A 57,671-nucleotide genomic window follows, 5' to 3' on the forward strand; every position below is an offset into this window, starting at 1 on the left:
CTATTTTAAAGAGCGTTGCCGTTACACTTAAGCCACTTCGTTTCTCTGTGAGAGTGAAGCCCTGTCCGTGTCAGCGAGGGCGTATATTAAGGATCTACAGATTTTGTGCAACCCTTTTTTAAGGTTTTTTATTATTTTGTCATATTTATTTGTTCCGCCCCCCAAAACTGATCAACAAACCATCAAAAGACACTAAAAAGGCCATTATTTATACAAATAATGGCCTTTTCCATTTCAAATTCATCGGTCGTATCCACTAAGAACTGACAGAAAGTTCTCGTCGTCGCTTCACTTCATAGACAATTGCAAGAATGATAGTGATAGAAATCATCACTAATCCCAGTGCATTTACGGCAGGCGTCAAACCCGTTCTCACTTTAGAAGCGATATAAACCGTTAAAGTTGTGTCGTAACCTTTAACAAATAAGGTTGTGTTGTAGTTTTCAAATGATTGTAGAAAGGCAATGGCTGCAGCGGAGATAATAGCAGGCTTTAAATAAGGCAAGAGAATGCGTCTAAACGCTTGCCATTGAGTGGCCCCCAAACTCAGCGCCGCATTTTCCAGCGTCCGATCAAAGCGCTGCAACCTAGCCAATACCATTAACATGACATAAGCTGCAATAAAGGTCGTTTGGGCAACGACGGTTAAGAAGACACCACCACTCACCGACAACCCCTTCCAAAAGATAAGTGTCGAGATCCCCACAATCACACCCGGTGTTAATAGGGGCGACATCATCAGCGAATAAAGAAAAGTTTTCCCTCTCCCCTGTACTGTCGATAAAAACAAAGCGCAGCAAATACCAATAGGCACCGCAACCACCAACACACCGGCCGCTACCAAGACACTGGTCCATAGTGCCGTCCACATGGCTCCATCTTGAGCCAGTGCTTCAAACCATTTAAGCGTTGCCCCCTTCCAGGGCGAAACCGTAGGGAATCGACTATCATTAAACGTAGCCAGCCCCATAATAATAAGCGGTGTGAATAAGTAGATAAAAAAAACGCCGATATAAAAACGTACAGCGAAGCGCATAATAGTTTCAGACTTCATTTTGCAATGTCCCCCAAACCCACTTTAAAGACACGCATGACCAAAGCGATAAAACCGATACAGATAATAAGCAGTAAGAACGCATAAGCAGCACCTTGGTTCCAATCGCCGCCTTCAAAAAACCAGTTGTAAATGATTTGAGTGAACCAACGACTACCCGGAGAGCCTAGTAATGCTGGAACAGCGTAACTTCCCGCTGCCAACATGAAGGTCATGATACACCCCGTCGCAATACCCGGTTTAGCATGAGGAATCACCACACGCCAGTGAGTACGAATCCAGCCAGCCCCCAAATTACGCGCCGCTTTAATCTGATTGGTATCCAAGCTCTCTATGGCGTTATAAATAGGAAAAATCATAAACAATATGTAGGCGTAAACCATACCGATCAACACCCCACCATCACCTGACAAAAAGCGAACTGGTCGATCGACAACTCCTAAGCCTAACAGCAGCGCGTTCAGCGGTCCTTTATAAGCAAGAATAATGTACCAAGAAAAGGTTCGTAAAATTTCATTAATCCAAAATGGAATAATCAGTAACAATAAACACAACGCCGCCTTTTGAGGCGTCGCAACCTTGGCAAGATAAAACGCAATTGGATAACTCACCATGAGCGTTAAAGACGTCACTAACACGCTAGACCAAATCGTTTTGAAAAAGATGGCTAAATGTATTTTATTACTAAATAAGGTTTCGTAATTTGTCAGGGAGTAAGCGTCTTTTGGCCCACCAATATCGGCAGGCAATAAATTCGGTCGGAACGAGTAATCCACCATTAAGAGCTGAGGCAAAATCACCAAACCAATTAACCAAACAGCGATCATACCAATAATGCCAACCGCCAATCCGCTGCCAAAACGCGACTTTAGCTGACTAAACATGACCCTCTCCCGCAATCACAATGGCATCTTGCTCATGATAAGAAAGACTAACAGGCGCACCTTTCTTTAAAGACTCAGAGAACTGATGCGTGCCTAACTGAATTGACAAAGCCTGATGAGTGGCGGTATTCGCATTCAACGTCAAATACGCGCCTTCGAAATTCACCTCATCAATGGTGGCCTGCAACGAGTGCATACCTGATTCAGCTTGTAACCTAAAATGCTCAGGGCGAATAAACAACGTCGCATCCGCCCCCACATTAACGCTACCCTGAGATCGCCCTGCCAATTTACCCAGCGGCCCACAATCCAACACAACAAGATCCGAATTGGACTCAATCACCCTACCTTTAACGCCATTATTTTCACCCACAAATGACGCAACAAAAGACGTTTGGGGGTCACGATACAAGGTGATAGGATCAGCAACCTGCTGAATACGACCCGCTGACATCACCGCAACACGATCCGACATCGTCAATGCCTCACCTTGATCGTGGGTAATATAGATGAAGGTGATGCCCGTTTTTCGCTGAATGGCTTTAAGTTCCGTGCGCATATGCTGACGTAGCTTTAAATCCAATGCCGACAAGGGTTCATCTAATAACAATACTTGAGGCTCAACCGCTAAGGCACGAGCAATGGCGATCCGCTGCTTTTGACCTCCTGATAACTCAGATACTTTTTTGGTGCCACTTCCTTCCAGCGCCACCAATTCAAGTAAGCGGTCAGAAGCTTTTTTGCGCTCACTTTTCGAAACACCGCGAACCTCTAAGCCGAACTCAATGTTCTCGGCCACCGTCATAAGAGGAAACAAGGCGAGGTTTTGAAAAATCATCGACGTTGGACGCTTATTTGCTGGCACACCACGCATGCTCTTACCGCCAATTTTTACATCGCCTTGGGTGGGATCAATAAAACCACTGATCATATTTAAAATAGTGGTTTTGCCACAGCCAGAAGGGCCTAAGAAACTAAAAAATTCGCCGGATTGAATCGTTAAATCGGTTTTTTGAATGGCGGTAAAGTCCCCAAATTGCATGACGGTATTATCTAAATGAACACTACTATCCATATTTCTCTCGCTGGTTGATTTTCTTGACACAATCGTCTCGATACAAAAAAGCCCTTTGCGACGTAAAGTCACAAAGGGCCTTCGAGGTGTTATGCAGACAAATAACGGTCTTGATATTCGTTACGTAATGCGACATACCATGGTTCTTGAATTGGCCACCACCACAAGTTGGCAAGATCCTGTTTGCTGTAAGAATCTTGGAAGAACTGCTTCGTTTCAGCAGGCAATAATGCATCCGCGCCTTTCGCTGTGGAGTTATAGCCTGTTGCTTTCACAAACATAGCGCCTGCTTCTGGCGTGTAATACCAATTAATAAACTCATAAACCGAATCCACATTGTTGGCATTTTTAGGAATAACAAAACCTTCCATCCAAGCCAACGCCCCTTCTTTTGGTGCGCCGTAAGCAATAGGCTCACCTTCTGATTGCAGCTTGAATGCAGTGCTGTCCCAGGTTTGGCCAATCGTTGCACCATTGGTACGAAATGCACCTTGCGCTTCGTTTTCTGTTGACCAGAACTGAGCAATCGACGCTTTATGCTCTGTCGCCACTTTTAGAATGACATCAAAGTTCGCGCGCATGGCTTTTTCGTTTTTATACGAATCCAACAAAGGGAAAGGCAGTTTGCCCGCATTTTCTAACCACAAACCGATACCAACTAACGCAGAATGGCCACGAACCGTTACGCCACCAGAATTCTCTGGTAACCAAAGATCGCCGTAGCTTAGTTCTTTGCTGATTTTTGCATCGTTCTTATTGTAAGCAATCGCCTCTGTTCCCCAATCCGAAGGCGCAAAGTAGCGCTTCCCTTTGACAATACCACCCACATCGGAGCCAGCCAGCGCGCTCTCTAGACAGCCACTCCAATTAATACGTTTCACATCCAGAGGCTGAACAAGATCGTAATCAACATAGCCAGGAACACGGTCAACCGTTGGCATGATAATATCGAAGCCAGTTCCATCGGTTGCGCGTAGCGAATTCATCAATTCATCGTTTGTTCCATACGGCGTAAACGTCGCATTAATTCCGGTTTTCGCCTTAAAGTCCGCTAGCATTTCATCGGTAATGTAGCCAGCCCATGCGTAAATACGCAGTTCTTTATTCGCGGCGATGGCGTTATTAATCGAAAATGGCGTAGCGGCAACAGCACCTGCAATGGAGGCGCCTTTCACGAATTGTCGACGGGAAAGGGTCATTCTAGAGCTCCTTTATTATTGGATTATTAGCTAGTTCATTAGGAAAGACACATCCGTGCCCAAACACTTTTTATTAAACAAACGTTCAATATACTTTCTAATCTAATACAAAATAATGACGAAAAAGTGACCAGGAAAGCTTTTTTTCCATTTGGACAGGATTAACACAAGTCATGGCGCAAAAAGCCAACAAAATGTCGCTGCTGGATAAAAAAGCACCACCCCAATCAAGCCGACCAACAGTTCGCTGTCACATTTTTGCAATATAACTGTATTAATGTAGGCGCACGGTCAGATTTTTATAAGTGAAATGGGGAAAGAATTGAAAATATCTCATGTAACACGTACCACTACGGTAAGTTACTTCATTATTGCCGCCATGCTTGTTGCCCTGCTGCTGTGGAGCTTAATGCAATTCCGCAACGCCTTTGAGCAAAGTGACAGCTACACCCAAGTCTGGGAATACTCTGCTATCGATTTGAAACAACAGATCGAAGGGTATTTGTCATCGGGTGAAGCGTCTGCATTGCAAAGTGCGCAGGACTTTATTGAGACCAAAATTCGTCCGGCCCTTAATTCACTGCCTGACACGATAAAAGACCCCATTAACGAACAGCTAATAGAAATAGAAAACAGCCTTCAATCGGATGTTCGTGCCGCAGGAAAACTGTCCGGCAATCCTTTTGCCTTGATCGAAAACAATGAACACCAAACACTGCTGTCTTTGGATACGCTGGCCGACAAAGTCCTCTCTTATCAAGCCAAAAACGGCCTACAAGAAGCTGCCCCTTATCTGGCGAGCCAAGCTCTGTTGTATGCCGACCTTGCACACGTCAGCAGCGCCAAAGACGATTACCTAGCCAATAAAACTCCAGATAATTATCAGCGGCTGGTCGACTCCATTACTTTGTTTCAATCGCATATTGAAGATTTCAGCAAACTGCCGATATTGAGTCTTGGCGAAAACCAAGAAGAATCGGCGGGGGACGACCTATCATCCCTTATGGGCTGGGCAAGTGAGTCAGAAGACGCTCAAGACGAAGTCGATCCATTGGAAGAAACCAAGAGCGAACTTCACACTTGGTCTGGGCGATATTTAAAAGATGTCGACTCAAGTCTGATTAATATCCAACAAGCCATTACCGCACAAAACAAAATACGCGCCTTGATTAGCCAACTGGAGACCATCTTAAAAGCTGGCACAGAAGACATTCAAGAAAGTGCTCAAGACACTCAGAAACAAACACTATTGGCTTTTTCTGTGTTTGTTATTTTGATGATTCTGACCACTATTTCTGTCCATATTTTCCAGAACAAGGTCGTCGTCAAAAGCGCCAGAGACCTCTACAACGCTGTAAAAGAGTTGGTTGAACATCAAAACATCAGCACACTTAAAGTTGGGAAAAACAAAAACGAGTTGTCCGACGTTGCGCATTATTTGAATCGTTATCTCGAACAAATTGCCGTACAGCGCCAACAAAGAGACACAGAGCTCAACAACATTTCATTATCACTAAATGACATGTTGGATTCCTTTGCTCAGGTACATCAAATCAGCATGGCATCAAAGCAAGAACTGGACGACACCCTTAGCATGTCAAACCAAGTCGAAACTCTTGCCAGTAAAGCCGAAGTTCGCGCGCAAGAAGTGGCAAATTACGCCACTGAAACCAATGTCGCCATGACCCACAGTGTCGACCAAGCCGCGTCGTTGGCGATCGCCAATCAGACCACCGTAGAGCGCCTAAACAGCAGCAAAAACGCTCTGGATAATTTAGAGAGCTCGGTGTCGAACGCGTCTTCTATAGTCGGTGGCATCAAAGACATCTCAGAGCAAACAAACTTGCTAGCACTGAACGCTGCGATTGAAGCGGCGCGAGCCGGCGAGCATGGTCGAGGCTTTGCTGTGGTTGCATCAGAAGTACGCACGCTGTCGAGCAGAACCCAGCAGTCACTGGAAGAAATTACCGGCATTTTCTCTCAGCTGACGTCAGCCACCAGCCAACTTAAAAGCAACTTAGACCTGATTGAGTCAGCCTCAGCAGAGCAAATAAGCCTGACTCAAGCGCTCGGTCAATCCGCCCAGGACATTCTCGAGAAGTCTGAACAATCAAGCCATTTGGCTAAAAAAGCAACGGGGTATGCCGCTGAACAAAAGCTTGGCATGAATCGCCTCAATACATCCGTTGTCAAAGTCAGAGAACAAGCCAACGAAACAGAAGAGTTTATGTCTGGTGTAACCGACAATATCAAACAAAAAATCCAAGACATCACAACAACGCTAGGGATCAGCTAGCGCGCAAGATTGACTTGAATGAACAAAACACAGACACAAAAAATCCAGCCGTAGCTGGATTTTTTAGCTCTAACATTGAGCACTAGCAACGAGGGAAAAGCTTAAAACAAAACGCGCGCTTTAACCGTTCCTTCCACTTCTCTCACTTTCTCAAGTGCCAATTCGCCCTCTTCTGCATCCACATCCATTACCATGTAGCCAAGCTTCTCCGTTGTACGAAGGTACTGACCGGTAATGTTGATGTTATTTTCAGAGAAGATCGCATTGATCTTAGAAAGCACACCCGGACGGTTTTCATGAATGTGAAGAATACGGTGGTTATCAGACTGAGCAGGCAACGCCACCTCAGGGAAGTTAACCGCTGCCGTAGTTGTCCCCACGTCAGAGTACTTAATAAGCTTATCTGCCACTTCGATACCAATGTTTTCTTGCGCTTCCATGGTGCTACCACCGATGTGAGGCGTCAAAATAACATTGTCTAAGCCACGCAGCGGCGAGACGAATTCTTCGTCATTGCCTTTTGGCTCCACGGGGAAAACGTCAACCGCGGCTCCGCCTAAGTTACCAGACTTAATCGCTTCCGCCACCGCGTCAAGATCGGCAACAGTGCCGCGTGATGCGTTAATGAAGATAGAACCTTTCTTCATTTGAGACACTTCTTTCGCACTAATCATCATCTTAGTCGAATTGGTTTCAGGCACGTGCAAGCTGATGATGTCGCTGGTTGACAACAGCTCTTTCAGACTCTTAATTTGTCGAGCATTACCCAGTGGCAATTTGGTGACGATGTCATAAAAACACACCTCCATCCCCAAAGATTCTGCCAAAACACTCAATTGAGTGCCGATGCTGCCGTAACCGATAATACCCAAACGCTTACCACGAGTTTCAAACGAACCTACTGCGGACTTAATCCAGCCACCACGATGACAAGCTGCGTTTTTCGCAGGAATGCCGCGCAGTAATAGAATTAATTGGCCCAACACTAACTCAGCAACACTGCGCGTATTCGAGTACGGCGCGTTAAAGACAACAATGCCTTTTTCGCTTGCTGCGTCTAAATCAACTTGGTTTGTTCCAATACAGAAACAGCCAATAGCAACCAGTTTGTTAGCATGCTCTAACACGTTTGCAGTTAACTGTGTACGAGAACGAATACCGATAAAGTGTGCTTCAGAGATTTTTTCAATCAACTCATCTTCCGCAAGTGCCGTTTTATGGTATTCAATGTTGGTGTAGCCTGCGTCATGCAATGCATCTAATGCAGATTGATGAACGCCTTCTAATAACAAGATTTTGATTTTGCCTTTGTCTAGTGAGGTGTTGCTCATGGCTCGTTCGACTTCTCTATTATGGTGGGGGAAAATTCACGTCAATATGTTAACACAGAACATTCTCTGTCGTATTCAAGATACAAGAATGTCTTTCATTATGATAAGAACAAAACTCATACACATTGGACACGTTCCATGCGGACACCGCTCAATAAAAAAAAGAGGCCTAATCGCCTCTTTTTTGATGGTTAACCTTTCTTACGCTCCAAATAAACACCGGTTTCCACATGATGTGTATAAGGAAACTGGTCGAACATGGCATAACGAACCACATCGTGCGTACTGGATAACGCCTCTAAATTTGATTTGAGCGTTTCAGGGTTGCAGGAGATATACAAAATAGAGTCTATTTTGCGAATTAATTCGACCGTGGCGTCATCCAACCCTGCACGAGGGGGATCAACCAACACCACAGAAGGAGACAGCTCACTGACACCGGCTTGCACAAGACTCTTAGGCAGCTCAGCATCGCCATTCAATGCCGCGGACACATCTTCACTGGCCATCTTCACTACTTGCACATTGCTCATACCATTCATCGCAATATTTAGCTGCGCCGAATTCACAGACACTTTGGAGATTTCAGTGGCAACGACTCGCTCAAAATGTCGTGCCAATGGAATAGAAAAATTCCCATTACCACAATACATTTCAAGCAAATCACCCGCAGCGTGCTTGGTGACATCCAACGCCCACTCCAGCATTTTTTCGTTAATACCCGCGTTCGGTTGAGTAAAGCTGTTTTCTACCTGTTGATAATGAAACTTCTGCCCGCCAACGTGCAAGGTTTCCATCACAAAATCGCGCGTCAAGATTTGCTTTTTCTTGCGGCTACGGCCAATAAAGTGACAAGCAGGAAACGCTGTATTTAATTGCTGCGCGGCCGCATTCCATTCATCGTCGATCGGCTTATGATAAAGCAAGCTAATGAGCGCTTCACCCGTGGTTGTCGTTAAAAAATCCACTTGAAAAAGTTTATATCGCAGCACCGGAACATGCCGTACCGCATCCAACAACTGTGGCATTAACTCATTAATAAGGGCGGACGCGGCCAAAAACTGATCCGTTCGAATGGGGGTTCTAGGATCAGCAGAATCAAACATCGCATAGAATAAATCATCGCCTTCATGCCAAATACGGAACTCTGCTCTCATTCGATAATGGGATGGTTCGCTTGCATAGACCTCCATTTCAGGCAATGACAGCGACGCCATTAACGTGGCTAATGCAGACTGCTTTTCTAACAGCTGTTCTTGGTACATTTCAGGTTGGATCTGATCCGGTCTCATGACTCATTCTCTTGGAAGCGGTAGGTACTAATTGTCTTAGAGCGCGGCATTATACGAGTTACCGGAAAGCAAATCTAATCACACGCAAGAAAATTCAATATTTGTGTGGCCGTTAATGTAAGTACTCAGGCCCGAGCAATATCGCGAGCGATAGCGTCAACGAAAAGACGCCATCGTAGTTGTCTTCTGCATTATAGGTCATTTGAGGTTTAACCTGGCCAATCAGCCAATCTTTATAAATGAGCCGTTCATATTGCACATTGTATAAAAAACTGTCCGACGCAATCGCATTTTCTCCAGATTGAAGAAAACTCAGTTGATAGCCCAAGCGATTTTTTTCGTTCAAACGATGCTGTACAGAGAAGTTCTCTCGCACATAAAAAAGCCCTTCTTTATCCAGCCATGTCACGCCAAAATCAGAGCCCATACCCAAGGTCGGACTTACTGCGTAGCCTAAACCTACACCATAACGCGCGCCCACTCCTTTTGAATAATACGCAAACGCTTCTTGTTTTTGCCACCAATTCCAAGCTCCGCTAGTATCGCCTTGCCTTAAACGAAGGCGCAAAAACGGATCCAAAGGGAAGTCCACGCGTACACCCGCATCAATATCCAGACCAATATCTTGTTTAATATAGCGAACCGCAGCGGTAATGCTCGACTTCAATGCCGAATTAACCACGCTGTCTTGCTGAGAAGATTCACCTTGTATGCTCTCAGGAGCCAAAGAATCGGCCTCAGATTCAACCACAAGGCGCAAACGGTCCTGTGTATTCGGCAACTGCAGCTGAACATGAAAGTCAAAAAATCCGGAACGTTCGCTATTGCCCAAGACACTACCAAAACGTATTTCCAAATTACTGTCTGTGGCCTGCTGACTCTGCTTACCTGATAAAAAAGAGTCTATATTGCTCGACCAGCTACCGATGGTTTTGGACACCGAGGCATGCGAACTCAGCCACCATGATGCGTCTGATTCTTCTGACGAAACCGAATCAACAGATGACTCTTCATCAACTGTCGAAACGTCTTCTGCATTACAAGCAGCAAAGGGCCAGCACGTCGCCAGACACATCACAACCATGTGACCCTTGCCAAAACCCATACGTTAGAATCCTTTCAACATCTGCTGGATCATCAGAGAAGAGTTCTCTGCTGCCACTTTCAGGTATTCCTCGAAGCTCTTAGGTGATTCTTTCCCTGCAATGTCAGATAAGGATCGAACAACCACAAAAGGCGTTCCAAACTTGAAGCAAACTTGCGCTACCGCTGCCGCTTCCATCTCGACGGCCACAAGATCAGGAAATATCGTGCGCACAGCGTCAACACGAACTGGATCATTCATAAAGCTATCGCCCGTCCCAATCAGACCTACTTTGGCTTGCACTTGTGTTACCGACAACAGCGCATGTTTGGCTTGCTCAACCAGCTGGGGATCCGCAGAAAATGTCGCAGGCATATTTGGCACCTGACCCATGGCATAACCAAACGCGGTGACATCCACATCGTGATGAACCACTTGATCGGATATCACCACATCGCCAACCTGTAAATCAGGGTCAAACCCACCAGCAGAACCAATATTAATCACATACTCGGGGGTAAACTCAGACAACAATAACGTGGTCGACACCGCGGCATTGACTTTGCCGATTCCCGATTTAAGCAACACCACATCTTTGCCTTCGAACTGCCCAACAAAAAAATCACAGCCCGCTATCGACTGCTCACGAACATCGGTCATCCACGCCTTGATCACCGCGACTTCTTCGTCCATCGCACCGATTAGTCCAATTACGCTCATTCATTGCTCCTAGAATTTGTATTTTGTTTCATAACGTCTTGGGTAAAAAAACGTATTTGCTCACTAGAGTTAGGTGAAACCATGTCGAAAAAAACCACATTATCCGGCATTTCTGGCCACCTTTGTACAGAATAAAAAGCCACATTTGGAAACGCAGACTGAGCCGCCTCTATTTCCGCTGCAGGTTGCGCTTCCAACAAGACAACCACCGCCTTCGGCTGATACGACAACACCACATGATGGCTGTGCAAATCCGCTAACCACTGAGTGGCGATATTGTACTGCTCTAATTCCGTATACCAAATGGCTTTTGTTACTCGACTACCGCCCACCATGACCCAACACATGTCTTGCTCATTAGCGTGCACAGTGCAGATTCCTTCCACAGAGCAGGCTTTTAGTAGCACTTGATATAAATTGTAGTCAAAAAAGCCCCCTTGTAATGTGTAGACATGTTCTGCAACGTCGACGGGAAGCGTGCTGTTAAGCCACACTATTGGGAGATGATCTCGCTTGTGTTTCAGTTTTAGACTCAAAGTGATATTGGCTTGGGCCTCAGTCTCTTTGTCACAACCAATTAATACCGCATCAAACTGGCTTAATGCACTGGACTGTGTAAAAAAGCTGTCTACAGACACATACGACTTAACAATCAAACCAAATCGCTCCAGCGCCTCAGAAACAGCATCGGCATTTGGGTAATCATTGGCCACCCAAGCCACCACACGATTTGGGGCCAAAGAAGGCTGAGGGGCATCGCTTTCTTGCTCTTGCATCGCCATGTTTAATTGTAGAGCGCCATTTTGAAGCGTTTTTTGTTGGCCATTGACGTCCGCTAACAATCTTTTGATCATCCAAAAAAACAGCGGCCGCAAAGCCATGTCATTCATGGCGACCATTTCAAGCTCAGTCTTATTGAAGCGGACACTCAAACGACGCTCCGCCATGTCGTTCGACATCACCATCATCAGTAACACACGAATCAATCCACGAAAATGCGCGTCCACCGCAACCACTTTTGCGCCAGTCTCCACAGAGCAATCGATTTTGGCTCGATTCGCCTCGACCCCCATGGCCAGCATCACTCGCTCACTTTCTTGACAAAATACGGTGCCAAGAGGCATAAGGTCCACATCACTTTCAACCAACGCTATGTCATCTAACACGGACAACAACAACGAAAGCCATCCCTTTAGCGAATCCGAACCAACCGAGTTAGGTAATTTGGCCAGATACGCCAACTCACTTAATACGGCATCCGAATCAACGGTTTTCTGATAAGAAGAAGACAATGGCTGCAACTGATCAAGCTGCCAAGTCAACCGAGTTTCTTGCGTAATATTTTTTCCGACCAGTAAAAGCCCACGATAGCCACTTTCATTTTTAAAAGAATGCGCTTGCCAATGGTATATCTGACCTAACTCATTGAAAGTCAGATCAAATGTCACCCCAACATTCCCTTTCAAAGCTTCCTGAATGGGCTGATGGCAAGCAATTGGCATGAAATCAAACACAGTTCGCGCCTTATCAGACCCAGGAAAAATACGCTGCGCTTCCGGGTTTAACAACTCAATTTCAGCAATCTCATTACAAAACACAATCGCGCTGTGAATGGATTCCGCCAGCAGCATAAAACGCTGCTCTTTGGCTTTAATCGACGCCACCAACTGGCGACTTTGGTGCTGAATAGGCTGTAACTCCACATAAGGCAACACAGCCTCTTCATGGTCATACACCATGGCCTCGATCGGCTGAAAAATGGCGGTTTTAATTTGACGAGACAAGACGAAATAAAACCCAAATAACACCAAGAATACCGCTGAAATCAAAGGTAAGGCGTTAGAAAAAAGCACAGAAGAAAAAGTATGCGTTTCTATAACATCCAATAACAAATCAGCTTGCACCGGCGAGGTCAACGGCAATCGCGCACGCAACATGGCATCTGACTGGTCAACACCAGTTCTATGTTCTTCCAACAACACTCTATTGTGCGATACATCATAGATACGAACCGCACTCACCCCAGCGCTTTCCAATAACTCGTTCACCAAGGTCAAATTATCGTTCAGGGAAATAAAGCCATATAAAAAACCCGTATTGTCCTGCTCATCTGACAACAGCGTCGTTTTCAACATCAACAGGGTGGCATTGTCTTTTGTCTCAACGGAAGTCCAGCGATTGATTAAGCCATCGTCTAATACCGAACGAAGATCTACCTTAGTAAACAACCGTGCACGAGGGTCCATTGAGTAACGCCCATCGGTCCACTCAATATAAAAAAAGTCTAGCCCACCGAAAAACAACACCTCATGATGACTAAACAACAAATCCAATTCGCGACCGACCACATAATTGCTCAAGGAAAGGTCTTGACCGATGAACTTCATCTCATCTTCTGCACGCGCCAAATAGCCATTAAACGCTTGCTCAACAATCCGATGCTTCAGTGCCAAATTTTTCTCTTGAGCAGACTGAGTCAATACCTCGATAAAATAGACACTCAATGCCGCGATCACAAAAAAGATCGCACACATCAACAACAAGGCTTTTTGTTTAAGTCGGTTCTGTAAACTGTCCGTTACTGTTGCCATAATTCCACCGAATACTGATACGCCTGCTGAACCATTAAACGTAAACTGTCAGAATCCAACTCCGCGGGCATAAGCGTCGAATGAGCTACATAAAGGTTCGGCATGTTCTTCCCTTCAAGGTCTAACTTAATGGCCTCAGCCACGGCGATCGATAAATTATCCTGCATAAACAAAACATTGACGCGCACTTTATGGTTCAACAAGTCCGCAATGCCATTGGAAGACAGCCCCCACGCATTCGTCTGAGTATCTTTGATAGACCGCTCTTCCAAAGCAGCCACAACCCCTTCGGAAATATTCTGGGAACAACTGAATATAAAGTCCGTCGGCGACTCATTCAAAAACACCCTAGCAGCCTCATAAGCGTGCTTCTTGTCATCCGCGACCACTCTGACTCGACTGATGCGTCGTTTGTATTTGAGCATTTCATCCAAAAACAAATCACAGCGCGTATAACTCAAATACCCCTGAGGTAGAACCAACGCTGAAATCGTCGTATCTGAAGGAAGCTGTCGATCGAGATAACTTGCCAACATTTTTGCCGCCTTCTTCTGATCAAACCCGATATACATTAATGGTGGATGGTTCATCCAATGTCTTAGTGGCGTCGCAAAGTCATAAAGAATCACCTTGGCTTTACTCGTACGTAAAAAATGCTCTAGAAATCGACGCTGAACAAAGCCCAGCTTTGTCATCACAATGTAATCAGGTGGCGTAGAGGCTATTTTTAAATATGCGGATAAATCACTGTTGTCGTTTGCATCATCAAGGTAAATATCTAAGCGATAGTCAATACCCAGTTCTCGCATTCGCTTTCTAAGCGCCATCTGAAGAGACTTGTTTTCTATGGTGTTTTCATCACCAAACAGCATTAAGGCAATACGAACCGCACGCTTTTGCGCTACTCGAATGGGATTCGGTGGAGAATTGATGATGGTCGTGAACTGTTCCGACAATGGGCCCTGTCGAGGAATCGCCTGATAATAATCATGACTGTCCATCAGATCCAAGGCCATATTTGCGGCGCGAGCGGTCAACGCCGTGCAACCGAGCAGCATCAATACGACAAAAATACACAGCCTTCCCATTACCAAGCTCAATTCACCATCAGCAGAAACATCATTCTAACCAACTTAACGAACTTTCGTGATAACAGGAACAAGAAAATATCAACAAGTGCAAAAAAGACAAAGAGACCACATGACAAACCGTCATTGGCATAAATTTCAGACATAAAAAAAGCCGACATAAAGTCAGCTTTTTTTAAATTTGGTGCGGAAGGAGAGACTCGAACTCTCACGCCGTGAAGCACTGGAACCTAAATCCAGCGTGTCTACCAATTCCACCACTCCCGCAAGGAATGGCGAGCATTATAGGCAATTGATTTTTTCGGTCAATAGTTTTTTTGCTTTTTTATGAAAAACTTAACAATATTTTCCTTTGCCTAACCGCTCAGCCATTCATTCAGCGTCGTTTACGTCAAAACAACGCTTAAAAAACACGACCGCCTGAATATTCGCCGCGCTCGTAACGTACCGCCATTTCTTCCAAATCCATAGTGTGGATACGAGAAGCTTGACCTGCAGAACCAAACGCTTCGTAACGATCAATACAAACCGCTTTCATTGCCTTGATGCTTTCGGTCAGATACTTACGAGGGTCAAAGTTGCCTTTGTGTTCCGCTAAGCTACGACGAATCGCACCCGTTGCCGCCAAACGCAAGTCAGTATCAATGTTTACCTTACGCACACCGTAACGGATCGCCTTAACAATTTCTTCCACCGGAACACCGTAGGTTTCAGGAATATCACCACCAAATTCGTTAATGATTTCCAACCAGTCTTGCGGCACAGAAGAAGAACCATGCAACACAATGTGAGTGTTTGGCAACAACTCAACAATCTTTGCGATACGTTCAATATCCAAAATATCGCCTGTCGGTGGACGAGTAAACTTGTACGCACCATGACTGGTACCAATCGCTACCGCCAACGCATCAATCCCCGTTGCGTTTACGAAGTCTACGGCTTCTTGAGGATCCGTCAACATCTGGTCGTGCGACAAAATACCTTCTGCGCCGACACCGTCTTCTTCACCGGCTTGACCTGTTTCTAATGAACCAAGTACACCCAGCTCACCTTCTACAGACACACCACAAGCGTGCGCAAATTCAACCGTACGACGAGTGACATCCACGTTGTACTCATAACTTGCTGGCGTTTTGCCATCTGCCATCAAAGAACCATCCATCATGACAGAAGAAAAACCAAGCTGAATAGAACGCTGGCAAATCGCTGGAGAGGTACCGTGATCCTGATGCATGACAACAGGAATATGCGGGTAATCTTCAATGGCTGCCGCAATCAAGTGACGAAGGAAGTGTGATCCCGCGTACTGACGTGCGCCCGCTGATGCCTGCATGATAACAGGAGAGTTCACTTCATGAGCCGCTTCCATAATGGCTTTCACTTGTTCCATGTTATTCACATTGAACGCTGGCAAGCCGTAGCTGTGTTCCGCTGCATGATCAAGCAGTTGACGCATACTAATTAAAGGCATAAAAGGTTTCCTCTGACAATTTGTCTGGTTTTGTATTTATAACGTTTGGAGTTACGGTGTTAGATAACTCTCTGTATTTGTAATCATGACAGCGTTATCACGCATCATGTGGCTTACGCCTTATCGTTATTGTCATACTCAGCTTACGCCAAGTAGGTCACTCTCTAGTTTTGTTTTTCGCCAACACCACTTCAACACAACTCACGTTCTGCATGTGATGGTGTTAGCGAAATAGGCTTTTCGCCTTTTTATTAGTTATAAATTATTTTAGAACGATCTTTGTCATTCTTTGATACTAATTTTGCGCGCGTGATTCCAACATCGCAACCGCTGGTAGCACTTTTCCTTCAACAAATTCTAAAAAAGCGCCGCCGCCAGTCGAAATATAAGACACTTGATCCGCAATATCGTACTTGTCGACCGCCGCTAAGGTATCGCCACCGCCCGCAATGGAAAAACCGTTGCTGTTGGCAATCGCCATCGCCAGCGCTTTGGTTCCACCGCCAAACTGATCAAATTCAAACACGCCCACAGGACCGTTCCAAATAATCGTTTGAGACTCTTCGAGCAGTGCAGCAAACGCCGCCGCCGCTTTTGGCCCGATGTCCAAAATCATATCATCAGCGCCCACATCCGCGGCGTCTTTCACTGTCGCAACCGCATCTGGCGCAAACGCCGTTGCAACCACAACGTCCTCAGGTAATGGAATGCTGGTCTTCGCCATCAAGGCTTTTGCCTGAGGAATCAAATCTTCTTCGTACAAAGACTTGCCCACAGGAAAGCCTGCCGCAGCCAAGAAAGTGTTGGCAATACCGCCACCCACAATCAACTGATCCACTTTGTCAGACAAAGATTCCAACACCGTCAACTTAGTCGATACTTTTGAACCACCAACAATCGCCGCCATTGGACGAGCCGGTTTTGCCAACGCTTTTTCTAACGCTTCAAGTTCTGCCGCCAACAATGGGCCAGCACAAGCAATCGGAGCAAACTTCGCCACGCCGTGAGTAGAAGCTTGTGCACGGTGAGCCGTGCCAAACGCATCCATCACATACACGTCACACAAAGCCGCCATTTTTTTAGACAATGCTTCGTCGTCTTTTTTCTCGCCAAGGTTAAAACGTACGTTTTCAACCAAAACAAGCTGACCTGACTCCACGTCAACGCCATCTAACCAATCTTTGACTAATGGCACGTCTTGGCCCAGCAAACCAGCAAGGTGTGTTGCGACAGGCTGAAGCGAGTATTCGTCTTCGTACTGACCTTCTGTTGGGCGACCAAGGTGAGACATCACCATGACTTTCGCGCCCGCCGCTAACGCTAACTTAATCGTTGGCAATGCCGCACGAATACGCGCATCGCTGGTTACTTTACCGTTTTTCACAGGCACGTTAAGGTCTTCACGAATCAATACTCGCTTGTTCGCCAGATCCACGTCTTTCATATTAATTACAGTCATGTACGATGTCCTCGTCGTTTAAACTTCAGATGTCTCAATTCAATTTTGATTGTTCAATCACACCGGCCCAATATTTAGCCACATCCAGCATTCGGTTCGCGTAGCCCCATTCATTATCAAACCAACAAAGCAACTTCACCATGCGCTGATCAATGACTTGCGTTTGCGTACTATCGATAATCACCGAACGCGGATCATGATTAAAGTCCACTGACGCATGCGCTTCTTTGGTAAAGCCCATTAGCCCTGCATACTTTGAGTTTGCCGCTTGTTCTAATTGCGCATTGATTTGCTCAACCGTGACGTCTTGCTCTGTACGCAATACTAAATCAATCACCGAGACGTTCAAGGTGGGAACGCGTACCGCATTACACCCCATTTTTCCGTCAAGTTCAGGCATCATTCGCGTGATGCCGCGCGCCAAACCAGTATCAACGGGAATTATCGAGCTCAACGCCGCACGAGTTAAGCGCAAATCTTTGGTATGATAGCCATCAATCACTGGCTGATCGTTCATCGCAGAATGGATAGTTTGCGTCATACCATGCACCACTCCAGCAAACTGTTTAACAACATCCAAAACCGGAATAAGGCAGTTTGTGGTACAAGACGCCGCCGACACGATACTTTGCTCCGCTCGAATATCCTGATGGTTGAAACCATACACAATCGTCGCGTCAACATCCGCCGCCGCTGGCTGAGACAGCAACATTTTGGGTACGCCTGCGTTCAAATAAGCTTGGGCGCCTTCTCGTCCAGAAAAGCTCCCCGAACACTCCAATACCATATCCAGTTCAAGAGCAGACCAGTCCAATTCCTCTGGCGTGGCACAGGAAAAGCACAAGATCGCATCATCACCAATAAGCAATGCGTTATCGCGAGTAGAAACAGGTTGAGGAAAGCGGCCATGCGTTGTGTCATAGCGAGTAAGATAGCTGATTGTCTCAATGTCAGACAATTCATTAATGGCAACCACTTGAATGTGATCGCGGTAGCCGTTTTCATAAAGCGCCCGTAAAACCGAACGTCCGATACGACCATAACCATTGATAGCGACTCGCAACATATTCCCACTACTTCATCGCAAATTTAGCAGCGGAAACGCCCACCACCATAATAAAAAAGAAAAAGAGGTACGCAACAAGTGGCGCACCTCTTTTCATCATCAACAAAGGATTACACAGCTAAGATTTTTTCTGCCGTTGCCACCACATTGTCTACCGTAAAGCCAAAGTGTTTCAAAAGATCGCCACCAGGAGCCGACTCACCAAACGTCGTCATGCCAACCATTGCGCCTTCGAAACCAACGTACTTGTACCAGTAATCAGTATGCGCCGCTTCAATAGCAACACGCTTCGTCACACTGCTTGGCAACACAGACTCTTTGTAAGCGGCGTCTTGTGCATCAAACGTATTCGTAGACGGCATAGAAACCACACGCACGTTCTTACCTTTTGCCGTTAATGCTTCAGCCGAAGACATGGCTAGGCCTACTTCAGAACCCGTAGCAATCAAAATCAGATCTGGCGTACCAGCGCAATCTTGAAGCACGTAAGCCCCTTTCGCGACATTCGCAAGTTGTTCAGCACTGCGAGTTTGCGCAGGCAGACCTTGACGAGAAAAAACCAAAGACGTTGGGCCATCACGACGCTCGATAGACGCTTTCCAAGCCACCGCGGTTTCTGCCGCATCACATGGACGCCATACAGACATGTTTGGCGTCATACGCAAGTTAGCCAATTGCTCAATCGGTTGGTGAGTTGGACCATCTTCACCTTGGCCGATAGAGTCATGCGTATAAACAAAAATGTTTTGAATACCCATCAAAGCAGACATACGCACTGCGTTGCGCGCGTATTCCATAAACATCATAAAGGTCGCACCGTAGTTAATAAAACCACCATGCAAAGAAGCACCGTTCATGATGCCGCTCATACCAAATTCGCGAACACCGTAGAAAACATAGTTGCCCGCTGGATCTTCTTGGATGCCTTTAGAGCCAGACCATAGCGTCAAGTTAGAACCCGCAAGATCCGCAGAGCCGCCTAGCAACTCGGGCAACATGGCACCGAAGAAACCAATCGCATTTTGAGACGCTTTGCGGCTCGCGATGTTTTCGCCTTTATCTTGGCTTTCTTGAATGAACGCTTGAGCTTTTGCTTCAAAGTCCGCAGGCAATTCGCCTTTAATAACGCGACGCTCAAACTCTGCAGCCAACTCAGGGAAAGCGGCCTTGTATGCGTCAAACTGAGCATTCCACTGCGCTTCACGAGCAGAACCCGCTTCTTTCGCATCCCAACCAGTGTAAACATCTGCAGGAATCTCGAACGGTGCGTGTGGCCAGCCAAGGAATTCACGAGCCGCTGCGATTTCAGCATCACCCAATGGTGCGCCGTGACAGTCATGGCTACCCGATTTGTTTGGAGAACCAAAACCGATGATGGTTTTGCAACAAATCAACGTTGGTTTTGTGGTCTCTGCTTTCGCCGCTTCAATCGCCGCTTTAATGGCTTCCGGATCATGCCCATCCACATCCGCAATAACATGCCAACCGTACGCTTCAAAACGTTGTGGTGTATTGTCCGTAAACCAACCTTCAACATGACCATCGATAGAAATACCGTTGTCATCCCAGAACGCAACCAATTTACCTAGACCTAACGTTCCAGCCAAAGAAGCCGCTTCATGAGAAATACCTTCCATCAAACAACCGTCGCCCAAAAAGCAATAGGTGTTGTGGTCAACCACATTATGACCTTCACGGTTGAATTGCGCCGCTAGTGTTTTCTCAGCAATCGCCATACCTACCGCGTTACTGATGCCAGCACCCAATGGGCCCGTTGTTGTTTCAACGCCATCGGTATAACCGTATTCAGGGTGACCTGGTGTTTTAGAGTGAAGCTGACGGAATTGTTTTAAGTCTTCAATAGACAGTTTGTAACCAGACAAATGCAAGAGTGAATAAATCAACATAGAGCCATGGCCGTTTGACAACACAAAACGGTCGCGATCAACCCATTTTGAATTGTTTGGGTTGTGCTTTAAAAAATCATTCCATAGCACTTCAGCGATGTCTGCCATCCCCATTGGTGCACCTGGGTGACCTGAGTTAGCTTTTTGTACGGCATCCATACTTAATGCACGTATGGCGTTAGCAAGTTGTTTCCGAGACGGCATGGTTATTCCACTCCTGATAGCTTAACGAACAATAGAAGGAACATTCTCTACGGGATAGAGCCACCATGCAATGCTGGCACCATCGCTGCGCCCAAACATTGGGCAAAGAAAATGAAATCACTTAGAAATCTGCACCATCCTAACAAAAAAACCGCCTTTTGCCTCGTTTAAATCCATAAACTGGGTTGATATTTAAACAGCGCTGGTTCATCATTCGCACTATGAATACAGCGTCGATTTGTCTCGGCTTGCGGGCGCTATATAAACTCAGCTAAACAGATACGCAAGAACCTGTTTAGCACTTTTCTGCCAAACAGGTTTTTTTATGCCTGTTTAGCGACAAACTCAGCTAAAGAGGAACACTCAACATGTCCGAATATTCTTTATTTACCTCTGAATCCGTTTCAGAAGGCCACCCAGATAAAATCGCTGACCAAGTATCCGATGCGATTCTTGATGCCATCCTAGCGGAAGACTCCGAAGCGCGCGTTGCCTGCGAAACACTCGTAAAAACCGGTATGGTTTTAGTGGCAGGTGAAGTACGTACCAATGCGTGGGTCGACATTGAAGAAATCGCTCGAGGCGTCATTCGTGAAATTGGCTACAACAGCTCCGACATGGGGTTCGATTGGGAATCTTGTGCCGTCATGAACGCCATCGGCAAACAATCTGCCGACATCGCGGTTGGTGTGGATGAAGCCAGTGAAAAAGAGCTGGGTGCTGGCGATCAAGGTCTGATGTTTGGTTTTGCGACAAACGAAACAGACGTATTAATGCCTGCTCCTATTACTTACGCACACCGCTTAGTTCAACGCCAAGCCGAAGTTCGTAAGAACGGCACACTGGATTTCCTTCGTCCAGACGCCAAAAGCCAAGTCACTTTCCGTTACGACGAAAATGGCAAGCCATGCGCTATCGATGCCGTTGTACTGTCGACACAACACAGCGCATCCATTAAGCAAGCCGACCTTCGCGAAGCGGTGATGGAAGAAATCATCAAGCCCGTTCTTCCTGCTGAATGGTTATCAAAAGAAACCAAATACTTCATCAACCCAACAGGTCAGTTCATCATTGGCGGCCCAGTGGGCGATTGTGGTCTAACTGGCCGTAAGATTATCGTTGATACCTACGGCGGCATGGCTCGTCACGGTGGTGGTGCTTTCTCTGGTAAAGATCCATCCAAAGTTGACCGCTCTGCGGCCTACGCAGGTCGTTATGTCGCGAAAAACATCGTTGCGGCCGGCCTTGCTGACAAATGTGAGATTCAAATTTCTTACGCCATCGGTGTGGCTGAGCCAACGTCAATCAGTATCAACACGTTTGGTACAGGCAAAGTCAGCGACGCAGTGATTTCACAATTGGTTCGTGAGCACTTTGAATTGCGCCCAGCGGGTCTGATTAAAATGTTGGATCTGAAACGTCCAATTTACTTACCAACCGCCGCTTACGGTCACTTTGGCCGTGAAGGTGACAACTTCACATGGGAAAAAACCGACAAAGCCGACGCATTGCGTAAAGCCGCTGGTTTATAATTTTCTAATTTTCCGTTATAAAGCCTTCTTCTGACTTTGTTTTACCGCAAAGAGCAGACGAAGGCTTTTTTATTTCTATCGATTTTTCATCCAGTTAGGACACTCAAAACAAGTATGCGTATTCCACGAATTTTTATCGACACAGAACTCAATGAGAATAGCGTTCTTGCTTTACCAGACTCGGCCTTTCAACATCTTTGTAAAGTCCTGCGATTAAAAGTCGACCATCCTATTCGAGTGTTTAATGGTCAACTCTTTGATGGCAAAAACGGCCAATTTAATGCTACGTTGTGTGATGTTGAAAAACGCTCCGCCAACATTCGTGTTACCAGTTTTGAAGCATTAGACAACGAATCCCCTGTTCAAGTGACCATTGGGCAAACCTTGTCTCGCGGTGAACGAATGGACTACGCGATTCAGAAATCGGTAGAAGCAGGTGTTCATGCCATTCAGCCATTATTTAGCGAACGCTGCGAAGTAAAACTTCAGGATAATCGTGCCGAAAAGCGTCAGCAACATTGGCAACAAGTCGCGATTAGCGCGGCCGAACAATGCGGCCGAGGTGTGGTTCCAATTGTGCATCCACCCATAGAATTAACCGAATGGATAGAGAAATGTAACGAAATGTTAAAACTTACGTTACATCATCACAGCGCCAAACCTATTCGAGAGTTTGGGCAACCAGCCAATAACCGTGTGGCTCTTTTAATAGGACCAGAAGGTGGCTTGAGTGAAAAAGAAGTCCAACTGTCTGAAAAAGCAGGGTTTAATGCCATTTCACTTGGCCCAAGAGTGCTCCGCACGGAAACCGCACCCATTGTCGCACTCAGCGTTATTAATGCATTATGGGGTGATATCTAAATCGCCCCCTCATAACAGAATCGCAACATATTCAGAGGGTAAATGGTTTTACCATCTCAGTCGAAACAATTAAAGGACAGATAAACTCATGTTTTACCGAATAGTGTTAACTTGCACGGTGTTTTTAGGGACAGCATTTCTACCTGCAATTGCGCACGCCATTTCTCTTGAAGAAGCGACCTATACCGCGATAGAAAATAGCCCGACCGTAAGGCAAGCTATCGCTAAATATCGAGAATCAAAAGAAAGCGCCGACATTGCACGACGTTCGGGTTATTACCCTAGTGTTGACCTTGCCGCTGGCATAGGACATGAGACAACCTACGCTGATAACAGCAACTCAAGCGACATAGATCTTGCTCGCCGCGAATTGAAACTGTCTTTGAATCAGCCGCTTTTTAATGGTTTCTCAACAGAAAACGACGTTGAACGCTTGAACAGTGAAGCCGAAGCCAACCGCTGGAGCGCCCTTATCTCTGTGGAAAATACCGCACTGGAAGTGGCCGAAGTCTACGCTAACATTTTACGCTATCGCGAGTTGGTTAGTTTAGCGGAACTTAATCTAGAAACTCACGAACGCATTTATGGTCAGATTAAATTAAAAAGCGACTCTGGAATTGGCCGACAATCCGACCTGAGCCAAATCACAGCTCGCCTTGCGAAGGCTCACGCTAATTACTTCGCCGCCATCAATAACTTAAGAGACTCAGAGAGCAATTACCTTAATGTTGTCGGTGAGCTACCACCCAAAGACCTGATCTACCCGGTACCAGACAGAGACTTATTGCCCAAAAATTTAGACTCTGCAATCGCAGAATCTCTAAAGAAAAACCCAGCGATTGAAGGCGCCCGTTGGGACGTCGCTGCGACGGAAAGTCTTCGAAAAATCACCGATGCAGACAAATACCCAACGATCAATTTCGTATTGGAAAGAACCTGGAATAACAACCTAGATGGTGATGAAGGACCAAGTGAAGACCTGTTGGCAATGGTACGTTTAAACTACAACATTTACGGTGGCGGCACACTTAAACGCCAACAAGAAGTCGCTACCCAACAATACATTCAAGCTCAGGAAATTAGACGCAATACGATTAGAGATACGGAATTGACGGTACGTCTAGCATGGGCTGCTTTTGAAGCCACAACAGGACAAAAAGAGCACATTCAACAATACGTCATTGCGACCAAAGAATCTCAAATTGCCTATGAAAAACAGTTCCGCCTAGGCCGACGCACCTTATTGGACGTTTTGGACAGCGAAAACGAACTCTTCCAAGCGCGCCAAGACTACGTCAACGCAGATTATGACGAATTATTTTCCGAGTTTCGCTTGTTTAATGCAAAAGGCGAACTGATGCGTGCCTTCCGTATTTACCGCCCTCAATTACTCGGTTTCGACGATGAATTCGACAAAGCAGAAAGACCCACTCCGACAGCAAGCGCAACCGATGAATTAAAAGCCATGGAAACCAAAGCGGAAGACAATGCGCTTGAGGCCTCTAAAATCGAGGAAGCCTCCCCTGTCGATAACACAGAAAAAACGAAAGAGAGTGAATTATTTCTGGATGCAGGAAGCAACTCAGGGAGCTGGTAGCCACTCAATACGCACTCTTCAATTGCGCTGAGCCAAGACTCATCATGCTTGCATCGATGTTGGTTCAGCGCGCTTTCTGGCAAAAAAAGCGCATACGTTATGGCAAATCCTCTTCGTGCCATCCCAACGCTGTTTTTAATTTTGAGCAGGCGAATCAACTATCTGAAAATCATGGGTGTTTTTTCTTCTCAGCGTCCCCATATTTCTATAGCATCAACATCTATTAATCGCTTTATCAAAGCCTTAAAACGTCACTTTCGCTTTAGGAACCACCCCTATGACTATTAAACTCGGCATTGTTATGGATCCAATTGCATCCATTAACTACAAAAAAGACACTTCACTCGCCATGTTATGGGCAGCGGCAGACAAGGGCTGGCAACTGATTTACATGGAACAAAAAGACCTGTTTTTGGACAATGGCAAAGCCTATGCCATGACGCGCCCTTTGAACGTTTACAAAGACCCAGCTCACTTTTATGAACTTGGCGAAGAAAGCAAAATGGCGCTGGGGGAATTGGATGTGATCCTAATGCGCAAAGATCCTCCTTTCGACAGCGAGTTTGTTTACAGCACTATGATCTTAGAACAAGCCGAGTGCGATGGCGCGATGGTTGTGAACGACCCCAAAAGCCTGCGCGATTGCAATGAAAAGCTCTTTGCCACTCAGTTCCCTCAATGCTGTCCAGCGGTTTTGGTAACACGTCGAGCGGATCTACTGAAGCAATTCCACAAAGAACATGGCGATGTGATTTTCAAACCTTTAGATGGCATGGGTGGCACATCCATTTTTCGCTTAAAGCCAGACGATTCAAACGTGAGCGTTATCATTGAAACGCTCACTAATATGGGCACCGAACAGATAATGGCGCAAAAATTCATCCCGGAAATAAAACAAGGGGACAAACGCATCTTAGTCGTTGACGGCGTCCCTGTTCCTTATGCGTTAGCGCGTATTCCGGCTTCGGGAGAGACACGCGGCAACTTAGCCGCTGGCGGTCGTGGCGAAGGTCGCCCTCTCAGCGACAGAGATCGCTGGATTTGTGAACAAGTAATTCCCTCTTTGAAAGAAAAGAATTTAATGTTTGTTGGTTTAGACGTGATCGGCGATTATCTCACTGAAATCAATGTCACTAGCCCAACATGCGTTCGTGAGCTCGATACACAATTCGACCTCAACATCGCTATGACGTTAATCGAAGCCATAGAGAAGCGTCTTTCGTAACATCGCATGCGAATAACCGATAAGTTTTCCATTGCACTTTTCATTGCCATTAGCGCCCATGCGCTGATGGTGATGATTATTGGTTTCGATTTCTCCCTGCCTTCACCCAAACCTAAAACACTGGAAGTCACGCTCGTTCAGCACACAACCAAAGCGCCCCAAGAAGCAGACTTCATTGCGCAAGCAAACCAACAAGCAAGTGGCACCGAGCTTCGCAAACAAAAGCTCACCACCACAGAAAATGCCCGTTTTTTATCCGATACAATTCAAGAAATCTCCCCACCAGTTCAACCTCAACTCGCGTCCAAAAAGCCCATCGATGAGCCCAGCTTACTGGCAACAAAAGATCAAGAAGCGGTCTTTGAAATCGTCAACGAGTCCGAAAAAGAAGCCAAAACCTTGGAAGAGCAATTTCGCGGGGAAACTCAGATTCCTAGCCATTTATCCAATGACATTGCCACCTTGGAAGCCTTATTGGATCAGCAACGACAGTCCTATGCAAAACGCCCTAGGATTCGCCGCCTTACGTCCGTGTCAGCAAAAGCCGCCGTGGATGCTCAATACTTAGATGACTGGCGACGCAGAATTGAACGTATTGGTAACATTCACTATCCAGAAGAAGCAAAACGCAATCACCTTTATGGTGAGCTACGCCTAGCCGTCATACTATTGCCGAACGGTTATGTTGATGATATTGAAGTACTGCATTCCTCAGGCATTCGCGTACTGGATGACGCCGCAATGCGCATAGTTCGTTTGGCTGAGCCGTTTCAAGTGTTTCCAAGTGAACTCAAAAAAGACGTCGACAAGCTAGAAATCATTCGCACATGGCGCTTTGTGCCAGGTAATCAACTACAAAGCCAGTAAACAGCAAAAACGCAGACATAAAAAAACCCTCACATAGAGGGTTTTAGTATCTTAGCTGTATTCGGGTCAGCTCACACAAGGGTTAGTCGAACTGACCATCACCCATAGCAAGACGAATTTTCTTCATTGCGTTCTTTTCCAACTGGCGAATACGCTCAGCAGAAACGCCATATTCATCGGCCAATTCATGCAATGTGGATTTCGCGTCTGACAACCAACGCTGCACAAGAATATTACGGCTACGCTCATCAAGATCGGCCATCGCCACTTCAAGACGCTGGTTAGAGTCTTCTTCCCAATTACCGTTTTCAAGTAAGGTCGCAGGGTCAGCGCGATGATCTTCTAGGTATTGAGACGGCGCTTGGAAAGCACTGTCATCATCGTCATCAGCAGAAGCGTCAAAGGCCATATCAGAAGCACTTAAACGCCCTTCCATTTGGCGAACGACTTCTGGCGTCACACCTAAATCACTCGCTACCGATTCCACTTCTGAATTACTAAACCAAGACAAGGTCTTTTTCGCGCTACGAAGATTAAAGAACATCTTACGCTGTGCTTTTGTGGTCGCCACTTTCACGATGCGCCAGTTTTTCAAAATAAACTCGTGGATCTCGGCTTTAATCCAATGCACCGCGAACGACACAAGACGGACACCCACTTCTGGGTTAAAACGTTTCACTGCCTTCATGAGACCAACGTTGCCTTCTTGGATCAAATCGCCTTGTGCAAGACCATAGCCAGAATAACTTTTCGCAATATGCACAACAAATCGCAAATGCGACATAACCAAAGTACGCGCCGCTTCAAGGTCTTCTTGATAATAAAGACGTTCCGCTAAGGCTTTTTCTTCTTCGGCTGTCAAAATCGGAATACGTCCGACAGCTTGCATATAAGATTCAAGGTTTTGACCTGGAATCATCATGTCTGTAGGTTGGAGAGCTTTACCCATCTCTATTTCCACCTCGTTGTTCATACTGTGTATGACAAAATATTACCAAGTAAATTCTGCTTGTGTGTGACATAAATGTGAATAAACCATGGCTATTATCTTAATACTGATTTTAGCCTTTCATTGTCACTGCAGTTCAATGTTCGCGATGTGTCGATTAACCGCAATCCATGCGCCAAAAACACCAACAAACGCACTAATAGTTAAACATAAAACAGTCTCATCTGCATTAAAAGTCTGCAATTGAAAACCGCTTTGATAAAGGTCGATTAATCGCTCCGCTGGCGCACTCACCCACCAGCTAAGCAAGAGAATACAAAGGCTGGCGAAAAAACCACCTAATACACCAAACCAAAAACCCATGTACAAAAAGGGTCTGCGGATGTAAGCGTCGGTTGCCCCAACTAACTTCATAACCAGAACTTCGTCTCGACGGCTTTCAACCGCCATGCGAATGGTATTGCCCACAATCAATAACACAGCAACCACCAACAATACCGACAAAGCGTACACAAAACGCTGCCCAAAACTCAGTATATTCGCAAGGCGCTGTAACCATTGTGCATCTAATTCGGCGTGATCTACTTCTTTGAGTGACGCCAATTGGTCACGTAACGCTTGCAGCCTAGACAAGGTGGTAATATCGACGATTTGTTTTGGGATCACTCGCAAAACAATCGGCAACGGGTTTTCTGGCAACGCAGACAAGATTTGCTCATAACCACTGGATTGCTCGAAGTACCTTAACCCTTCTTCTTTGGATATATATTCCACAGACGCAATGTCATCTTGTGCAGACAAACGATGAGACAAAGCCAAGGCTTGAGTATCTTCCATGTTAGGAAAAAGATACAAAGTAATGACAGATTGCTGCTCCCATTGATCGGTCACAGACTGCACGTTTTTCAACAGCACGTACAAGCCACCCGGCAAAGACAACGCAATCGCGATAACCATCACCGTCATGATACTCGCCAAGGGATAGCTCACCAGACGCATGAAACTTTCTGTTAACGTAGCTTGATGCTGACGAAAGTACTTGCTTGGGCTAAAGGTCGTTCGCGTCGGCCAGTTATGTGTCGTCGCTTTAATCGACTCGCGGGTAGCACCGCGCTGATTCGGCTTTTGTGCCATTTAGCCAAACCCTCCATCATTCACCATGCGCCCTTGGTTTAGGGTCAAAACACGATGACGCATACGCGCAACCAACGCCAGATCATGACTAGCCACAAGCACCGTCACACCAACGCGATTGAATTCTTGGAATAAATTCATAATCTCTGCCGACAATTTAGGGTCCAAGTTACCCGTCGGTTCGTCCGCCAGTAACAGTTGAGGCTTATTCACCACCGCTCTGGCTATACCTACCCGTTGCTGTTCACCACCAGACAAGGCCATTGGGTTGTATTTTTCTTTGTCCAACAAGCCAACTTTGTCTAGCGCCGCACGCACACGTTTCGCAATCTGTTGAGGGTCAGCACCACTCACTTGCAACGGCAGCGCCACATTGTGAAAAACACTGCGATCTAATAACAGCTGATGGTTTTGGAACACCACCCCGACACGACGACGATGTTGAGGAACAGCACGACGGCTCAGCGTACGTAAATCCACACCATCGACCAATATCTGGCCTGATGTTTGGCGCTCTATCATCATCATGAGTTTCATTAAGGTACTTTTACCGGCACCAGAATGCCCAGTGAGAAACGCCATTTCACCTTGTTGCAAATGAAAACTCACTTGCGACAACGCTTCCTGGCCACTCTCGTACTTCTTACCCACCCGCTGAAATTCGATTTCCACGTTAATTCGTTATCCTTAAATAAAACCTTACAAAAAAGGTTAATGCGTTTTTACTCGCTATCGAACAAGGCATCCACAAATTCTTGAGCAACAAAAGGACGCAAGTCATCGGCTTGTTCACCCACGCCAATATAACGAATTGGCAACCCAAACTGTTTGGATATCGCAAAGATGATACCGCCTTTTGCCGTGCCATCGAGCTTTGTCAATGTAATACCGCTCACGCCAACCGCTTCAGAAAACAGTTTGGCTTGGCTGATCGCGTTTTGTCCTGTGCCTGCGTCCAGCACCAACATCACTTCATGTGGGGCATGCACATCAAGCTTTTTCATCACGCGAACCACTTTGGACAATTCGTTCATCAAATTCGCTTTATTCTGCAAACGCCCTGCCGTATCGGCAATCACAATATCGACACCTTTCGCCTTAGCCGATTCAATCGCATCGTAAATCACCGACGCCGAATCCGCCCCCGTGTGTTGCGCTACCACAGGCACGTTGTTGCGCTCGCCCCACACTTGCAATTGCTCCACCGCCGCGGCACGGAACGTATCGCCTGCGGCCAACATAACACTTTTGCCTTCGGCCTGATATTTTTTCGCCAGCTTGCCAATCGTTGTTGTTTTGCCCACCCCGTTTACGCCAACCATCAAAATGACAAACGGGGCTTCTTGGTTTATAGGTTCCAGAACCTGCTCGGATGTTTTTAAAATCCCCTGCATATCGGCTTTCAACTGAGCCAACAAGGTATCAGCGTCTTTCAGCTCTTTGCGGTTTAACTTTTCCGTCAAGCCATTCATTAATGTTTGGGTAGCATCAATGCCCACATCGGCCATTAATAACTGTGTTTCCAACTCTTCCAGTAAATCGCCATCGACTTTTTTATTGCCACTGATCACAGACGACAAGCCATTCCCCAAGCCGCTTCGAGTTCGGGATAAACCGGATTTAATGCGCTGAGACCAAGACAGAGTTGGTTCCTTGATTTCCGCTATCGGCTCAACAGATTGCGCAGTGACAACCGCCGCATCATCCGCCAACGCTGCTGGCGCCTGCACAGTTTCCGCTGCATCGGCTTCAGGTTCAGCAACCTTTAAGGAATCTATATCCTTTTTCTTAGCCGCTTTGATATCTGCATTCATTTTATTCACAAAGCGTCGACGCACAACAAACGCCATGATCGCTAACAGTGTGCCTATCACGATAGGAACATAACGAGCATATTCACCAAGATACGGTGTAAAAAAAGCAATAATTTGATTAACAACTTCCATTAAATCGGTCTCTTTATTTTGACTGATGCAGTTAACATCAGTGAAATGCTATGATTGGACACGGCGCCCTATAGATAGACGCTTAAAAACGATTATTTTATCATCATTCTAGCGCGCAAACAGGCCTAGTTTCACGCTAACTCTTACCATTTCAGGGTTCATTATGTTTAACAGTGACAAACCTCTCTTTAGCCGTCCGGTTTTAGCGGCGATTATGTTGCTCTGCACCCTAAGCATCTGGCTGCTTAATCTAATCGCCACCAACAACACACTTCCCACCCCGATGGTCGAACGCTGGACGACGACCTCTGGTATCCCTGTCATTTGGTTAAAGCAGGAAGAATGGGAAAACACCGACAAGGTCGAACTTCGCTTCTCATTCCATTCCGCCACCACCAACACAGCCCTGATACAAACCACTCTGGCGATGCTAATGAGCGATTCTCTACCGTTAAGCACAGCGTCCATCAATCAAAGATTAGCGCCTTTAGCCGCCAGCGCAAACAGCTATTATGATCACGAAAGTCAAACCATTTGTTTAACGTTAAGCAACGAAACACGCTATTTGCTCCCCACCTTGTCATTAGTAACCAACTGGCTGAGCAACCCAGATTTCAAACGCCGCACCTTCGACAATTGGCAAAGCCAGCGCACACAAAATCCCCCTATTCAACACGAACTCGAAAACGTCCTATTCTTCGACAAAAACAATAAACAAATCAGTTCCAATAGCGTGCCTGTATCATTAGAGCAAGTGATTGATTATTACCAACGCTTAAAATCGTCCGCGACCGCGATTTACATCATTGGCGAACTGCCCACTGAAGCAAAAAACACCTTACAGGCCGCTTTAAACAAAATCAGCCAAGAGTACCAAATCGCCACCTCACCTAACGAAAGCATTTACAGCGAGCCGCTAAGCACCATCATCAAACAGAATGAAGGCACGCTTTGGCAAACACGCAGCGCCATTGCACTGATGCCAGTCACCGACATAAAAGAATGGATTAGCTTACAAATTTGGGGGGCTGACTTAGTGGCTACGCTAAACAAGCAGACTCATATCGACTTTGTACAACTCGCATTGACGCTCTCTCCGCAACACCCTTGGGCTTGGTGGAGCATTCAATATGGCAACAGTGTAGCCTCGCCCGACGCCACAACGAATCGGCCAGCCGACCAGATGATTTACCCTAAAAGTTTGGCTTTTTCGGAACAAGTTCCTTCTGCCAATAACAAAAAAATGTTTCAGACCTTGCTGGACTCTTTTAAAAGCCAACTAGAACAGCAAACATTGTCGCCAACGTGGTGGAGTCAAATTGCCACGCAAGTCACTCACGAAAATGGCGCGCTGAATTTAGAAAAATTTGCCAATGGCTATCAAGAAGCGGTCGACAGCTTCACCGTCGAAGAGTATCAAGCGGCCCTAACGCGTTTATTACGGCCATCGTCTTACCAAGAAATTCAGGTTTATCAATGAAAAAAAACGCCCTAAATAACGCGTCGAACAAAAGCAAAGCGAAAGCCTCCAAGCTGCGCATCATCGCCGGCGAATGGCGCTCGCGCCAACTGCCCATTCCAGATATTGAAGGGCTGCGTCCGACACCGGACCGAGTAAGAGAAACCCTATTCAATTGGATCAATCACCAGATCCCCGGCGCCGTATGTGGCGATCTATTTTGCGGCTCAGGCGCATTGGGGTTAGAGGCACTGTCTCGCGGCGCAAAACACCTCACGTTTGTGGACAATTCGCGTGTTGTGTCACAACAAATGACAGCGAACCTATCCACGCTGGGCGCAACCAATGCCAACGTCATCGCTCAAAATGCGGCGGTTTTCCTAGACACGGTAACGCCGCACGCCATGGACATTGTCTTCTTGGATCCGCCATTTAGAAAAGGTTGGTTGGGGCAAATCATCCCTTTATTGGAAAAAGGTTGGCTGGCGGATCGTGCCTTGGTGTACATAGAAATGGAAAAAGAAGCGCCTCTTCCAGAGTTACCAATGCATTGGTCATTAATAAAAGAAAAAAACGCAGGCCAACTTGTCTATCGTTTATTTGAAGTATCGAAATAAGCGCAACCAAAAGCCCTAGCCAAAATAGGGCTTTTGGTGACAACCAACACCACCTCGCGCACCAACAATGCGCAAGCCAGAATCCCCCCTTCCTCATACTCGGCTCAAACCTCGTTATCCTAACGGTTGTATTTTGTTAGCACGATGCTTGCATAGCTTAACAACCCATGTGCTATTTATGTGCACATTGTTTAAACATACTGCCGAGCAGGAAGGTCATTATGCTGGTTAACCTATCCTTTAAAACGAAACTATTAATATTATTGATTACCGCCATTTTAGGGCTCGTTATCGTCACCTTTGTCGCCATTGGTGGATTGGCATCCCAAAAAGAAGCCAATAACGAACTCAGAAATTTGTCTAAAATTCAGGCATCGAATGACCATTTAAGTATTCAAATGCTCGAAATCGCCGATGGCCTTCGCTCCATCTCCGAAGAGAACTTCCAAGAATACCTTGCCACAGCCAACCAACAAATCGAGCAAAACGCCACGACCATTACAGCCAACATTGAACAGGCAAATAGCCAAGATCTAAAAGAAGCACTATGAGATAACCTTGTTGAAATCACCAACTACAGCCAAGCACTGGTCGCCCTGATCAATAAACGTAACGTCATCGGTTTTGATTCGTCATCTGGCTTACGTGGCAGTATTGACAAAATGGGTTCGGATATCACGGTCGACATTCAAAAATTAAGCTTGTTAAAACGAGAATTCACTAATGTTCGCAAGGCTGAAGCAGGTTACTTATCAGACCCAACCGACAGCAACCTTGAGGAGTTCACCACCAGCTACGACCGCTACTACAACCGTATCGATAACTTTGGCTTCCATGATACACACGGTGTAAAAGCTCAAGCCTATCGCGATGCGATTTTGCAATATGGAAAAGAATACGCCAACCTCAATGAGATACAGCAGACTTTTGCCACTCAGAAAAATCAATTTACTGAAAGCCAGCTCAACGCCAACGCGTTGATTGAAGCCAAAGTACTCGATGCCGAAAATGATGCCGAAAACAGCTCTGCTCAAGCCAATGCCACATTGCTTGCGGTGAGTATCGCCATCATTTTATTGGCAGCGTTACTTATGATAGTAATTTTACGCAGCGTGAATAAAACTCTACAAAATGTCATTACCGATCTAAACAAAGTCAAGCAAGGCGACATGTCTTCCAAAGCCATGGTGAACACCAAGCGTAACGATGAATTTGACCAACTGAGTCAATCTCTTAACGAAATGACGGGAGGATTAGGCAATGTACTAAAAGACGTGGTGTCGACCACCGACAACGTCAGCACCATGTCGACAGATCTGAACAACACCATCAGTAGCATTGCCAGCAGTAACCATTTAGTAAACCAGCGAACCCATTCGCTCGCCACCGCAACCGATGATATTTCCAATCGTTTGACTGAGCTGTCCAACACCACGAACGAATTGAAAGGGCATTCAAGCGAAACTTACCAGTCAGCTAAATCTGGGGCCGACACCATCAAAATGGTGTTACACAGCATCAGTGACACGGTCGGCATTGTGAACATGACCAGTCAACAGCTCAACGAGCTAGGACGTTTATCAAAAGACATCGACAGCGTCATTGCCATGATCAACGATCTGGCCAGCCAAACCAACTTGCTGGCATTAAACGCGGCCATCGAAGCCGCTCGCGCAGGCGAAGCGGGTCGCGGCTTCTCTGTGGTCGCTGACGAAGTAAGAGCCTTGGCTGAAAAAACCGTCGACGCCACGTCAAAAATCACCGACATCGTCAGCACCATTCAGCAGTCTACTCAAACCGCGATCACCACCATGGAAAGCGGCCAAGACAACCTGAAAACCATCAGTGAAAACGGTACTAAGGCCGAAGAAGCCATGCGTGATATCGAAAGCAATGCCATGACCGGGTCGAAATCGACCGACTCCATGGCGAACGCCATACACGACGTGGCCAGTACCGCGATTCAAATGAGCACGGAAATGGAGCAAATTGCCCAACAGCTCAACCAAGACACGCGTTCTATTGATATGATGGCCGACAAGACCAAACAGATTCAGCAGCTCTCTGAACAACTGGCCAACAAAACGCAGGTGTTCACACTCGCGTAACGCTCTAATGACCTCCCTACCCAATGCTTCTACCCACACCCGCACACACGGTAGAAGCATTGAGTCGTCTAGTGTGTTTTCCATCCCACCTCTTGATGACACTAGGCGCAAACGCTAGACTGTACGGCATCACTCATCGATGAATCTTCCCACTCGTCTTCACGGGAACTCGAGCACTTTCTTTAGGACTTTAGTTTAGGATACAAACACACCTATGCCGGACGTCATTTCAGCCGACTCTGTTGGTATTGTCACGCCACAGACGGCGCATTTCGACACGCCTTTGCCGCTTGCGTGCGGACAAACACTGGCTTCTTATGATCTGGTCTATGAGACCTATGGAACGCTTAACAGCGATGCGTCTAACGCCGTTTTAATTTGCCATGCGCTCAGTGGTGATCATCACGCAGCGGGCTATCACGCCATGTCTGACAGCAAACCTGGCTGGTGGGATTCGGCAATTGGACCTGGCAAAGCCATCGATACCAACACGTTTTTTGTCATTGCACTTAATAACTTAGGCGGCTGTTGCGGTTCTACCGGTCCCACCAGCATCAACCCAGAAACAGGACAACGTTGGGAAGCCAGTTTTCCCATTGTGACGGTCGAAGATTGGGTAGAAAGCCAAGCACGTTTGGCGGATTTATTAGGCATTCAAACCTTTGCCGCGATAGTCGGTGGCAGCCTAGGTGGCATGCAAGTATTGGAGTGGAGCATCCGCTTTCCAACCCGCCTGAAGTCGGCCGTCATCGTCGCTTCCGCGCCCAAACTGTCCACGCAGAACATCGCCTTTAACGAAGTCGCACGTCAATCCATTCGTCGCGACCCAGATTTTTTCGAAGGCAATTATCTCGACAACGATTCGGTGCCCACCAACGGGCTTGGATTGGCGCGCATGTTAGGCCACATTACCTATTTATCAGACGATGCCATGGGCGCCAAATTTGGTCGTCAAATGCGTCACGATAGCTATCAGTACAACTACGGTATTGAGTTTGAAGTAGAAAGCTACCTGCGCTATCAAGGGGAAGCCTTCACCAAACGCTTTGATGCCAACACTTACATGTTGATGACCAAAGCATTGGATTATTTTGATCCCGCGTCACAAACCAATGGCGACCTTTCGGCTGTGTTGAGTCGCGCGCAATGCGAATTCCTTCTGGTTTCCTTCACCACCGACTGGCGGTTCTCCCCTGAGCGCAGTGAGGAAATCGTCAATGCTTTGGTCAAAGCAGGCAAGCAGGTCTCGTATGCAAAAATCGAAGCCGCCGAAGGTCACGATGCCTTTTTGTTCCCGATTCCACGCTATATGTCTGTGTTAAACACGTTTTTAACCCGGGTCGCCAATCGCTTAACCACGGAGGTCAAATAATGCGCTCTGATTTAGAAATCATCGATGAATGGGTTCAGCCCAATATTCGAGTGCTGGACTTGGCTTGTGGTCCCGGCGAATTGCTCCACCATCTGATTAAAAATAAACAGGTAAACGGCTATGGTTTGGAAATAGGCCATGACGACTTAAACACCTGTATCGAAAAAGGCATTCCAGTCTTAGAGCAAAACATCGACGAAGGCTTACAGAACTTTGATGACCAAAGCTTTGACCTTGTATTGATGACGCACGCCTTGCAACAATTCCGTCGCCCCGACTTATTGATCGACGAAATGCTGCGCATCGGCAAAGAATGCATCATTACCTTCCCAAACTTCGGACACTGGCGCAGCCGTCTGCATTTGGCGCTAAAAGGCCGCATGCCCGTTTCTGATTTCTTGCCCTACAATTGGTATGACACCCCCAATATTCACTTCTTTACCTTCCAAGACTTTGAACGTCTGTGTAAAGAGAAAAACATCAAAGTGCTGCGTTGGGCGGCTGTCGATGGTCAGCTAAAAGACCACTGGTGGATTCGTTCCATGCCGAACCTATTCAGTGAAACGGCGATATTCCACATCAGTCGTTAATACGCGAAAAACGGCAACCATCGAATCAAAAGAACACAACAAGGCGGCGTATCAGCCGCCTTTGTTTTAAAGAATGAAAAGGAAAAACCGATGCAAAAAACCATCGTGCTAGCCAGCAACAACGCAGGAAAGATCAAAGAATTCAATACGTTACTTGGCGACATGGGCATTTATGTAAAACCCCAAAGCGAATTTAATGTCGAAGAAGCCGAAGAAACAGGGCTAAGTTTTATTGAAAACGCCATTCTCAAAGCGCGCAACGCCTGTGCTCAAACAGGTTTACCCGCGTTGGCGGATGATTCCGGTATCGAAGTCGACTATCTCGACGGCGCACCGGGTATTTATTCAGCACGTTTTGCGGGCGAACATGGCAATAATGACGCGAACAACCAACTTCTGTTAGAAAAGCTAGACGGTGTGCCTGAACTAGAACGCACCGCTCGCTTTCACTGCGTATTGGCCTACATGCGCCACAAAGATGACCCAACGCCGCAGGTTTTTCATGGCGTCTGGGAAGGTCGCATTTTGACCGCCATAGAAGGCCAAGAGGGCTTTGGTTATGATCCGATATTTTATGTGCCTGAATGTGGCTGCAGTGCCGCCAGCCTACCAAAAGAAGTGAAGAATCAAATTAGTCACCGCGGCAAAGCATTAAAGCACATGTTCGCTGCGTTCCAACAACACACCACAACAGGAAAGGCACTTTGAGCGCTCTATTGCCGCCGTTAAGTTTGTACATTCATTTGCCTTGGTGCGTTCGAAAATGCCCCTACTGCGATTTTAATTCGCACCAAGCAGATCGCTTTGAAGCCGATGGAAAGCTGCCTGAAAATGCCTATCTCGCCCAGCTGCTAGCGGATTTAGACGCAGATATGCCGTATGTCGCTGGACGCCCTATTCAAACCGCGTTCATCGGCGGTGGCACGCCCAGCTTAATGAGCGAAGACTTCTATTATCGTCTAATGGACGCCCTGCGCGACAAACTGACGTGGGTGGACAACGCCGAAATCACCATGGAAGCCAATCCGGGCACGTTTGAACAAGAAAAGTTCCGGCACTTTCGTCAAGCCGGCATCAATCGTTTGTCGATTGGCATTCAAAGTTTCCAGCCAAACCTGTTGAAAACCCTAGGAAGAATCCACAACCGTGAGGAGGCCATCCACGCTGTGGATAAGTCCAGAGCCGCAGGCTTCGATAATATCAACCTCGATTTGATGCACGGTTTACCCGACCAAAGCCTAGACATGGCATTGGAAGATTTGTCGTTGGCCATCGAGTTGAACCCCGAGCATTTGTCTTGGTATCAATTGACCATCGAGCCCAACACGGAGTTTTATCGTCGTCCGCCCACACTGCCAGAAGACAACACCTTGTGGGGCATTCAAGACGCTGGGCAAGCCTTACTCACTCAGCATGGTTACGCGCAGTATGAAGTATCCGCGAATTCAAAACCAAATCATCGCGCTGCGCACAATCTGAACTATTGGCGATTCGGCGACTACATCGGCATTGGCGCTGGTGCTCACGGTAAGATCACGTTAGTTAATGGTCAAATATTTCGTACACGAAAGACTCGCCATCCAAACCATTACCTAAACAACTTACCAGAAGCCTTGGTGATCAAAGAAGCCATCGAGCAAGAAGACCTTCCTCTGGAGTTTATGATGAACCGCTTGCGTTTGTTCGAAACTTTTGATCTACAGGATTACGAACGATTTGCTTATCAAAAACCCCCAAAATCGTTGATTTCAGCCTGTGAACAGGCAATCAAACAAGACTTATTGGATGCCAATGAATGGAAAAAACAGCGAGTAAAAACGACAGAAAAAGGCAAATTGTTCCTTAACGAATTGCTTGAATTATTCCTTCCTTAATCAACTGCTTTGCTTACTATAATTTGACATCTAAGCATTTTGATGTAACTCTTACCCTGTTAAGAATAAAAAAGGCCATCTCAGATGGCCTTTTTTATTCTAGTTAACATCGCGAAAAGTCATGGAGACTCTGGCTTAACCGCTCATCCTAGCTGAAAAACAGCGAAGGTTTACCACCCTAAAATCGACCTATTTCAATACAAAATCAGCGGCCTTTACCAAGCAACCTGTTTGTTCGAGCCATCTGACAACGCCCTGATTATGTAAGCATTGTGAAAAAAGTTCTGAATACGTCGTATTCAGAACAATGCGATAGAGAAAATTCTCTTACGGTGGAGTGGTAGAATTGTATAAAAATCACTCAGGCTAATTTTTGGTAAATGGCAGAGACCTTTTAAACATTGGCGGTTAAGCAGACGTCGCGAGAACAATTTCACTAATTCAGGAGTAAATTTATGAGTAATAAAGTACCTGACAGTGGTCGGGCAGAATACAACACGTCGTACAAAGTAGGACAAGATAACGTTCAGTTTCTTGGCCTTGATGTACTGAACCCTGTATTCAGCACCAGCGCACTGATCATCTTTGCATTCATCATCGGCAGTATCTTATTCCCTGCCGACGCCAGTGCTATTTTATCAGGCGCCAAAAATTGGTCGATCAATAACTTCGACTGGTTTTTCATGGTATCCGGCAACATCTTTGTGCTTTTTTGCCTGCTTCTCATTGTTCTTCCTCTTGGTAAGATTCGCTTAGGCGGTACCGAAGCAAAAGCGGAACACTCAACCATTACTTGGTTCTCTATGTTGTTCGCGGCCGGTATGGGCATTGGTTTGATGTTCTGGAGTGTGGCAGAACCTGTCGCCTATTACACAGGCTGGTACGGCACACCGTTTGACGTTGCCGCGAATACGGCTGAAGCGAAAAACGCAGCGATGGGCGCAACCATGTTCCACTGGGGTCTTCACCCTTGGGCTATTTACGCGGTAGTGGGTTTGTCGTTGGCTTTCTTCGCCTACAACAAAGGCTTGCCACTGACCATTCGTTCTGCTTTTTACCCGCTGTTTGGTGAAAAAGTATGGGGCGTCATTGGTCATGTAATTGATGTCATTTCTGTTATCGCGACGATTTTTGGTTTGGCGACGTCATTGGGCTTCGGTGCATTGCAAGCCACCAGTGGTCTGAACTTCCTATTCGATATTCCGAACACGCTAACCACTCAAATCTTGGTTATTTGCGGTGTTACCGCTGTGGCCATTGTCTCGGTTGCTCGCGGTTTAGAAGGCGGTGTCAAACTGTTGTCTAACGTGAACATGATCATCGCGGCTGTATTGGCCATCTTTATTGTGATCGTTGGTAACACTGGCGCGATTTTCTCGTCTGTGATCGCCTTCCTGTTTAGCTACGTTGAAAACATCATTCCATTAAGTAATTGGATTGGTCGTGAAGACACGACTTTCTACCATGGCTGGACTGTATTCTACTGGGCTTGGTGGATTTCCTGGTCACCATTTGTTGGTATGTTTATCGCGCGCGTTTCTCGCGGTCGTTCTGTTCGTGAGTTCATTGTGGCGGTTCTATTGGTTCCGACTGTGGTTTCTCTAGTATGGATGTCTATCTTCGGTGGATCGGCTCTTGATCAATCGGAAAACGGCATTGGTGCGCTAGCAAACGGTATCTCCGATTCTTCTTTGGCGATGTTCCAAATGTTCGCTAACTTGCCATTAACGTCTGTGATCTCCTTTATCGGTATCGTGTTGGTCTTGGTGTTCTTTGTTACCTCTTCTGACTCTGGCTCTTTGGTTATCGACGGTATCACCGCAGGCGGTAAAACAGACGCACCTATGATTCAACGTGTTTTCTGGGCGGTACTGGAAGGTGTAATTGCGATCGCGCTATTGATTGGTGGCGGCTCTGAAGCACTGGGTGCCATCCAAGCGGCGGCGATTACCATCGGCCTACCGTTTACTTTGCTCATGCTGATCATGTGTATCAGCTTGTGGAAAGGGTTACACAGTGACATGCATCTCTATAAATAAAGTGTCGGTACATTAGACCTTTATCAACAACCCGAACAGCAGTGTCTGTTCGGGTTTGTTTTTTAACGGTAAATATTATATTCTCTGCGTCCTCTTAGGGGAGTAATCTTCTTTGCACATATTCGTATGCTGCAGAGATTCTTTGTCAACATAATTGAGCCTCAAGTTCATGGCAAAGAAGTCCTGAATCGATGCAAATCGTTGGGATTGATGAGACTTAAGACAATGACTTGGCTCTGGTGGGCACAGGTTTGTTGTCTTTTGTTTTATAGCCCACCTAGGACCTGTCAAATGGAAGCTTTGCTTACTTCTATCTCTACTGTTGCTCTTGCCGAAATGGGCGATAAAACCCAATTATTGGCGTTATTTCTTGCGACGCGCTTCGCGTCTAAATCTTCTATTGTGCTTGGTATTCTTGCCGCTACATTGCTGAATCATGCCTTGTCTGCTTGGCTCGGAGTGGAAGTCGCTCAATGGATTCCAGACAGTGCCATCAGTTGGATTGTTGGTCTAAGCTTTATTGCGGTAGGTTTATGGCTACTGATCCCAGATAAAGACGACAGCGAAGAAAATCAAATGCTGAAATATGGCGCGTTTGGTGCCACCTTTATACTTTTCTTTCTTGCTGAAATTGGCGATAAAACGCAAATTGCAACGGTGTTACTAGGCGCTCATTACGGCAGTGTGTGGATGGTCTTGCTAGGTTCTACCGTTGGTATGATGCTGGCCAACGTACCGGTTGTTTTCGCAGGTAACTGGATCATGGACAAAATAAACGCTGACAGAACTCGCCAATTGGCTTGTTTATTGTTTCTCGTTTTAGGTGCCGTAACCATAATCTCGCCCTATCTACACTAAGTTAGCGCGATCAAACAGGAATGTACGATGGACGTCGAATTAACCGAAATACTCGAAGCACTGTGTCAGCACGCTCCATTCAATGAGATTGCAGACGATCCGCAACTCAATGACATGGCGAAAGAAATCGAAATACAGTATGTCCGTGCGGGGGAATGGGTCATTGCGCCCAGCGCCTTAAACAATACGCTGTTTTTCATTCGTAGCGGAGCCATTGAAGTGCTGAGCAAAGAAGAAAAGTTAATTCGACGCATGAACGAAGGTGAGATATTCGGCTACGCGTCGTTGTTACGCGGTGGTAAATCGTCCCAGTCGATGCGAACCATCGAAGACAGTTTGTTGTATCGCATTCCTGCGCGTTGGTTTCTCAAACTTCATGCTGAAAACGACAACTTTTCGGACTTTTTCCAGCTGGCTCGCGAAGCGCGTCTGCGAGCCGCGATGGACGCTCAAAACTCCGACGTGTCGTTAATGACCTGCCCTGTGGTGAGCTTATTAAGACGTCCACCGATAAGCACACAAATGGATTCCAGCATTCGCATCGCCGCGCAAATCATGGCTGAGCATCGCGTTTCTAGCCTTTTAATCACGGACAATGACGAACTGATTGGCATTGTTACAGACCGAGATTTACGGACTCGCGCGGTGGCGGAAGGTCTAGCTTACGACACGCCAGTGTCAGACATCATGACCCGTGACCCGGTCGTAATGGACAGTGGCGACTACGCATCAGAAGCCGTTCTAAAAATGATGGAACGCAATGTTCACCATATCCCCATTGTAAAGAATGGGCTCCCGATTGGCGTGGTGAGCACAGGCGACCTTATCCAAAAAGAAAGCCACGGCAGCGTCTACTTAATCAGCGATATTTATAAACAAACCAGCATTGAAGGGCTGAAAAGCATCAGTCGTAAAATGACGCACACCTTCACCCAACTGGTGCTCGCTGATGCCAATACCCAAATGATAGGCAACGCCATGTCACACATAGGAACCGCCTTTGTGAAGCGTTTATTGCAGTTGGCCGAAGAAAAATACGGGCCGCCGCCAGTGCCTTATTGCTTTATTGCGCTTGGCTCGCAAGCACGAGAAGAACAAACCATTAAAACCGATCAAGACAATGCCTTGATCTTGAGCGATCAATACGACAAAACACTGCACGGCGAGTATTTTGAAAACCTAGCCGATTGGGTATGCAAGCATCTAGACGACTGCGGCTACGATTTGTGCTCTGGTGATATCATGGCGTCGAATCCGCGCTGGCGTCAGCCTCTTAAGGTCTGGAAACAACACTTCAGCGAGTGGATTCAACAACCCAAAGCCGAAGCCCTATTGCGTCTGTCTATCTTCTTTGATTTGCGCGGCGTGTATGGCGACAAAACCCTGGCCAAACAATTAAATCAGCACATACGCGCCGAAGCCCAACAGCACGCGGGGTTCTTGACCTTTATGGCCAGAAACGCCAACCAACGCAAACCACCTTTGGGGTTCTTTCGACAGTTTGTATTGGACGGTGAAGGCAAACAATCACGCACGTTTAACCTAAAAGAAAGGGGCATCGCACCCATTATTGATATTGTCCGAGTGCATGCGTTAGCGTGTGGCAGTGACAAACTCAACACACTGGAACGTATTGAAGACATTGAAGCCGCAGGATTGTTACCCGACGGGCGCGCGAAAGACCTCGCCTTGGCCTTAGAAATGATCGGCATGGTGCGTATCCGCAACCAAAAAGACCAAATTGAAGCCGGCGAAGAGCCCAATAATCACGTCAACCCTGAACATTTGTCCTCATTTGAAAAGCGTCACTTAAGAGACGCGTTTCACATTGTGTCACGCCAACAGGAATTTATTAAGTTCCGCTTCGCAGGGAAGCGCAACTAAATGACAAAACGTGTAATAAAAAACAGCCAAAAAAAAGACATCCAAGACTGGCAAGCGATGTTTGCAGAATGGGCCAAAGAAGCGCCAGAAGGCCCATTAAAACGCTTTTATCAAGCCGGAATGATAGCGCCCAATACCGCGTTAAAAGACGCGCCATTGCTCGCATTGGATCTCGAGACCACCGGATTAGACCCCAGTAAAGACGAGATCATCAGCCTTGGGCTAATCCCACTCGACCACAAAATCATTCGTTGCCAAGGTGCGAAATATTGGATGGCCAAACCTGAACGTTCATTGCATGCCGAATCCGTCACCATCCATGAAATCACCCACGCCGAACTAGAAGAAGCGCCAAGGCTTCATGCTATTTTGGAGGAAATTTTGACGGCACTTAGCCACCAAGTCATCGTCGTGCATTGTGTGGCCATCGAGCGCCAATTCCTTCTGGAAGCCGCCATGAAAGTATACGGCTATCCGCTGTATTTCCCCGTCCTAGATACCATGGACATTGAACGCCAAGCCACATTCAAACCGTGGTGGAAACGCTTTGGTAGACAACCTTCGTTGCGCTTAGACGCTTGCCGTCAACGCTACAAACTTCCACGCTACAAGGCCCATCATGCGTTGACTGACGCGCTGTCTTCTGCGGAATTATTGCAGGCACAAATCTCCTACCACATGGACCCAGAAGCAGATATTTCGCACTATTGGGTCTAGGTCTACGATACAGCGGAGTCAGCAAGTGAAGGGCAACTTTCGCGAATCACCAGCTCCGTTTCCAACACCACGTCTTTGGCTTCTCGAAGGCCTAAAAAGACTTCCGCGGCGACACGCCCTTTTTCCACCGTATGTTGATGGATGGTGGTGATGGATGGGTGAATATTGGCGCTTTCGGCAATGCCATCAAACCCTACCACCTGCACGTCTTCAGGCACTCGCAACCCCATATGCAACGCCGCTTGTACCGCAGCAATCGCAATACAATCACTCATACACAATAGCAACTGCGGGCGGTTCGCCATGGTCAATGCTTCACGAGCCGCTTGGTAAGCCAACTTATGATTGTTTTCTGGAATGTTCCAAATATGCTCGGAGGCAACGGACAATTGGTGCTCTTCTAACGCTTCAAAATACCCGTACAAACGCTGAATCGAAATCGATGCAGCGCGGTCAAACAGTTCGTCTTCCCGAATCCGACACACTCGGTCAGTGTCTAACAGGCTCAAACCTAAAATCGCCACCGCTTCCGGTTTATGCTGCAACGCATGACACGCAATGCGATACGCGCCACTGTGGTTTTCAATGTTGACCGACGTCGTCCCCGGAATAAAGCTATCGACCGTAATGATGTTCTTATTCGGCATCAACCAAGGCGCATTAATACACTGCTGAGGTTTGTGACCGTACACAATAAAGCCATCGACCATGGAAGATTGCATGCGGCTTTGCGCGTCTTGTTCCACATGATCAGAAGACAACAGCAACATGTTGTATTCATTCGCCTCGAACACTTCCGCCATACCTTTCAAAAACTGATTGGCGACAGGGTCAGTCAAGCTGTAACTCAGGTCATCCGACAACACAATGCCAACAATGCCCGTGCGACCCGTTCGCAAACTGCGCGCCGCGGCATTGGGGCCAAAGTAGCCCATTTTTTCGCACTCGCTCAAAATGTTTTCACGCAAATTGGCCGACAATTGATCGGGGCGATTAAACGCATTGGAAATGGTCGCGGTAGACACTTTTAGGCGTTCGGCGACGTCTTTTAAGGTCAGCTTTTTTATGTTTTTTGTCATACCCACGGTCCGTAATCTAAAAAAATAGCCATGACAAACAAGCCGATTTACGTCCTCCGCAAATCGGCTTGTTTGTTACAAAGTCTTAGTATTTATCCCAAGACCGATTGCCATCAAGGCTAAGACAATCTGGCATAAAACGCGTGATACGCAGGGACTGTCGCCACCGCGCCAGACAAGGTCGACGAAAAGCCATGCCCTTGTAGCACTTCTGCAATATCATCACCCACATTCGCCTGCTGAGATGTCCCCGTCATGTTCAGAACCACCAGCACTTTCTCGCCTTGATACTCACGCACCAAAGCCACCAAGTCGGCATTGTCCACGTCGCGCTGAGAAAGTTCACCGTTGACCAACGCCGGTTGTTGTTGGCGCCAATGAATTAACTGACGAACCTTGTGCAATAACGCCTCTGGATTCGCTTCTTGTTCCGCCACACTCAAAGGCAACTGCTCTTTGGATACGGGCAACCAAGGCTCAATATTAGAAAAACCACCTTTAGTTGAATTCTCCCACACCATCGGCGTACGACAGCCATCACGGCCTTTGAACACAGGCCACAATGGAATGCCATAAGGGTCCTGAATGCGCTCAAACGGCACATCGGCTTCTGGCAAGCCAAGTTCTTCACCTTGATACAGACACACACTGCCGCGCAAAGACAAAATCAGCGCCAAGGCCACCAAAGGATACGCTTCGCCATCCTCGTCTGCGCCCCAACGTGTACGAGAACGCACCACATCGTGATTGGATAATGCCCAGCAAGGCCAGCCATCCCCGACAATCTCTTGCATGTTTTTCAATACATCCCGAATGTAATCAGGTGAATGCGGCTTATTCAAAAAATCAAAGGTATACGCCATGTGAAGCTTGTCGCCACCAGACGTGTATTCGGCCATGCGTTTCAACGGAAAATCATCGCCAATCTCACCCACAGTAGTACTGCCTGGAAACTCGTCCATCATGGCACGCAACTCTTTGAGGAAATCCAGATTTTCTGGGCGGCTCAAATCGTACACATGACGCTGATAGGTGTAAGGGTTATCGTGTGGCGCACCCATGGTTTTTGGCTCACCAGCAGGCACTGGTGGGTTGTCTTCCAAGCCTTCACTGTGGAAATAGAAATTCACCGTGTCCAAACGGAAACCGTCTACCCCCATCTCCAACCAAAACCGCATATTGTCCAAATGCGCCTTGCGAACATCTGGGTTGTGGAAGTTGAAATCTGGCTGAGACTCCAAGAAGTTATGCAAATAATATTGCAAACGACGGCTGTCCCATTTCCACGCACTGCCACCGAAAATAGACAGCCAGTTATTAGGCGGAGAACCGTCTGGTTTTGGGTCAGACCACACATACCAATCGGCTTTTGGGTTGGTTTTATCCTGACGACTTTCTTCAAACCAAGGGTGTGCATCAGCAGAATGGCTAATCACCTGATCGATCATTACCTTTAAGCCCAATTCATGAGAACGATCAATTAAGGCTTTAAAATCCGCTAACGTGCCAAACATTGGATCAATATCACAATAATCCGACACATCGTAGCCAAAGTCTTTCATGGGCGATGTGAAGATCGGCGACAGCCAAATGGCATCCACTCCGAGAGACGCTACATAGTCGAGTTTGCTGGTAATTCCGGCCAAATCACCAATCCCATCGCCATTCGCATCCATAAAACTACGTGGGTATATTTGGTAAATAACTCCACCTTTCCACCAATTCAAATTGGTCGTCATAACGGCTCTCCAAAAACAAATAAAACAAGGAGCAACGCCTTGCTCCCATCAAAATAATCCAAACAATTAACGACGATAAGACACTTCTTTGTCGTCAAATAAATGCATTTTTTCTGGCAATGCCGACAAATGCACGGTCTCGCCTCGCTGTGTTTTTAGGGTGCCTGCTTGCTTCGCAATCACCATTTCGTCACAACCAGGCACAGTAACGTACAGCAAGGTCGCTTCCCCCAAAGATTCAACAAAAGACACACTTCCCGACAAGAAACCCTGTTCCTGCGATTCAACCACCAACAAATCTTCAGGACGAATACCAAAAAACGCCGCTTTGGATTGCTCACTGGCTTCGGTTGTAATCGGCGTTTCCACGGTCACAGATGAAGACAGCGACACCTGGGTTTGCTCGCCGGCCTTTTCAATTCGACACGGCACCACATTCATCGCGGGCGAGCCAATAAACTTCGCCACGAACACGTTCGCAGGGTGCTCATAAAGCTCCAAAGGCGAGCCTACTTGCTCGATATTACCCGCCGATAACAACACAATACGATCCGCCAATGTCATGGCTTCGACCTGATCGTGAGTCACATAAATCATCGTCGAATCGGGCATGCTGTCTTTCAGATTAGCAATTTCCATTCGCGTCGCCACACGCAACGCCGCATCCAAATTCGACAAAGGCTCATCAAACAAAAACACTTTCGGACGGCGCACAATCGCGCGACCAATCGCCACACGCTGACGCTGACCACCCGACAAGGCTTTTGGCAAGCGATCCAAATACGGCGTAAGTTGCAGCATATCCGCTGCTTTACGCACTTGCTGATCGATGTCTTCTTTGCTCACTTTCGCGATTTGCAAACTAAAGGCCATGTTGTCGTACACCGTCATATGCGGGTACAAGGCGTAGCTTTGAAACACCATCGCGATGCCGCGTAATGCAGGTGGAATATCATTCACCACTTGGCCATCGATCTCCAAAGTGCCGCCAGAAATCTCTTCTAAACCAGAAATCATGCGAAGCAAGGTAGACTTGCCGCAACCAGACGGCCCAACAAAGACGATAAACTCACCTTGTTTGATGTCCAAATTAATGTCTTTTAACACTTCAACTTTGTTCGAATAAACCTTTTTAACATGGGTTAGCTTTACATCTGCCATGATTCAATTGCCTCAATCTAAATACGTACATTAAGTGAGGAGCCGCGCTCAACTCACTCGCGTAACGGGGTTATTTCACAGAACCTGCCAACAAGCCGCGCACCAAATAACGCTGCAAACTAAAGAACACACACAAAGGAACAATAATGGTAATAAACGCCGATGCCGTCAGAATCTCCCAGTTCCCGCCACGAGACCCCAACAATTCACGCAATTGACCCGTTAGCACCAAATGCTCTTCGTTGTTTCCTAAAAAGACCATGGCAATCAACAAATCATTCCACACCCAAAGGAACTGGAAAATGGCAAACGACGCCAAGGCAGGAAACGACAAGGGCAGCACAATTTTGCGGAAAATATCAAAGTCCGATGCCCCATCAACACGCGCCGACTCAATGATTTCCCCCGGTAAACCTGCGATGTAATTACGCAATAAATAAATGGCCAACGGCAAACCAAACCCCGTGTGAGCGAGCCATATCCCAACATAGGTTTTTGAACCAACGCCAAAGAATTCGCCAATCAAGTTGTAGCTTTTCAACAACGGAATCAGAGACATCTGCAAAGGGACAACCAATAATCCCACCACAGCCGCAACCAACAAAGCTCGACCTGGAAAACGCATCCACGCTAAGGCATAGGCCGCAAACGCCGCCACCAAAATTGGAATAATGGTCGCAGGAATCGTCACTGTTAAGGAATTTAAGAAAGACTGACCCAAACCTTCTGCGCTCAGCACCTCACGATAGTTATCCAAGGTGAACCGAGGAGGCACTTCCGCCGTGTAAAAAATACGTTGCCCACGGGATCCCTTCCATGGTGTCGGCGAGGACAAGACGTAATCACCATTGGCGGTCACTTCTAGCGTTTGGCCTTTTCTCATTTCGGCCACCGTACCAACAGCAAACGCCTCAGGCTCCAGAGAACTAAAACCGAATTGAGTGATGCTTCCAGCCGACTCACCCAGCAAATTGCCACGAATAACAAAGCGACCGCCTTCTTGCACTTGCGCTTTCGGTTCTTGTGCACGGTCAACAATACGCTGCTCAGACGTAGCTAACGCCGTCCACCAGCCAGACACTGACAACTGATCTTTGTCGCGAATGGAAGACACAAATAAACCCGCTGTCGGAATGGTCCAAATCACCACCAAAAACAACACAGTGGCATGAACCAAATACGTCAACGGAGAACGTTTAGAGGATGCAATCATATTAACGCCCCTCCATTTCTGCGTTCGCACGCTTTATATTCCAAATCATAATCGGGATAACCAACACCATAATCACAATCGCCACCACCGCGCCACGACCAAAGTCGCCGCCGCCGCGGAACATCCAATCAAACATCTGATTTGCCAGCACTTGCGTGTCCCATTGGCCATTGGTCATCGCCAACACAATATCAAACACCTTCAGCACCAGAATGGTGATCGTTGTCCAAACAACCGCAATGGTTCCCCAAATTTGCGGCACCATGATTTTGAAGAAAATCTGCACGCCATTGGCGCCATCTAGCACAGCGGCCTCGATGGTTTCATCTGGAATACCACGCAACGCCGCTGACAAAATCACCATCGCAAAACCGGTTTGAATCCAGATCAAAATAATCATCAAAAAGAAATTGTTCCAAAAAGGAATGGTGATCCAGTTCTGTGGTTCTCCACCAAAAAAGACGACAACGGCATTCAACAAACCAATTTGTGCATCGCCGCCGCTGCGAAAATCGTAAATGAATTTCCAGATAACCGACGCACCAATAAAGGAAATGGCCATCGGCATAAAAATCAGACTTTTGGCAATATTGCCCCACCAAATGCGGTCGGTCATGGTCGCGATTACCAGACCAAAAAACGTCGCCGCCGTCGGCACCACAATCAGCCACAACATATTGTTGCGGAAGGATTCAAAGAACTCATCGCTGCCAAACAACCACACGTAGTTAGAAACGCCCACAAACTCATCGCCACTGCGGTCAAAGAAAGACAAACGAATAGAATCGATCACCGGATAAAAAAGATAAAACGTCAGCAACAACACCGCAGGCCCTAAAAACAACCAAGGACGAATGGTATTGGTGATTCTTAGGTTTCGAGCGATTTGTTGGGCGGGTCCATTCTTGGTGGGAAAGATTTTATCCAACAAGATGTTTGAACCATAGAAATACACAGCACACCCTAGTACACCCAAAATCATGGTCACTAACGCGGAAGCGAGCTGAGCCATAAGCACTCCAAAATACATCGAATAGACAGATCAACCACAGGGTCATCGGTTGTGGTTGAACGACAAAGAAGAAAGCCCCTAAGCGAGCGTCCGCATTAGAGGCTTATTGAACAAAGTTACTTCAACGCATCCCATGTTTTCTGGATGTCATGAGCAACTTCTTTTGCGTCTTTACCGCCGGTGTAATCCACCATGCCAGTCCAGAAAGAACCCGCGCCGATCTTGCCTGGCATCAAGTCCGATCCATCAAAACGGAACGTCGTCGCATAGCGTAAGATTTCACCTTGCTTCTTCGCAGCCTCGCTGGAATACACTTCAGGATTGGCTTTCAAATGAGCCGAAATAAAGCCCGTTTGCGCCATCCACAATTCATGAGCGATCGGCGAGCGAATAAAATCGATAAACGCACGGGCGCCTTTTGAATCATTGGTGATGCTGACCAAGGTGCCCGCACCCAATACCGGATTACCCAATTTTTTCGATTCGTACGATGGGAAATAGAAGAAATCCGCATCTAAGCCCAATTTCGTGCCTTCTGGAAAAAACGCAGGAATGAACGACGCTTGGCGATGCAAATAACACTTAGGTGGTGATTGGAACAAGCCTTTTGGACTGTCACGGAAATCCGTTGACGCCACCGCGCCCGCACCACCGTCAACGTATTCGTCATTGCGGGCGAACCAGCCAAACTCCTCAATCGCATTCACAATGCGTGGGTCATCAAACTTGATCTCGTTGCTCACCCATTTGTCGTACACCGACGCTGGCTGAGTACGCAACAATAGATCTTCTACCCAATCCGTTGCCGGCCAACCCGTCGCTGCGCCGGAGCCCAAACCGATACACCAAGGCGTGCCACCGTCAGCGACGATCTGTTCCGTCAATGCTTTTAAGTCTTCCATGGTTTCAGGCACGTCATAACCCGCATCCGCAAAGTTATCTGGTGAATACCACACCAAGGATTTCAAATCGGCACGATAGAACACACCGTAAAACTCTTTTTGGCCTTTTTGGTTTTTAAACGTTGCAAGATCAACCCACGATTGACCCGCGGCATAATCGCTCACCACGGCTTTCTTCACAGTATCGTTAAGCGGTGTAATGAAACCTTTTGCCGCCAAATCCGCCGCTAAACCCGGTTGTGGAAAAACCGAAATGTTGGGGGCGCTGCCAGCTTGAGCATCAATTACGATTTGCTGTTCAAAGGAATCCGACCCTGCGTAATTGACTTTTGCGCCAGTGGCTTTTTCGAAATAAGCAACCACACGCTCAAAGTTGCCTTTTTCATCGCCCATCCAAGGACCAAAAACAGAAATGGTTTCGCCAGAGAGGTTAGTGGATTTTAAGGCGTCATAGCTGCTCCAACTAAAACGAGCATCTTCACCGGGTTTGAACATGAGGTCAGCTGCATGAACAGCACTTGCGGACAGAGTCAGGGCTACCGCCACAGACAATAGAGACTTTTTCATCATAGCTCCTTACAGGCTGGCTCGGGACTCCCCTAGCATGCCTTTGTTGTTATTATCGAAGGTCGAAACTCACTAAATATGTCTTCTATAAGGATTAAGAAGGAATTTGATTATTAACAAACAAAACCCGTGCTTCAAGCACTTAGCGTCCTTAATATTGACTTAATTATTTGCTAAATTTAGTTGGTTTCTGAGAAAACGCGAATTTAATCCATTCTCAATACGCTGTATAAAAAACGAACGATATCGGTTTTTTTATGAGATTTCAGCAGGTTAATGATCAAAATGCGGTGACTCTGTGCTGTTTTTATCCTCGTTTTTTGCTTATTTACTCACCTAATTACGGACATAAAAAAAGCGTGGCCATGCCACGCTTCATCACGAGAGAGTTCTTTTTTAACCGTCTCTTAACCGTTTAACCAATCGGCCATTAACGCGATATAGAATTTAAAACCGACCCAATTGCGCTTCTGCCTCAGCCAGCGAAGGCAAAGAAGGGTAAGCGCCTAATTTGGTTACAGAATCTGCACCACAAGCCGCGGCAAATCGCACCACGTCCACCAGCTGAGACTGAGACAGTGTCGTTAACGCAGCACGATCTCCCCCCTGCTCCGCCAGCTTATAAAGCAAACCACCCACAAACGCATCGCCCGCGGCAGTCGTGTCTTTTACCTCAACTTTTGGCGTCACAACCTGGTTTTCACCATGGGCCTGTGTGTAAAAGCGAATCGGGTTGCCACCGTCCGTTAAAACGAACAAGGTTACGCCCGCAGCCAGTGATTCTTGGATCAAGACGAATGGGTCTTCCGCCAACACGGCCAATTCTTCTAAGCTGGCTTTCACCACATCACCACTTTGCATCCAATCAATCACGCGTTTGGTGTCCACTTGACCATTAGGCCAAAGGTTCATGCGCAAATTCACATCAATACTCACAATCCAGTTCGCTGCACGCGCCATGCTCACACCCGCCAACGTCGCTTTCGTGATGTCTGCGTCGGTCAGTGTATTGGAACACGTGTGAAACACACCTTGGCTGCCAGCGAACCAGGTCGCATCAAAATCACTTTCACGGAACAAAATATCCGCGGAAGGGCTGCGATAAAACTCAAAACTACGCTCGCCAGTGTGATCTAAGCTCACAAACGCCAATGCGGTTTTGGCTTCTTTGGTCATCAACATAGCACCCGTGTTCACACCGTAGCTGTCTAGTGAATCCTTCAAAAAGTGGCCGAATGCGTCCTCACCGACTTGCCCAACAAAGTGACTGTTTCCGCCTAAGCGAGCAACCGCAACCGCGACATTCGCCGGCGCGCCACCAGGAAATTTTGTAAAGGATTCAAGCTCTCCTGCTTTGGTTGCTCCATTGGAAAGAAAATCGATTAAGGCTTCACCGAACGCCATCACTTTTGTTGTCATTATTGTGTTCTCTTTTGAATACTCGAAAAAAATAAGGGTAGATGAAAAATTATGCAGGGGGAAAAACTTTAAATCAATTTAATTTATTTAATTGACGATGCGCCGCAAGCACCTATCAACGTTGGTTCGATCTGACTTTCTTGCTAGACTCAAGGCTTGTAGACCCTCGTTTTAACCGAAATCAGACATTAACCTGCCACTGAGTAAGAGAATGACCCACGCAAAATGTATCTATGTTGTAGACGATGACGACGAGATTCGCACCCTGCTCAAAACTTACTTAGAAAAGCATCAATTCACCGTGCTGACGGCCGATTCTGGCGAAGCCTTCTTAGCCGATGTAAAAAATCACTCAGACATTGATTTGGTCATTTTAGACATCATGCTGCCCGGCCAAGACGGCTTCTCAGTATGTCGTTCCTTGCGCGCCCATTCTCAAGTTCCAGTGATTATGCTCACGGCGAACTCCGATGAAATGGACCGCATTATTGGCTTAGAAATTGGCGCCGATGATTACCTTGCGAAGCCTTTTAATCCACGAGAATTGCTAGCTCGAATCAAGGCGATTTTACGACGTATGGAACACAGCGAGGTTGTCGAAATGTCGCCAGTTACGCATCGTTTTTACCGCTTCGCACAATTTACTCTCGATACCTTGTCCAGAGAGTTGCACTTCGGTGACGACAAAGAGTCCTTATCAGGGGCCGATTACAATTTGCTCATGTTGTTTTTAACGCACCCTGGTGCCGTACTCTCGCGGGAACTCATCGCAGAAAACACGCGGGGGCGCGACAGCGCTCCGCTTGACCGTTTTATTGACGTGCATGTCAGCCGCTTGCGCCAACGCTTGCATGAAGACGCCCGTCAACCGCAATTAATCAAAACCATTCGCGGCCAAGGTTACATCCTAACCGCCAATGTCGAAGTCATTAGCGATGTCCAGTAACACGGCTCAGAGCAAAAGCTCGCGCATCAAGCGCTGGTCTCAGTCTCTGACCGGGCAAATTCTGATCATCATGGCGCTGGGTGTGGCCAGCGCGCAATTCGTCAGTTCAACCATTTGGCTGCGCCAATTGGAATCGGACACCGAAGAAAACGTTCGTGAAGTGTCAAAACACATGGCGTTTCGAATCGCGGCAACGGTCAGTTATTTCACCTCCCTCCCAACCAATTATCGACACATCGTCATTGATCAATTACAAGACATGGGGGGCACACGCTTCTTTGTGACGCTAAACAAAGAAGAAATTAACATCAACAACATCCCAGATTCGCCTCTCAAAGACATCGTTAAAAACGAAGTGCAATCCACGCTGATCAAACAACTGGGTATTCATAACGCCAATATTGCGTTTTCCAACCCAGACGACCTGCATGTCATCAACAACCACACTCGGCTAGTAGACTTACCGGAGCGTTGGGGGCATCACAGCTTATTAGTCAAACCGTTAACGCCGCCCATCATCGTGATCCAGATTCCCATCAACGACAAAGATTGGTTGTATTTAGCAAGCCTTATGCCAGACCCTTATTTTCTGGACGGCAATTCTGCGCTTACCGGTGATCGCCTCTTTTCCATGGCAATGTCGGTCATTACCGTGTTGTTGCTGAGCATAGTGATTTTGCGCCGTGTTACCCGGCCTTTAGCCACCTTGGCACGCGCCGCAGAACGTTTTGGTCAGGGTGATTGGAAACCCATCAAAGAAGTCGGCAGCGTAGAAGTACGTAATACCGCCAAAGCATTCAATGACATGCAACGCCGCATTCAACGCTATCTCAATGACCGAGAGCGACTGTTCGCGTCAATTTCACACGACCTCAAAACCCCGATAACCCGTTTGCGATTGCGTGCCGAAATGCTCGATGAAGACGACATCCGCGACGCGATGATTCGGGATTTAGAAGACCTAGACATGTTGGTAAAAGGCGCACTGCAAAGCGTAAAAGAAACCGATATTCACGAAAATCGTATCGAAGTGAACATATCTAGAATGTTGCGGGATATGCAAACAACCGCCAATTTACACGACGTTAAACTCACCGTGGTTGGGGAGTTAAACCACCCTTTCATCGGCAAACCGCTGGCGATTAAACGCTGTCTTGGCAACTTAGTCGACAACGCCTTGTACTATGGAAAAACGGCCACCGTGTACATTGAAGATGACGAAGACGACGTCTGTATTCGCATCTGTGACCAAGGTCCAGGCATCCCCATCGATAAAATGGACAAGGTATTTCAACCCTACACTCGTCTTACCCCAGACCATTCCGGCCACCCTGGAGGTATGGGGTTGGGGCTTAGTATCGCGCGCAATATTGCGCGAGCACATGGTGGCGAGGTGACATTAAGTAACCATATGCAGCAAGGTATACAACAAGGTCTCGAAGCCAAACTTTGGCTACCAAGACACTGATTTATTTACATTTTTGTGCAAATTTCATGGAAGAACAGAGCAATAAATTCGACTCAGAACGGCAACCTTGCAAGACTTTGTTACATTAGGTTGCTCTATTTTACCCTCCCTTGTCAGATCCTTTGCTAAATTCAGTAACTCGAACGTGCGTTTTGGCTGACATCAGACAGTCAGCGCCGTCGATACAAAAACGCCATATCAAAACATGTTTGTATTTGATTAGACGACATAACAATAACAAAGGTTACTATCATGAAAAAAATTGCTTTCGGTTTAACCACAGTTGCACTTTCTCTAGCCGCTGCTACCGCCCAGGCTGGTGAAGTAGAAGTTTTGCATTGGTGGACATCAGGTGGCGAAGCCGCTGCGATCAATGTACTTAAAGAAGAAATGGTAGACGCTGGCCACACTTGGAAAGACTTCGCAGTCGCTGGTGGCGGTGGTGAATCTGCTATGACCGTTCTGAAATCTCGCGCCATTGCTGGCAATCCTCCTTCCGCTGCTCAAATCAAAGGCCCAACTATTCAAGAATGGGGCGATCTTGGTTTCCTAACAAATCTTGATGATGTGGCAAAAGCAGGCGATTGGGATGTCATTCTTCCTCAAGTCGTTAGCAATGTTATGAAATACGATGGCCATTACGTGGCGGCTCCAGTGAACGTTCACCGTGTAAACTGGATGTGGGCAAACCCAGAAGTATTCCGTAAGTCTGGCGCGTCTATCCCAACAACATGGGATCAGTTCATCGTTGAAGCGAAAAAAATCAAAGCCGCTGGCTTCACACCACTTGCACACGGTGGTCAAGCTTGGCAAGACGCTACGTTATTCGAAGCCATTGCGTTGTCTAAAGGCTCTAAGTTCTACAACAGCGCGTTCATCGGTTTGTCTGACAAAACATTGCGTAGCCAAGACATGATCGACGTGTTCGATACATTCAAGCAAATGCGTGAATTCGTTGACCCAGGTTTCTCTGGCCGTGATTGGAACATCGCAACGTCTATGGTTATCAATGGTGATGCAGCAATGCAAATCATGGGTGACTGGGCGAAAGGCGAGTTTACTGCAGCGGGCAAAAAAGCAGGCGTAGATTACGTTTGTTACCCAGCACCAGGCACAAGCGGTTCTTTCACGTTCAACATCGACTCTCTAGCGATGTTTAAAGTAGACGGCAAAGAAAAACAAGCAGCTCAAAAAGACCTTGCTCGTTTGATTCTTGAACCTAAGTTCCAAGAAACATTTAACTTGAACAAAGGTTCTATCCCGACTCGTCTAAACATGTCTCGTGACAAGTTTGACGCTTGTGCACAGTCTTCTATGGACGCGTTCCTAGCAAGCTCAACGACGGGCAATCTAGTGCCAAGTATGGCTCACGGCATGGCTGTGAACTCTATGGTTCAGGGCGCTATTTATGACGTAGTCACGAACTTCTTCAACGATGACAAAATGACATCTAAAGAAGCCGTAGACAAGCTAGCTCGTGCAGTAAAAGCAAGCATGTAAGATCACGTTTGCAAACCCAGTTTGCTAACAAGCATACGAGGCTGGTCTTCTGGCCAGCCTCCTCTTAAAATTTCTCAGAGACTGCCAATAAACGTCACAAGCACCGCCGTTTTGTCGCACTCTCTTCTATAGTGAAGCATCAAATATGAACACTAACGCCGCCAATTCTGGGTCAGGACAGACTCAGTCAGGACGTCCTGCACGCCTAAGCTTGGCCGATTGGATGCCGAAAATCGTTATGGCGCCAACGGTCATTGTGACCTTGGTGTGTATTTACGGCTACATGATTTGGACTGCCGTATTGTCTTTCACCAA

Annotated in this window: 47 protein-coding genes and 1 tRNA gene (1 of these 48 cut by a window edge); 22 read left to right on the forward strand and 26 right to left on the reverse strand. The window is 46.9% G+C overall.

The genetic code is table 11. From position 1 onward, the window contains the following. Positions 1-256 precede the first annotated feature (256 nt). The 4 genes from AABA11_RS15780 to AABA11_RS15795 all read right to left on the reverse strand — a co-directional run bounded on the left by AABA11_RS15780 (position 257) and on the right by AABA11_RS15795 (position 4,212). Entirely contained in the window at positions 257-1,054 is a 798-nt protein-coding gene (locus AABA11_RS15780; RefSeq protein ID WP_265729273.1) for an ABC transporter permease, read from the reverse strand. Next, the gene (locus tag AABA11_RS15785) at positions 1,051-1,938 is read right to left on the reverse strand and encodes an ABC transporter permease (protein WP_265729274.1); all 888 of its coding nucleotides are present in this window, start codon (positions 1,936-1,938) and stop codon (positions 1,051-1,053) included. Before AABA11_RS15785 ends, AABA11_RS15780 begins: the two co-directional genes overlap by 4 nt. Next, complete coding sequence (locus AABA11_RS15790) at positions 1,931-3,013, reverse strand: ABC transporter ATP-binding protein (protein ID WP_338269362.1); 1,083 nt, start codon at positions 3,011-3,013, stop codon at positions 1,931-1,933. The genes AABA11_RS15785 and AABA11_RS15790 overlap by 8 nt, the downstream gene beginning before the upstream one ends. A gap of 89 nt (positions 3,014-3,102) precedes the next feature. Continuing rightward, complete coding sequence (locus AABA11_RS15795) at positions 3,103-4,212, reverse strand: extracellular solute-binding protein (protein WP_265729276.1); 1,110 nt, start codon at positions 4,210-4,212, stop codon at positions 3,103-3,105. Between the two features lie 322 nt (positions 4,213-4,534). Between AABA11_RS15795 and AABA11_RS15800 the strand changes: the two genes are divergently transcribed. Continuing rightward, the gene (locus AABA11_RS15800; protein WP_265729277.1) at positions 4,535-6,508 is read left to right on the forward strand and encodes a methyl-accepting chemotaxis protein; all 1,974 of its coding nucleotides are present in this window, start codon (positions 4,535-4,537) and stop codon (positions 6,506-6,508) included. Positions 6,509-6,609: 101 nt separating this feature from the next. Here AABA11_RS15800 and serA read toward each other — a convergent pair whose 3' ends face one another. The 11 genes from serA to tkt all read right to left on the reverse strand — a co-directional run bounded on the left by serA (position 6,610) and on the right by tkt (position 20,721). Then, positions 6,610-7,839 carry a phosphoglycerate dehydrogenase gene (gene serA, locus AABA11_RS15805; protein WP_265729278.1) on the reverse strand — a complete coding sequence of 410 codons (1,230 nt, stop codon included), beginning with the start codon at positions 7,837-7,839 and terminating at the stop codon, positions 6,610-6,612. 191 nt (positions 7,840-8,030) lie between these two features. Beyond that, positions 8,031-9,131, reverse strand: a complete 1,101-nt coding sequence (trmA, locus tag AABA11_RS15810; protein WP_265729279.1) for a tRNA (uridine(54)-C5)-methyltransferase TrmA — start codon at positions 9,129-9,131, stop codon at positions 8,031-8,033. Between the two features lie 112 nt (positions 9,132-9,243). Beyond that, entirely contained in the window at positions 9,244-10,236 is a 993-nt protein-coding gene (locus AABA11_RS15815) for a hypothetical protein (RefSeq protein WP_338269367.1), read from the reverse strand. A 3-nt stretch (positions 10,237-10,239) separates the two neighbouring features. Continuing rightward, complete coding sequence (mtnN, locus tag AABA11_RS15820) at positions 10,240-10,935, reverse strand: 5'-methylthioadenosine/S-adenosylhomocysteine nucleosidase (RefSeq protein ID WP_265729282.1); 696 nt, start codon at positions 10,933-10,935, stop codon at positions 10,240-10,242. Continuing rightward, positions 10,932-13,526 (reverse strand): nitrogen regulation protein NR(II), encoded by a 2,595-nt coding sequence (locus tag AABA11_RS15825; protein WP_338269369.1) that lies wholly within the window; start codon positions 13,524-13,526, stop codon positions 10,932-10,934. The genes mtnN and AABA11_RS15825 overlap by 4 nt, the downstream gene beginning before the upstream one ends. Next, the gene (locus AABA11_RS15830) at positions 13,514-14,614 is read right to left on the reverse strand and encodes a substrate-binding domain-containing protein (RefSeq protein WP_265728206.1); all 1,101 of its coding nucleotides are present in this window, start codon (positions 14,612-14,614) and stop codon (positions 13,514-13,516) included. Before AABA11_RS15830 ends, AABA11_RS15825 begins: the two co-directional genes overlap by 13 nt. 182 nt (positions 14,615-14,796) lie before the next feature. Next, positions 14,797-14,881: transfer RNA gene (locus tag AABA11_RS15835), tRNA-Leu, on the reverse strand. A 136-nt stretch (positions 14,882-15,017) separates the two neighbouring features. After that, entirely contained in the window at positions 15,018-16,085 is a 1,068-nt protein-coding gene (gene fba / locus AABA11_RS15840; RefSeq protein WP_338269372.1) for a class II fructose-bisphosphate aldolase, read from the reverse strand. A 295-nt stretch (positions 16,086-16,380) separates the two neighbouring features. After that, positions 16,381-17,544: a phosphoglycerate kinase gene (locus AABA11_RS15845; RefSeq protein WP_338269374.1), complete on the reverse strand. Its 1,164-nt coding sequence runs from the start codon at positions 17,542-17,544 to the stop codon at positions 16,381-16,383. Between the two features lie 34 nt (positions 17,545-17,578). After that, a complete protein-coding gene (locus AABA11_RS15850) occupies positions 17,579-18,610 on the reverse strand; it encodes a type I glyceraldehyde-3-phosphate dehydrogenase (RefSeq protein ID WP_265728203.1) in 1,032 nt (343 codons plus the stop codon). A 110-nt stretch (positions 18,611-18,720) separates the two neighbouring features. Continuing rightward, positions 18,721-20,721, reverse strand: a complete 2,001-nt coding sequence (gene tkt, locus AABA11_RS15855; RefSeq protein WP_338269376.1) for a transketolase — start codon at positions 20,719-20,721, stop codon at positions 18,721-18,723. Positions 20,722-21,089: 368 nt separating this feature from the next. Here tkt and metK point away from each other — a divergent pair, with 368 nt between their 5' ends. From metK to AABA11_RS15880, 5 genes are all read left to right on the forward strand, one after another. After that, positions 21,090-22,253 carry a methionine adenosyltransferase gene (gene metK / locus AABA11_RS15860; protein ID WP_265728202.1) on the forward strand — a complete coding sequence of 388 codons (1,164 nt, stop codon included), beginning with the start codon at positions 21,090-21,092 and terminating at the stop codon, positions 22,251-22,253. A gap of 114 nt (positions 22,254-22,367) precedes the next feature. Further along, the gene (locus AABA11_RS15865; protein WP_338269378.1) at positions 22,368-23,114 is read left to right on the forward strand and encodes a 16S rRNA (uracil(1498)-N(3))-methyltransferase; all 747 of its coding nucleotides are present in this window, start codon (positions 22,368-22,370) and stop codon (positions 23,112-23,114) included. Between the two features lie 88 nt (positions 23,115-23,202). After that, on the forward strand, positions 23,203-24,711 hold the full coding sequence (locus AABA11_RS15870) for a TolC family outer membrane protein (protein ID WP_338269381.1): 1,509 nt from the start codon (positions 23,203-23,205) through the stop codon (positions 24,709-24,711). 277 nt (positions 24,712-24,988) lie between these two features. Next, positions 24,989-25,936, forward strand: a complete 948-nt coding sequence (gene gshB, locus AABA11_RS15875) for a glutathione synthase (RefSeq protein ID WP_338269383.1) — start codon at positions 24,989-24,991, stop codon at positions 25,934-25,936. A gap of 6 nt (positions 25,937-25,942) precedes the next feature. Further along, positions 25,943-26,803 carry an energy transducer TonB gene (locus AABA11_RS15880; RefSeq protein ID WP_265728198.1) on the forward strand — a complete coding sequence of 287 codons (861 nt, stop codon included), beginning with the start codon at positions 25,943-25,945 and terminating at the stop codon, positions 26,801-26,803. 82 nt (positions 26,804-26,885) lie between these two features. On the opposite strand, the gene rpoH is transcribed toward AABA11_RS15880, so the two are convergent. The 4 genes from rpoH to ftsY form a co-directional block, all read right to left on the reverse strand. Continuing rightward, positions 26,886-27,752, reverse strand: a complete 867-nt coding sequence (rpoH, locus tag AABA11_RS15885) for an RNA polymerase sigma factor RpoH (protein ID WP_265728197.1) — start codon at positions 27,750-27,752, stop codon at positions 26,886-26,888. A gap of 126 nt (positions 27,753-27,878) precedes the next feature. Beyond that, positions 27,879-28,886, reverse strand: a complete 1,008-nt coding sequence (gene ftsX / locus AABA11_RS15890; protein ID WP_338269386.1) for a permease-like cell division protein FtsX — start codon at positions 28,884-28,886, stop codon at positions 27,879-27,881. Next, on the reverse strand, positions 28,887-29,558 hold the full coding sequence (gene ftsE, locus AABA11_RS15895; protein ID WP_265728195.1) for a cell division ATP-binding protein FtsE: 672 nt from the start codon (positions 29,556-29,558) through the stop codon (positions 28,887-28,889). 50 nt (positions 29,559-29,608) lie between these two features. Then, positions 29,609-30,832: a signal recognition particle-docking protein FtsY gene (ftsY, locus tag AABA11_RS15900; protein WP_338269389.1), complete on the reverse strand. Its 1,224-nt coding sequence runs from the start codon at positions 30,830-30,832 to the stop codon at positions 29,609-29,611. Positions 30,833-30,995: 163 nt separating this feature from the next. Between ftsY and AABA11_RS15905 the strand changes: the two genes are divergently transcribed. From AABA11_RS15905 to AABA11_RS15960, 12 genes are all read left to right on the forward strand, one after another. Beyond that, entirely contained in the window at positions 30,996-32,312 is a 1,317-nt protein-coding gene (locus tag AABA11_RS15905) for a peptidase M16 family protein (protein WP_338269391.1), read from the forward strand. Further along, the gene (rsmD, locus tag AABA11_RS15910) at positions 32,309-32,908 is read left to right on the forward strand and encodes a 16S rRNA (guanine(966)-N(2))-methyltransferase RsmD (protein ID WP_265728193.1); all 600 of its coding nucleotides are present in this window, start codon (positions 32,309-32,311) and stop codon (positions 32,906-32,908) included. Before AABA11_RS15905 ends, rsmD begins: the two co-directional genes overlap by 4 nt. Positions 32,909-33,129: 221 nt before the next feature. Next, positions 33,130-33,459, forward strand: a complete 330-nt coding sequence (locus AABA11_RS15915; protein WP_338269394.1) for a hypothetical protein — start codon at positions 33,130-33,132, stop codon at positions 33,457-33,459. 111 nt (positions 33,460-33,570) lie between these two features. Next, positions 33,571-35,016 carry a methyl-accepting chemotaxis protein gene (locus AABA11_RS15920; RefSeq protein WP_338269396.1) on the forward strand — a complete coding sequence of 482 codons (1,446 nt, stop codon included), beginning with the start codon at positions 33,571-33,573 and terminating at the stop codon, positions 35,014-35,016. Positions 35,017-35,230: 214 nt separating this feature from the next. Then, positions 35,231-36,388 (forward strand): homoserine O-succinyltransferase MetX, encoded by a 1,158-nt coding sequence (gene metX, locus AABA11_RS15925; protein ID WP_265728191.1) that lies wholly within the window; start codon positions 35,231-35,233, stop codon positions 36,386-36,388. Then, positions 36,388-36,978 (forward strand): methionine biosynthesis protein MetW, encoded by a 591-nt coding sequence (gene metW, locus AABA11_RS15930; RefSeq protein WP_338269399.1) that lies wholly within the window; start codon positions 36,388-36,390, stop codon positions 36,976-36,978. Before metX ends, metW begins: the two co-directional genes overlap by 1 nt. A gap of 90 nt (positions 36,979-37,068) precedes the next feature. Further along, positions 37,069-37,686: an RdgB/HAM1 family non-canonical purine NTP pyrophosphatase gene (rdgB, locus tag AABA11_RS15935; RefSeq protein WP_338269401.1), complete on the forward strand. Its 618-nt coding sequence runs from the start codon at positions 37,069-37,071 to the stop codon at positions 37,684-37,686. Beyond that, positions 37,683-38,852, forward strand: a complete 1,170-nt coding sequence (hemW, locus tag AABA11_RS15940) for a radical SAM family heme chaperone HemW (RefSeq protein WP_338269403.1) — start codon at positions 37,683-37,685, stop codon at positions 38,850-38,852. The genes rdgB and hemW overlap by 4 nt, the downstream gene beginning before the upstream one ends. Positions 38,853-39,307: 455 nt before the next feature. After that, complete coding sequence (locus AABA11_RS15945; protein ID WP_338269405.1) at positions 39,308-40,891, forward strand: BCCT family transporter; 1,584 nt, start codon at positions 39,308-39,310, stop codon at positions 40,889-40,891. Between the two features lie 291 nt (positions 40,892-41,182). Continuing rightward, a complete protein-coding gene (locus AABA11_RS15950) occupies positions 41,183-41,749 on the forward strand; it encodes a TMEM165/GDT1 family protein (protein ID WP_265728187.1) in 567 nt (188 codons plus the stop codon). A 27-nt stretch (positions 41,750-41,776) separates the two neighbouring features. Continuing rightward, complete coding sequence (locus AABA11_RS15955) at positions 41,777-43,633, forward strand: DUF294 nucleotidyltransferase-like domain-containing protein (protein WP_338269407.1); 1,857 nt, start codon at positions 41,777-41,779, stop codon at positions 43,631-43,633. Beyond that, entirely contained in the window at positions 43,634-44,350 is a 717-nt protein-coding gene (locus AABA11_RS15960; RefSeq protein WP_338269409.1) for a 3'-5' exonuclease, read from the forward strand. It abuts the gene before it with no gap. Positions 44,351-44,352: 2 nt separating this feature from the next. On the opposite strand, the gene AABA11_RS15965 is transcribed toward AABA11_RS15960, so the two are convergent. The 7 genes from AABA11_RS15965 to AABA11_RS15995 all read right to left on the reverse strand — a co-directional run bounded on the left by AABA11_RS15965 (position 44,353) and on the right by AABA11_RS15995 (position 53,442). Beyond that, positions 44,353-45,429 (reverse strand): LacI family DNA-binding transcriptional regulator, encoded by a 1,077-nt coding sequence (locus tag AABA11_RS15965; RefSeq protein ID WP_338269412.1) that lies wholly within the window; start codon positions 45,427-45,429, stop codon positions 44,353-44,355. A 119-nt stretch (positions 45,430-45,548) separates the two neighbouring features. Next, the gene (locus tag AABA11_RS15970; RefSeq protein ID WP_338269413.1) at positions 45,549-47,168 is read right to left on the reverse strand and encodes an alpha-glucosidase; all 1,620 of its coding nucleotides are present in this window, start codon (positions 47,166-47,168) and stop codon (positions 45,549-45,551) included. 66 nt (positions 47,169-47,234) lie between these two features. After that, positions 47,235-48,329, reverse strand: a complete 1,095-nt coding sequence (locus tag AABA11_RS15975) for an ABC transporter ATP-binding protein (RefSeq protein WP_338269414.1) — start codon at positions 48,327-48,329, stop codon at positions 47,235-47,237. Positions 48,330-48,399: 70 nt separating this feature from the next. Continuing rightward, the gene (locus AABA11_RS15980; RefSeq protein WP_338269415.1) at positions 48,400-49,542 is read right to left on the reverse strand and encodes an ABC transporter permease subunit; all 1,143 of its coding nucleotides are present in this window, start codon (positions 49,540-49,542) and stop codon (positions 48,400-48,402) included. A gap of 1 nt (position 49,543) precedes the next feature. Continuing rightward, positions 49,544-50,554, reverse strand: coding sequence for a carbohydrate ABC transporter permease (locus AABA11_RS15985; protein WP_265728180.1), 1,011 nt, complete (start codon positions 50,552-50,554; stop codon positions 49,544-49,546). A gap of 116 nt (positions 50,555-50,670) precedes the next feature. Beyond that, a complete protein-coding gene (locus tag AABA11_RS15990) occupies positions 50,671-52,023 on the reverse strand; it encodes an ABC transporter substrate-binding protein (protein WP_265728179.1) in 1,353 nt (450 codons plus the stop codon). A 447-nt stretch (positions 52,024-52,470) separates the two neighbouring features. Next, the gene (locus AABA11_RS15995) at positions 52,471-53,442 is read right to left on the reverse strand and encodes a carbohydrate kinase family protein (protein WP_338269418.1); all 972 of its coding nucleotides are present in this window, start codon (positions 53,440-53,442) and stop codon (positions 52,471-52,473) included. Positions 53,443-53,653: 211 nt separating this feature from the next. Here AABA11_RS15995 and AABA11_RS16000 point away from each other — a divergent pair, with 211 nt between their 5' ends. From AABA11_RS16000 to AABA11_RS16015, 4 genes are all read left to right on the forward strand, one after another. Then, complete coding sequence (locus AABA11_RS16000; protein WP_265728177.1) at positions 53,654-54,388, forward strand: response regulator; 735 nt, start codon at positions 53,654-53,656, stop codon at positions 54,386-54,388. Continuing rightward, positions 54,378-55,856 (forward strand): ATP-binding protein, encoded by a 1,479-nt coding sequence (locus AABA11_RS16005; RefSeq protein WP_338269420.1) that lies wholly within the window; start codon positions 54,378-54,380, stop codon positions 55,854-55,856. Before AABA11_RS16000 ends, AABA11_RS16005 begins: the two co-directional genes overlap by 11 nt. A 252-nt stretch (positions 55,857-56,108) precedes the next feature. Further along, complete coding sequence (locus AABA11_RS16010; RefSeq protein ID WP_338269422.1) at positions 56,109-57,356, forward strand: ABC transporter substrate-binding protein; 1,248 nt, start codon at positions 56,109-56,111, stop codon at positions 57,354-57,356. Positions 57,357-57,501: 145 nt separating this feature from the next. Beyond that, on the forward strand, positions 57,502-57,671 hold the 5' portion of the coding sequence (locus tag AABA11_RS16015) for a carbohydrate ABC transporter permease (RefSeq protein WP_338269424.1). 760 nt of this gene lie beyond the right edge of the window; only the first 170 of its 930 coding nucleotides appear in the window; its start codon is at positions 57,502-57,504; the stop codon falls past the right edge of the window.

The organism is Marinomonas pontica (assembly GCF_036322735.1).
Taxonomy (GTDB): Bacteria; Pseudomonadota; Gammaproteobacteria; order Pseudomonadales; family Marinomonadaceae; genus Marinomonas; species Marinomonas pontica.

What these genes read in the sequence shown, in the direction of transcription:
- fba (WP_338269372.1), bottom strand. Translation starts at nt 16,085, where the DNA reads ATGCCTTTAATTAGTATGCGTCAACTGCTTGATCATGCAGCGGAACAC.
- trmA (WP_265729279.1), bottom strand. Translation starts at nt 9,131, where the DNA reads ATGAGACCGGATCAGATCCAACCTGAAATGTACCAAGAACAGCTGTTA.
- AABA11_RS15920 (WP_338269396.1), top strand. Translation starts at nt 33,571, where the DNA reads ATGGGTTCGGATATCACGGTCGACATTCAAAAATTAAGCTTGTTAAAA.
- ftsY (WP_338269389.1), bottom strand. Translation starts at nt 30,832, where the DNA reads ATGGAAGTTGTTAATCAAATTATTGCTTTTTTTACACCGTATCTTGGT.
- ftsX (WP_338269386.1), bottom strand. Translation starts at nt 28,886, where the DNA reads ATGGCACAAAAGCCGAATCAGCGCGGTGCTACCCGCGAGTCGATTAAA.
- AABA11_RS15830 (WP_265728206.1), bottom strand. Translation starts at nt 14,614, where the DNA reads ATGGGAAGGCTGTGTATTTTTGTCGTATTGATGCTGCTCGGTTGCACG.
- AABA11_RS15970 (WP_338269413.1), bottom strand. Translation starts at nt 47,168, where the DNA reads ATGACGACCAATTTGAATTGGTGGAAAGGTGGAGTTATTTACCAAATA.
- AABA11_RS15975 (WP_338269414.1), bottom strand. Translation starts at nt 48,329, where the DNA reads ATGGCAGATGTAAAGCTAACCCATGTTAAAAAGGTTTATTCGAACAAA.
- AABA11_RS15960 (WP_338269409.1), top strand. Translation starts at nt 43,634, where the DNA reads ATGACAAAACGTGTAATAAAAAACAGCCAAAAAAAAGACATCCAAGAC.
- mtnN (WP_265729282.1), bottom strand. Translation starts at nt 10,935, where the DNA reads ATGAGCGTAATTGGACTAATCGGTGCGATGGACGAAGAAGTCGCGGTG.
- AABA11_RS15915 (WP_338269394.1), top strand. Translation starts at nt 33,130, where the DNA reads ATGCTGGTTAACCTATCCTTTAAAACGAAACTATTAATATTATTGATT.
- metW (WP_338269399.1), top strand. Translation starts at nt 36,388, where the DNA reads ATGCGCTCTGATTTAGAAATCATCGATGAATGGGTTCAGCCCAATATT.
- serA (WP_265729278.1), bottom strand. Translation starts at nt 7,839, where the DNA reads ATGAGCAACACCTCACTAGACAAAGGCAAAATCAAAATCTTGTTATTA.
- AABA11_RS15850 (WP_265728203.1), bottom strand. Translation starts at nt 18,610, where the DNA reads ATGTTGCGAGTCGCTATCAATGGTTATGGTCGTATCGGACGTTCGGTT.
- AABA11_RS15815 (WP_338269367.1), bottom strand. Translation starts at nt 10,236, where the DNA reads ATGGGTTTTGGCAAGGGTCACATGGTTGTGATGTGTCTGGCGACGTGC.
- AABA11_RS15950 (WP_265728187.1), top strand. Translation starts at nt 41,183, where the DNA reads ATGGAAGCTTTGCTTACTTCTATCTCTACTGTTGCTCTTGCCGAAATG.
- AABA11_RS15795 (WP_265729276.1), bottom strand. Translation starts at nt 4,212, where the DNA reads ATGACCCTTTCCCGTCGACAATTCGTGAAAGGCGCCTCCATTGCAGGT.
- rpoH (WP_265728197.1), bottom strand. Translation starts at nt 27,752, where the DNA reads ATGGGTAAAGCTCTCCAACCTACAGACATGATGATTCCAGGTCAAAAC.
- metX (WP_265728191.1), top strand. Translation starts at nt 35,231, where the DNA reads ATGCCGGACGTCATTTCAGCCGACTCTGTTGGTATTGTCACGCCACAG.
- AABA11_RS15880 (WP_265728198.1), top strand. Translation starts at nt 25,943, where the DNA reads ATGCGAATAACCGATAAGTTTTCCATTGCACTTTTCATTGCCATTAGC.
- gshB (WP_338269383.1), top strand. Translation starts at nt 24,989, where the DNA reads ATGACTATTAAACTCGGCATTGTTATGGATCCAATTGCATCCATTAAC.
- AABA11_RS15990 (WP_265728179.1), bottom strand. Translation starts at nt 52,023, where the DNA reads ATGAAAAAGTCTCTATTGTCTGTGGCGGTAGCCCTGACTCTGTCCGCA.
- AABA11_RS15825 (WP_338269369.1), bottom strand. Translation starts at nt 13,526, where the DNA reads ATGGCAACAGTAACGGACAGTTTACAGAACCGACTTAAACAAAAAGCC.
- AABA11_RS15870 (WP_338269381.1), top strand. Translation starts at nt 23,203, where the DNA reads ATGTTTTACCGAATAGTGTTAACTTGCACGGTGTTTTTAGGGACAGCA.
- AABA11_RS16010 (WP_338269422.1), top strand. Translation starts at nt 56,109, where the DNA reads ATGAAAAAAATTGCTTTCGGTTTAACCACAGTTGCACTTTCTCTAGCC.
- metK (WP_265728202.1), top strand. Translation starts at nt 21,090, where the DNA reads ATGTCCGAATATTCTTTATTTACCTCTGAATCCGTTTCAGAAGGCCAC.
- rdgB (WP_338269401.1), top strand. Translation starts at nt 37,069, where the DNA reads ATGCAAAAAACCATCGTGCTAGCCAGCAACAACGCAGGAAAGATCAAA.
- AABA11_RS16005 (WP_338269420.1), top strand. Translation starts at nt 54,378, where the DNA reads ATGTCCAGTAACACGGCTCAGAGCAAAAGCTCGCGCATCAAGCGCTGG.
- AABA11_RS15780 (WP_265729273.1), bottom strand. Translation starts at nt 1,054, where the DNA reads ATGAAGTCTGAAACTATTATGCGCTTCGCTGTACGTTTTTATATCGGC.
- AABA11_RS15790 (WP_338269362.1), bottom strand. Translation starts at nt 3,013, where the DNA reads ATGGATAGTAGTGTTCATTTAGATAATACCGTCATGCAATTTGGGGAC.
- AABA11_RS15865 (WP_338269378.1), top strand. Translation starts at nt 22,368, where the DNA reads ATGCGTATTCCACGAATTTTTATCGACACAGAACTCAATGAGAATAGC.
- AABA11_RS15965 (WP_338269412.1), bottom strand. Translation starts at nt 45,429, where the DNA reads ATGACAAAAAACATAAAAAAGCTGACCTTAAAAGACGTCGCCGAACGC.
- AABA11_RS15955 (WP_338269407.1), top strand. Translation starts at nt 41,777, where the DNA reads ATGGACGTCGAATTAACCGAAATACTCGAAGCACTGTGTCAGCACGCT.
- AABA11_RS16000 (WP_265728177.1), top strand. Translation starts at nt 53,654, where the DNA reads ATGACCCACGCAAAATGTATCTATGTTGTAGACGATGACGACGAGATT.
- AABA11_RS15985 (WP_265728180.1), bottom strand. Translation starts at nt 50,554, where the DNA reads ATGGCTCAGCTCGCTTCCGCGTTAGTGACCATGATTTTGGGTGTACTA.
- AABA11_RS15995 (WP_338269418.1), bottom strand. Translation starts at nt 53,442, where the DNA reads ATGACAACAAAAGTGATGGCGTTCGGTGAAGCCTTAATCGATTTTCTT.
- AABA11_RS15845 (WP_338269374.1), bottom strand. Translation starts at nt 17,544, where the DNA reads ATGACTGTAATTAATATGAAAGACGTGGATCTGGCGAACAAGCGAGTA.
- AABA11_RS15785 (WP_265729274.1), bottom strand. Translation starts at nt 1,938, where the DNA reads ATGTTTAGTCAGCTAAAGTCGCGTTTTGGCAGCGGATTGGCGGTTGGC.
- rsmD (WP_265728193.1), top strand. Translation starts at nt 32,309, where the DNA reads ATGAAAAAAAACGCCCTAAATAACGCGTCGAACAAAAGCAAAGCGAAA.
- tkt (WP_338269376.1), bottom strand. Translation starts at nt 20,721, where the DNA reads ATGCCGTCTCGGAAACAACTTGCTAACGCCATACGTGCATTAAGTATG.
- AABA11_RS15980 (WP_338269415.1), bottom strand. Translation starts at nt 49,542, where the DNA reads ATGATTGCATCCTCTAAACGTTCTCCGTTGACGTATTTGGTTCATGCC.
- AABA11_RS15945 (WP_338269405.1), top strand. Translation starts at nt 39,308, where the DNA reads ATGAGTAATAAAGTACCTGACAGTGGTCGGGCAGAATACAACACGTCG.
- AABA11_RS15905 (WP_338269391.1), top strand. Translation starts at nt 30,996, where the DNA reads ATGTTTAACAGTGACAAACCTCTCTTTAGCCGTCCGGTTTTAGCGGCG.